The 55,584-nt window shown below is 32.6% G+C and carries 79 protein-coding genes, 2 tRNA genes and 1 pseudogene (1 of these 82 only partly in view); 70 read left to right on the plus strand and 12 right to left on the minus strand.

Features of this window, described 5'->3' with window-relative positions; all coding sequences use genetic code 11:
* Window positions 1–33: 33 nt before the first annotated feature.
* Together SH09_RS03725 and SH09_RS03730 are read left to right on the plus strand one after the other, a co-directional pair.
* Window positions 34–105: transfer RNA gene (locus SH09_RS03725), tRNA-Glu, on the plus strand.
* A 48-nt stretch (window positions 106–153) separates the two neighbouring features.
* Window positions 154–242, plus strand: a tRNA-Ser gene (locus tag SH09_RS03730).
* A 173-nt stretch (window positions 243–415) separates the two neighbouring features.
* Here the strand turns inward: SH09_RS03730 and SH09_RS03735 are convergent.
* On the minus strand, window positions 416–1,447 hold the full coding sequence (locus SH09_RS03735) for a tyrosine-type recombinase/integrase (protein ID WP_042738292.1): 1,032 nt from the start codon (window positions 1,445–1,447) through the stop codon (window positions 416–418).
* A gap of 109 nt (window positions 1,448–1,556) precedes the next feature.
* Here SH09_RS03735 and SH09_RS03740 point away from each other — a divergent pair, with 109 nt between their 5' ends.
* Window positions 1,557–2,180 (plus strand): hypothetical protein, encoded by a 624-nt coding sequence (locus SH09_RS03740; protein WP_042738293.1) that lies wholly within the window; start codon window positions 1,557–1,559, stop codon window positions 2,178–2,180.
* 5 nt (window positions 2,181–2,185) lie between these two features.
* Here SH09_RS03740 and SH09_RS16530 read toward each other — a convergent pair whose 3' ends face one another.
* The 5 genes from SH09_RS16530 to SH09_RS03750 all read right to left on the minus strand — a co-directional run bounded on the left by SH09_RS16530 (window position 2,186) and on the right by SH09_RS03750 (window position 4,005).
* Complete coding sequence (locus SH09_RS16530; RefSeq protein WP_158001716.1) at window positions 2,186–2,332, minus strand: hypothetical protein; 147 nt, start codon at window positions 2,330–2,332, stop codon at window positions 2,186–2,188.
* 41 nt (window positions 2,333–2,373) lie between these two features.
* On the minus strand, window positions 2,374–2,547 hold the full coding sequence (locus SH09_RS16535) for a hypothetical protein (protein WP_158001717.1): 174 nt from the start codon (window positions 2,545–2,547) through the stop codon (window positions 2,374–2,376).
* 174 nt (window positions 2,548–2,721) lie between these two features.
* Window positions 2,722–2,898: a hypothetical protein gene (locus SH09_RS16845; protein ID WP_162846365.1), complete on the minus strand. Its 177-nt coding sequence runs from the start codon at window positions 2,896–2,898 to the stop codon at window positions 2,722–2,724.
* A gap of 86 nt (window positions 2,899–2,984) precedes the next feature.
* Window positions 2,985–3,173 carry a hypothetical protein gene (locus SH09_RS03745; protein ID WP_042738294.1) on the minus strand — a complete coding sequence of 63 codons (189 nt, stop codon included), beginning with the start codon at window positions 3,171–3,173 and terminating at the stop codon, window positions 2,985–2,987.
* 208 nt (window positions 3,174–3,381) lie between these two features.
* On the minus strand, window positions 3,382–4,005 hold the full coding sequence (locus SH09_RS03750; RefSeq protein WP_042738295.1) for an XRE family transcriptional regulator: 624 nt from the start codon (window positions 4,003–4,005) through the stop codon (window positions 3,382–3,384).
* Window positions 4,006–4,204: 199 nt separating this feature from the next.
* Between SH09_RS03750 and SH09_RS03755 the strand changes: the two genes are divergently transcribed.
* The 3 genes from SH09_RS03755 to SH09_RS03765 are packed head-to-tail and all read left to right on the plus strand — an operon-like array spanning window position 4,205 to window position 5,411.
* The gene (locus SH09_RS03755) at window positions 4,205–4,414 is read left to right on the plus strand and encodes a DNA-binding protein (RefSeq protein ID WP_042738296.1); all 210 of its coding nucleotides are present in this window, start codon (window positions 4,205–4,207) and stop codon (window positions 4,412–4,414) included.
* A gap of 14 nt (window positions 4,415–4,428) precedes the next feature.
* Window positions 4,429–5,172 (plus strand): phage antirepressor KilAC domain-containing protein, encoded by a 744-nt coding sequence (locus SH09_RS03760; RefSeq protein WP_042738297.1) that lies wholly within the window; start codon window positions 4,429–4,431, stop codon window positions 5,170–5,172.
* A gap of 11 nt (window positions 5,173–5,183) precedes the next feature.
* Complete coding sequence (locus SH09_RS03765) at window positions 5,184–5,411, plus strand: hypothetical protein (RefSeq protein WP_042738298.1); 228 nt, start codon at window positions 5,184–5,186, stop codon at window positions 5,409–5,411.
* A 10-nt stretch (window positions 5,412–5,421) separates the two neighbouring features.
* On the opposite strand, the gene SH09_RS03770 is transcribed toward SH09_RS03765, so the two are convergent.
* Complete coding sequence (locus SH09_RS03770) at window positions 5,422–5,712, minus strand: hypothetical protein (protein ID WP_042738299.1); 291 nt, start codon at window positions 5,710–5,712, stop codon at window positions 5,422–5,424.
* 49 nt (window positions 5,713–5,761) lie between these two features.
* Between SH09_RS03770 and SH09_RS03775 the strand changes: the two genes are divergently transcribed.
* The 60 genes from SH09_RS03775 to SH09_RS04060 all read left to right on the plus strand — a co-directional run bounded on the left by SH09_RS03775 (window position 5,762) and on the right by SH09_RS04060 (window position 45,173).
* Entirely contained in the window at window positions 5,762–6,046 is a 285-nt protein-coding gene (locus SH09_RS03775) for a DUF771 domain-containing protein (RefSeq protein WP_082039174.1), read from the plus strand.
* Window positions 6,047–6,292: 246 nt separating this feature from the next.
* On the plus strand, window positions 6,293–6,517 hold the full coding sequence (locus SH09_RS03780) for a DUF2483 family protein (protein ID WP_042738300.1): 225 nt from the start codon (window positions 6,293–6,295) through the stop codon (window positions 6,515–6,517).
* On the plus strand, window positions 6,510–7,130 hold the full coding sequence (locus SH09_RS03785) for a Sak single strand annealing protein (protein ID WP_042738301.1): 621 nt from the start codon (window positions 6,510–6,512) through the stop codon (window positions 7,128–7,130). Before SH09_RS03780 ends, SH09_RS03785 begins: the two co-directional genes overlap by 8 nt.
* Window positions 7,131–7,132: 2 nt before the next feature.
* Window positions 7,133–7,576 (plus strand): single-stranded DNA-binding protein, encoded by a 444-nt coding sequence (gene ssb / locus SH09_RS03790; RefSeq protein ID WP_042738302.1) that lies wholly within the window; start codon window positions 7,133–7,135, stop codon window positions 7,574–7,576.
* 11 nt (window positions 7,577–7,587) lie between these two features.
* A complete protein-coding gene (locus SH09_RS03795; protein ID WP_042738303.1) occupies window positions 7,588–8,259 on the plus strand; it encodes a putative HNHc nuclease in 672 nt (223 codons plus the stop codon).
* Window positions 8,256–9,005, plus strand: a complete 750-nt coding sequence (locus tag SH09_RS16970; RefSeq protein WP_229367353.1) for a replication protein — start codon at window positions 8,256–8,258, stop codon at window positions 9,003–9,005. Before SH09_RS03795 ends, SH09_RS16970 begins: the two co-directional genes overlap by 4 nt.
* A 4-nt stretch (window positions 9,006–9,009) precedes the next feature.
* A complete protein-coding gene (locus SH09_RS03805) occupies window positions 9,010–9,366 on the plus strand; it encodes a hypothetical protein (protein WP_042738304.1) in 357 nt (118 codons plus the stop codon).
* Entirely contained in the window at window positions 9,359–10,609 is a 1,251-nt protein-coding gene (locus SH09_RS03810) for a DnaB-like helicase C-terminal domain-containing protein (RefSeq protein ID WP_042738305.1), read from the plus strand. Before SH09_RS03805 ends, SH09_RS03810 begins: the two co-directional genes overlap by 8 nt.
* Window positions 10,606–10,824, plus strand: a complete 219-nt coding sequence (locus tag SH09_RS03815; RefSeq protein WP_042738306.1) for a hypothetical protein — start codon at window positions 10,606–10,608, stop codon at window positions 10,822–10,824. Before SH09_RS03810 ends, SH09_RS03815 begins: the two co-directional genes overlap by 4 nt.
* A complete protein-coding gene (locus tag SH09_RS03820) occupies window positions 10,803–10,991 on the plus strand; it encodes a hypothetical protein (protein WP_042738307.1) in 189 nt (62 codons plus the stop codon). The genes SH09_RS03815 and SH09_RS03820 overlap by 22 nt, the downstream gene beginning before the upstream one ends.
* 10 nt (window positions 10,992–11,001) lie before the next feature.
* Window positions 11,002–11,406, plus strand: a complete 405-nt coding sequence (locus tag SH09_RS03825) for a DUF1064 domain-containing protein (RefSeq protein ID WP_042738308.1) — start codon at window positions 11,002–11,004, stop codon at window positions 11,404–11,406.
* 6 nt (window positions 11,407–11,412) lie between these two features.
* The gene (locus SH09_RS03830; RefSeq protein WP_042738309.1) at window positions 11,413–11,610 is read left to right on the plus strand and encodes a hypothetical protein; all 198 of its coding nucleotides are present in this window, start codon (window positions 11,413–11,415) and stop codon (window positions 11,608–11,610) included.
* The gene (locus SH09_RS03835) at window positions 11,610–11,963 is read left to right on the plus strand and encodes an SA1788 family PVL leukocidin-associated protein (protein WP_042738310.1); all 354 of its coding nucleotides are present in this window, start codon (window positions 11,610–11,612) and stop codon (window positions 11,961–11,963) included. The genes SH09_RS03830 and SH09_RS03835 overlap by 1 nt, the downstream gene beginning before the upstream one ends.
* Window positions 11,964–12,494, plus strand: a complete 531-nt coding sequence (locus SH09_RS16975) for a DUF3310 domain-containing protein (protein ID WP_235307470.1) — start codon at window positions 11,964–11,966, stop codon at window positions 12,492–12,494.
* Window positions 12,495–12,800, plus strand: a complete 306-nt coding sequence (locus SH09_RS03845) for a DUF1140 family protein (RefSeq protein WP_042738311.1) — start codon at window positions 12,495–12,497, stop codon at window positions 12,798–12,800.
* A 189-nt stretch (window positions 12,801–12,989) separates the two neighbouring features.
* The gene (locus tag SH09_RS16850) at window positions 12,990–13,160 is read left to right on the plus strand and encodes a hypothetical protein (protein ID WP_162846329.1); all 171 of its coding nucleotides are present in this window, start codon (window positions 12,990–12,992) and stop codon (window positions 13,158–13,160) included.
* Window positions 13,157–13,570, plus strand: a complete 414-nt coding sequence (locus tag SH09_RS03855; RefSeq protein ID WP_042738313.1) for a hypothetical protein — start codon at window positions 13,157–13,159, stop codon at window positions 13,568–13,570. Before SH09_RS16850 ends, SH09_RS03855 begins: the two co-directional genes overlap by 4 nt.
* 3 nt (window positions 13,571–13,573) lie before the next feature.
* Window positions 13,574–13,759 carry a hypothetical protein gene (locus tag SH09_RS03860; protein WP_126542119.1) on the plus strand — a complete coding sequence of 62 codons (186 nt, stop codon included), beginning with the start codon at window positions 13,574–13,576 and terminating at the stop codon, window positions 13,757–13,759.
* Between the two features lie 13 nt (window positions 13,760–13,772).
* Window positions 13,773–14,120, plus strand: a complete 348-nt coding sequence (locus SH09_RS03865) for a hypothetical protein (RefSeq protein WP_042738315.1) — start codon at window positions 13,773–13,775, stop codon at window positions 14,118–14,120.
* Window positions 14,121–14,321 (plus strand): hypothetical protein, encoded by a 201-nt coding sequence (locus SH09_RS03870; protein WP_042738316.1) that lies wholly within the window; start codon window positions 14,121–14,123, stop codon window positions 14,319–14,321.
* A 13-nt stretch (window positions 14,322–14,334) separates the two neighbouring features.
* A complete protein-coding gene (locus SH09_RS03875) occupies window positions 14,335–14,625 on the plus strand; it encodes a hypothetical protein (protein WP_042738317.1) in 291 nt (96 codons plus the stop codon).
* Entirely contained in the window at window positions 14,626–14,958 is a 333-nt protein-coding gene (locus SH09_RS03880) for a hypothetical protein (protein WP_042738318.1), read from the plus strand.
* Entirely contained in the window at window positions 14,951–15,487 is a 537-nt protein-coding gene (locus SH09_RS03885; protein ID WP_042738319.1) for a dUTPase, read from the plus strand. The genes SH09_RS03880 and SH09_RS03885 overlap by 8 nt, the downstream gene beginning before the upstream one ends.
* 50 nt (window positions 15,488–15,537) lie before the next feature.
* Window positions 15,538–15,762, plus strand: coding sequence for a hypothetical protein (locus SH09_RS03890; RefSeq protein WP_042738320.1), 225 nt, complete (start codon window positions 15,538–15,540; stop codon window positions 15,760–15,762).
* Window positions 15,763–15,776: 14 nt separating this feature from the next.
* Window positions 15,777–15,932, plus strand: a complete 156-nt coding sequence (locus tag SH09_RS15990; RefSeq protein WP_042738321.1) for a DUF1381 domain-containing protein — start codon at window positions 15,777–15,779, stop codon at window positions 15,930–15,932.
* Window position 15,933: 1 nt separating this feature from the next.
* On the plus strand, window positions 15,934–16,155 hold the full coding sequence (locus SH09_RS03900) for a hypothetical protein (protein WP_042738322.1): 222 nt from the start codon (window positions 15,934–15,936) through the stop codon (window positions 16,153–16,155).
* Window position 16,156: 1 nt separating this feature from the next.
* Entirely contained in the window at window positions 16,157–16,387 is a 231-nt protein-coding gene (locus tag SH09_RS03905) for a hypothetical protein (protein ID WP_042738323.1), read from the plus strand.
* Between the two features lies 1 nt (window position 16,388).
* Window positions 16,389–16,760 carry a transcriptional activator RinB gene (rinB, locus tag SH09_RS17360; protein ID WP_042738324.1) on the plus strand — a complete coding sequence of 124 codons (372 nt, stop codon included), beginning with the start codon at window positions 16,389–16,391 and terminating at the stop codon, window positions 16,758–16,760.
* Between the two features lie 5 nt (window positions 16,761–16,765).
* Window positions 16,766–16,906, plus strand: a complete 141-nt coding sequence (locus SH09_RS17420; RefSeq protein WP_412179299.1) for a hypothetical protein — start codon at window positions 16,766–16,768, stop codon at window positions 16,904–16,906.
* Between the two features lie 13 nt (window positions 16,907–16,919).
* The gene (locus SH09_RS03915; RefSeq protein ID WP_042738325.1) at window positions 16,920–17,366 is read left to right on the plus strand and encodes a transcriptional regulator; all 447 of its coding nucleotides are present in this window, start codon (window positions 16,920–16,922) and stop codon (window positions 17,364–17,366) included.
* A 164-nt stretch (window positions 17,367–17,530) separates the two neighbouring features.
* On the plus strand, window positions 17,531–17,842 hold the full coding sequence (locus tag SH09_RS03920) for an HNH endonuclease (protein WP_042738326.1): 312 nt from the start codon (window positions 17,531–17,533) through the stop codon (window positions 17,840–17,842).
* Between the two features lie 141 nt (window positions 17,843–17,983).
* Window positions 17,984–18,349, plus strand: a complete 366-nt coding sequence (locus tag SH09_RS03925) for a hypothetical protein (RefSeq protein ID WP_042738327.1) — start codon at window positions 17,984–17,986, stop codon at window positions 18,347–18,349.
* On the plus strand, window positions 18,346–19,998 hold the full coding sequence (locus SH09_RS03930) for a terminase TerL endonuclease subunit (protein WP_042738328.1): 1,653 nt from the start codon (window positions 18,346–18,348) through the stop codon (window positions 19,996–19,998). Before SH09_RS03925 ends, SH09_RS03930 begins: the two co-directional genes overlap by 4 nt.
* A gap of 11 nt (window positions 19,999–20,009) precedes the next feature.
* A complete protein-coding gene (locus SH09_RS03935; protein WP_042738329.1) occupies window positions 20,010–21,173 on the plus strand; it encodes a phage portal protein in 1,164 nt (387 codons plus the stop codon).
* Window positions 21,166–21,948: a head maturation protease, ClpP-related gene (locus tag SH09_RS03940; protein WP_042738330.1), complete on the plus strand. Its 783-nt coding sequence runs from the start codon at window positions 21,166–21,168 to the stop codon at window positions 21,946–21,948. Before SH09_RS03935 ends, SH09_RS03940 begins: the two co-directional genes overlap by 8 nt.
* Before the next feature lie 14 nt (window positions 21,949–21,962).
* Window positions 21,963–23,177, plus strand: coding sequence for a phage major capsid protein (locus tag SH09_RS03945; protein ID WP_042738331.1), 1,215 nt, complete (start codon window positions 21,963–21,965; stop codon window positions 23,175–23,177).
* A gap of 72 nt (window positions 23,178–23,249) precedes the next feature.
* Window positions 23,250–23,537 (plus strand): hypothetical protein, encoded by a 288-nt coding sequence (locus SH09_RS03950; RefSeq protein ID WP_042738332.1) that lies wholly within the window; start codon window positions 23,250–23,252, stop codon window positions 23,535–23,537.
* Window positions 23,521–23,871 (plus strand): hypothetical protein, encoded by a 351-nt coding sequence (locus tag SH09_RS03955; RefSeq protein WP_042739007.1) that lies wholly within the window; start codon window positions 23,521–23,523, stop codon window positions 23,869–23,871. Before SH09_RS03950 ends, SH09_RS03955 begins: the two co-directional genes overlap by 17 nt.
* The gene (locus tag SH09_RS03960) at window positions 23,871–24,266 is read left to right on the plus strand and encodes a hypothetical protein (RefSeq protein WP_042738333.1); all 396 of its coding nucleotides are present in this window, start codon (window positions 23,871–23,873) and stop codon (window positions 24,264–24,266) included. The genes SH09_RS03955 and SH09_RS03960 overlap by 1 nt, the downstream gene beginning before the upstream one ends.
* Window positions 24,263–24,676: a hypothetical protein gene (locus SH09_RS03965; protein WP_235307472.1), complete on the plus strand. Its 414-nt coding sequence runs from the start codon at window positions 24,263–24,265 to the stop codon at window positions 24,674–24,676. Before SH09_RS03960 ends, SH09_RS03965 begins: the two co-directional genes overlap by 4 nt.
* 61 nt (window positions 24,677–24,737) lie before the next feature.
* Window positions 24,738–25,373, plus strand: a complete 636-nt coding sequence (locus SH09_RS03970; RefSeq protein ID WP_042738335.1) for a major tail protein — start codon at window positions 24,738–24,740, stop codon at window positions 25,371–25,373.
* Between the two features lie 94 nt (window positions 25,374–25,467).
* A complete protein-coding gene (locus tag SH09_RS03975; RefSeq protein WP_042738336.1) occupies window positions 25,468–25,989 on the plus strand; it encodes an Ig-like domain-containing protein in 522 nt (173 codons plus the stop codon).
* A gap of 94 nt (window positions 25,990–26,083) precedes the next feature.
* Window positions 26,084–26,410: a phage tail assembly chaperone G gene (gene gpG, locus SH09_RS03980; RefSeq protein WP_052495412.1), complete on the plus strand. Its 327-nt coding sequence runs from the start codon at window positions 26,084–26,086 to the stop codon at window positions 26,408–26,410.
* A 41-nt stretch (window positions 26,411–26,451) separates the two neighbouring features.
* On the plus strand, window positions 26,452–26,652 hold the full coding sequence (locus tag SH09_RS03985; protein WP_042738337.1) for a hypothetical protein: 201 nt from the start codon (window positions 26,452–26,454) through the stop codon (window positions 26,650–26,652).
* Between the two features lie 39 nt (window positions 26,653–26,691).
* Entirely contained in the window at window positions 26,692–31,980 is a 5,289-nt protein-coding gene (locus SH09_RS15775; RefSeq protein ID WP_052495413.1) for a peptidoglycan DD-metalloendopeptidase family protein, read from the plus strand.
* The gene (locus tag SH09_RS03995) at window positions 31,980–32,807 is read left to right on the plus strand and encodes a phage tail domain-containing protein (protein WP_042738338.1); all 828 of its coding nucleotides are present in this window, start codon (window positions 31,980–31,982) and stop codon (window positions 32,805–32,807) included. Before SH09_RS15775 ends, SH09_RS03995 begins: the two co-directional genes overlap by 1 nt.
* 9 nt (window positions 32,808–32,816) lie before the next feature.
* Window positions 32,817–34,406 (plus strand): prophage endopeptidase tail family protein, encoded by a 1,590-nt coding sequence (locus tag SH09_RS04000; RefSeq protein WP_042738339.1) that lies wholly within the window; start codon window positions 32,817–32,819, stop codon window positions 34,404–34,406.
* Window positions 34,396–34,863, plus strand: a complete 468-nt coding sequence (locus tag SH09_RS04005) for a hypothetical protein (protein WP_141639728.1) — start codon at window positions 34,396–34,398, stop codon at window positions 34,861–34,863. Before SH09_RS04000 ends, SH09_RS04005 begins: the two co-directional genes overlap by 11 nt.
* A 16-nt stretch (window positions 34,864–34,879) precedes the next feature.
* Window positions 34,880–37,537, plus strand: coding sequence for a peptidase G2 autoproteolytic cleavage domain-containing protein (locus SH09_RS04010; RefSeq protein ID WP_042738341.1), 2,658 nt, complete (start codon window positions 34,880–34,882; stop codon window positions 37,535–37,537).
* Window positions 37,538–37,550: 13 nt separating this feature from the next.
* Window positions 37,551–39,038 (plus strand): BppU family phage baseplate upper protein, encoded by a 1,488-nt coding sequence (locus SH09_RS04015; RefSeq protein ID WP_042738342.1) that lies wholly within the window; start codon window positions 37,551–37,553, stop codon window positions 39,036–39,038.
* A 14-nt stretch (window positions 39,039–39,052) separates the two neighbouring features.
* Window positions 39,053–39,442: a hypothetical protein gene (locus SH09_RS04020; protein ID WP_052495414.1), complete on the plus strand. Its 390-nt coding sequence runs from the start codon at window positions 39,053–39,055 to the stop codon at window positions 39,440–39,442.
* A 1-nt stretch (window position 39,443) separates the two neighbouring features.
* Window positions 39,444–39,593, plus strand: a complete 150-nt coding sequence (locus tag SH09_RS15995) for an XkdX family protein (protein WP_082039175.1) — start codon at window positions 39,444–39,446, stop codon at window positions 39,591–39,593.
* A gap of 37 nt (window positions 39,594–39,630) precedes the next feature.
* Window positions 39,631–40,002 (plus strand): DUF2951 family protein, encoded by a 372-nt coding sequence (locus SH09_RS04025; RefSeq protein WP_232162889.1) that lies wholly within the window; start codon window positions 39,631–39,633, stop codon window positions 40,000–40,002.
* 158 nt (window positions 40,003–40,160) lie between these two features.
* On the plus strand, window positions 40,161–40,475 hold the full coding sequence (locus SH09_RS04030) for a phage holin (RefSeq protein WP_082039192.1): 315 nt from the start codon (window positions 40,161–40,163) through the stop codon (window positions 40,473–40,475).
* Window positions 40,472–41,890: an SH3 domain-containing protein gene (locus tag SH09_RS04035; protein WP_042738343.1), complete on the plus strand. Its 1,419-nt coding sequence runs from the start codon at window positions 40,472–40,474 to the stop codon at window positions 41,888–41,890. The genes SH09_RS04030 and SH09_RS04035 overlap by 4 nt, the downstream gene beginning before the upstream one ends.
* 933 nt (window positions 41,891–42,823) lie before the next feature.
* A complete protein-coding gene (locus SH09_RS04040) occupies window positions 42,824–43,072 on the plus strand; it encodes a GlsB/YeaQ/YmgE family stress response membrane protein (protein WP_042738344.1) in 249 nt (82 codons plus the stop codon).
* 66 nt (window positions 43,073–43,138) lie between these two features.
* A complete protein-coding gene (locus SH09_RS04045; RefSeq protein ID WP_042738345.1) occupies window positions 43,139–43,669 on the plus strand; it encodes a hypothetical protein in 531 nt (176 codons plus the stop codon).
* Window positions 43,670–44,270: 601 nt separating this feature from the next.
* On the plus strand, window positions 44,271–44,453 hold the full coding sequence (locus SH09_RS04050; protein WP_042738346.1) for a CsbD family protein: 183 nt from the start codon (window positions 44,271–44,273) through the stop codon (window positions 44,451–44,453).
* Window positions 44,454–44,567: 114 nt separating this feature from the next.
* Complete coding sequence (locus SH09_RS04055) at window positions 44,568–44,759, plus strand: hypothetical protein (RefSeq protein ID WP_042738347.1); 192 nt, start codon at window positions 44,568–44,570, stop codon at window positions 44,757–44,759.
* A 54-nt stretch (window positions 44,760–44,813) separates the two neighbouring features.
* On the plus strand, window positions 44,814–45,173 hold the full coding sequence (locus tag SH09_RS04060; RefSeq protein WP_082039176.1) for a DUF1722 domain-containing protein: 360 nt from the start codon (window positions 44,814–44,816) through the stop codon (window positions 45,171–45,173).
* Between the two features lie 136 nt (window positions 45,174–45,309).
* Here SH09_RS04060 and SH09_RS04065 read toward each other — a convergent pair.
* Together SH09_RS04065 and SH09_RS15780 are read right to left on the minus strand one after the other, a co-directional pair.
* A pseudogene (locus tag SH09_RS04065) lies at window positions 45,310–46,359 on the minus strand (tyrosine-type recombinase/integrase).
* Window positions 46,360–46,443: 84 nt separating this feature from the next.
* Window positions 46,444–47,640, minus strand: a complete 1,197-nt coding sequence (locus tag SH09_RS15780; RefSeq protein ID WP_052495417.1) for a 3'-5' exonuclease — start codon at window positions 47,638–47,640, stop codon at window positions 46,444–46,446.
* A 1,111-nt stretch (window positions 47,641–48,751) separates the two neighbouring features.
* On the opposite strand from SH09_RS15780, the gene SH09_RS04075 reads away from it, so the two are divergent.
* Window positions 48,752–49,600: a YitT family protein gene (locus tag SH09_RS04075; protein WP_042738349.1), complete on the plus strand. Its 849-nt coding sequence runs from the start codon at window positions 48,752–48,754 to the stop codon at window positions 49,598–49,600.
* Between the two features lie 337 nt (window positions 49,601–49,937).
* On the opposite strand, the gene SH09_RS04080 is transcribed toward SH09_RS04075, so the two are convergent.
* Both SH09_RS04080 and SH09_RS16315 read right to left on the minus strand, forming a co-directional pair.
* The gene (locus SH09_RS04080; RefSeq protein WP_042738350.1) at window positions 49,938–50,555 is read right to left on the minus strand and encodes a hypothetical protein; all 618 of its coding nucleotides are present in this window, start codon (window positions 50,553–50,555) and stop codon (window positions 49,938–49,940) included.
* A 112-nt stretch (window positions 50,556–50,667) separates the two neighbouring features.
* Window positions 50,668–51,213: a hypothetical protein gene (locus SH09_RS16315; RefSeq protein WP_119198912.1), complete on the minus strand. Its 546-nt coding sequence runs from the start codon at window positions 51,211–51,213 to the stop codon at window positions 50,668–50,670.
* Window positions 51,214–51,451: 238 nt separating this feature from the next.
* Here SH09_RS16315 and SH09_RS04090 point away from each other — a divergent pair, with 238 nt between their 5' ends.
* Entirely contained in the window at window positions 51,452–51,898 is a 447-nt protein-coding gene (locus SH09_RS04090; protein WP_042738351.1) for a GNAT family N-acetyltransferase, read from the plus strand.
* A 1,080-nt stretch (window positions 51,899–52,978) separates the two neighbouring features.
* Here the strand turns inward: SH09_RS04090 and SH09_RS04105 are convergent.
* A complete protein-coding gene (locus SH09_RS04105) occupies window positions 52,979–53,563 on the minus strand; it encodes an Ltp family lipoprotein (protein WP_082039177.1) in 585 nt (194 codons plus the stop codon).
* A gap of 338 nt (window positions 53,564–53,901) precedes the next feature.
* Between SH09_RS04105 and menE the strand changes: the two genes are divergently transcribed.
* Both menE and menC read left to right on the plus strand, forming a co-directional pair.
* Window positions 53,902–55,293 carry an o-succinylbenzoate--CoA ligase gene (gene menE, locus SH09_RS04110; RefSeq protein ID WP_042738354.1) on the plus strand — a complete coding sequence of 464 codons (1,392 nt, stop codon included), beginning with the start codon at window positions 53,902–53,904 and terminating at the stop codon, window positions 55,291–55,293.
* 14 nt (window positions 55,294–55,307) lie between these two features.
* Window positions 55,308–55,584 carry the start of an o-succinylbenzoate synthase gene (gene menC, locus SH09_RS04115; protein WP_042738355.1) on the plus strand. The gene runs 728 nt beyond the window's last position, so only the first 277 of its 1,005 coding nucleotides appear in the window; it begins with the start codon at window positions 55,308–55,310; the stop codon falls past the right edge of the window.

Genomic DNA, 55,584 nt, shown 5'->3' on the forward strand with positions numbered 1-55,584 from the left:
GGTCGTAGGTTCGAGTCCTACCTGTGGAGCCATGGCCCCGTGGTCAAGCGGTTAAGACACCGCCCTTTCACGGCGGTAACACGGGTTCGAGTCCCGTCGGGGTCATATAAACAGAAGTGAAATATCGCTTCTGTTTTTTTAATACAATGAAATGGAGAGTTGTCCGAGTTGGCCGAAGGAGCACGCCTGGAAAGTGTGTAGGCGCCACAAGCGTCTCGAGGGTTCGAATCCCTCACTCTCCGTTAATTACATATTTTGAGCTTTCTTGAGGCACCGTAATCCTTGATATAATAGGGTTTCGGTGTTTTTACTTTATATAGACTTTCATAAATAATGTCAACGCCATGTCAAATTGGCGTAAAAAATAATAAAACTCATGTCAAAATTGAGGTTTCGTTGACATGAAATGCTTGTATCACATGTGGCGCAAGGCTTCCAGCGTTTTACTTTCCTCTTGTTTTTGACTTTCTTCTAATAAATGACTGTATGTTGATAGGGTAGTAGTTATATCTGCATGTCCTAATCGTTTTGAAATGTAATATATTGATATACCGTTATGAATTAACATAGAGCAATGTGTATGACGTATACTGTGTAACGTGTAATTACCTATCTTATTATTTAAACAGAAGCGCTGTAAGACTTTAGAAACTGCATTGTGTGTAATTAACGATGCACCAGTTCTGAATATATCTCCATCTAAATTAATAGGGAAGTCATTTAATACTTGTCTAACATGTTTTATATCTTCACGTGATATTTTAATCACACGATCTGATGTCACGTTTTTAGTACCTCTAATATGAACAGTTTCATTCTCTAAATTAAAATCTTTGTATCTCATTTTTTGTACTTCACTAAATCTAGCACCAGTTACAATAGCTAAATATATAAATAGGTAAGATAATTGATTTTGACTTTGTGCATATTCTTTTAATTTATAAAAATACTCTAATTGCATAAATTTATCTTCTTCTGGTTGTTCTTTAATGGCACCTTTAATATTAACCTTATAAGTAGGGTCTTTATAAATAATACCTTCGTGTAACGCATCTTGTATTGCTGAACGTAAACAGTAATTTAATTTCCTAACTGATTCGGTAGTTCTTGTGCTTGCGTATGAGTTAATTAATTCTTGATATTTTGTCTTAGTTAAATCTTTCAATGGCAGATTGCCAAGATGCTCTTCAAATACATTCTTCGCATTATAGTATGTTTGAACTGACTTACGTGTTAGGTAGGGCTCTTTGTGAATCTCTATCCACGAATTAAAGTATTTAACAAACGGTGTCTTATCATCTTGAGCAAATCCTTTGTTAGCTTTTTCAAAAGCTTCATTCATTGCTATAGTTGCATCTACTTTTTTGGTAAATCCAGATTTTCTATAACGTTTACCATTTAATACAAAGTCATATCTCCATTTATTACCTTGTTTCTTGACTGGCATAGTACATTCCTCCTAAAAAAGATAAAAATATATACCCATAGATAAAAACTATGGGATTGGTATTGTTTTATAGTTTTATGTTATAATTAAATAAAAAGTAGGTGAGATCTTGGATTTTAATATTATATTAGCGATAGTTGCGACAGGTTTACCTGGGCTTTTTTCATATTGGATACTTACTCAATTAGACATTGTGTTTTACAATAATAATCAAAATGCAGATAAATCTGTTTTACTAATTTCCTTATCCTTATTGAATGTATTTATTTCATTTATTTCTTTAAGTCTTCTAGGTATTAACATTAATAATATTTCTCCTATAAAATTAATCAATATTTTTATTGTTAGTTTAGTAATTGTTTGTCTTCTATCAATGTATATATATCCTTTTGTATTCAAGTGGTTACAAAAATACATGAATGACAAGAAAATTAAAACAGGATTATCTATTAAATCTAATTACAAAGTATTGCCTAGAGTTTTACATGAAAGACCTGCAAATAAAAACTACACTCAAGCGTATATTTTTGATTTTGAAAACAAACTTATACTTGAAGGGACGATTGGTAAATTTTCTTATACATCTCCAGAACTATCCTTAGAAAATGATATTGATGTTACAACAACATACGAACAAGCCGTTAATATCTATGATGAAACTAATAACTTCGAAAGAGATACATATATTGATTATGAAAGGAAAATAAAAATGATATTAATTCATTTCGATTAAGTGTCTTATTTTTTCTTGGGTGGTTTTGGCGCTTTGGCAGGTTTGCTTTGTAAACTTCCTGTTTCTTGGTTCCTAAATTCACCTTTACCAGGGGAAGCACCACCATGTTCTTCCCATTTTATTTGTTCTTTATTTGATTTATCATCACTCATTCATTTCACCACCTCTCAACGTCTAACAAGGTTAGGCGTTTTTATAATTTAGGATATATTTTATTAGCATAATCTTTAAATTTTTTTATTTTTTGTTCTTCTGAAATTTTATTGTTTAAATGCATTTGCTTTATAACTAGTAAAAATTCGATAAAATCATCATTTGGTGTTTTGCTATAACCAGGTTTGAAATAATCATTAAAATCCCATTTCATATGAATTCCTCCTATATTAACTAATAAACAAAGCTAAAATAAAACTTGCTATAAGTATTGGCATAACAATTAATAATTCTTTATTATTTTCTTCCATTATTTTCACTTCCTTTAAAAGATAAAAATATATAGTGCAGTAGTGAACTGACCATAAAAAATTATAATAATGATGAACTATTCTATATTATCTTTTAGCTTATTATCCATATCTTGTGCTACGAGATTAATAAGTTCATTAATTTCATCTTTTGTCATATCATCTGAAACAGTTACTTTTATGATTAAACCTAAATCAGTTTTTACATGGTATTTTGGTTTGTCGTCTTCGTATATTTTCCTTAATATTTGCATAGAATCACTCCTAAATAAGTTGATTCCCCACACATTTTTCTTTACACTATTTTTATATTAAAATGTTTGTAATAGCTTAAATTCATTCATATTATTGTTCTGTCTGTAATTTTAGATTCCATTACTCTTCGATGGCTTTCTTCCGACTTTTTGACCATTCCTTTAAAATCTTTACCCCTTAAATACTCTTTCATTTCTTCAACTTCTTCGTCAGAAAGTTCTTTTCCGCCAGTATTAATGTGAACATATCCAAACCCTTCATCATTTATTATCATAGTTAACCTCCTTAATAATATTGGATAAAAACATCCTATAATTTTCTAAACTTTTGGCATATTCATCTAATGTTATTTCAGAGTGGTACAATTTTTCTTTTAGATAAGATTTCCTACTTTCGTATAAATAGTTCAATTCTTTATCCTCCATTAAATTCCGCCTTTATTATTTGAATTTTGTATTCGTGAAAATAGCTGGAAAAGTTGGTTAAAAAAATCTTTGACTTGCTACCACTCTACCTACTATTTTAACTTCATCATTCAATCCATATACTTGTGGATAATGATTAGGATTGTTGGATTCAGGTATTAATATAATTTGATCTCCGTTATATCTAATGCGCTTTACAGTTGCATTGTAACCGTTAATCATAACAACACCTAATTGACCATTTTCAACAGTAGAATCTTTTTCAATCACTACAACATCGCCATCTTGAAATATTTTATCCATACTGTCGCCAGACACTTTAAGACCAAATTCCTCTTTATTAGAATCAATTTTATCAGTAGCAAAGTATATGTAATCAATTAAGTTTTCTTCTGAGTAGATAGGTAAACCAGCAGATATTTTAGAAACAACTGGAATTTTTTTAACTGGTAGTGTTTCAATTGAAGATTCTGCTTTAGGCTTTTCAATTCCCATTATATCTTCGGGTTTAATATCTAAACCTTTACAAATTTTGATGACGTTTTCTACTTTAGCGTTAAATATTCCTCTTTCTAAAATAGATCTAACTGTTGTATAAGCTAAACCAACTTCTTCTGAAAAAGCCTTCACACTACCTGATTTTATTTCCATTAGACGTTTTAAATCTTTTTCTTTAGTCATATTCGTTTACCTCATTTCTAATTTGTACCTATATAATATCATGCGAAAAATCGTATATCAAGTTAAAAACAAATAAAAAATATGAAATTTAGTATTGACTAGATACGAAAATTCGTATATATTGTAATTAAGCAATAGCTAAGGTTGCTAAAAATTTTAATCATAAGTACGAAAATTCGTATCAAAGGTGGGAGGTACTATGTTGTCGAACTTAGAAAGTGTCAGAAAACAAAAAAATGTATCTCTGGTAGATATCGCTGATTTATTAGAAGTAAGATATCAAACAGTTTCAGATAAGATTAACGGAATTTCAGATTTTAAGTTTGGAGAAGCGTTACTTATTAAAAACCAATTTTTTCCAGAGTACGAAATAGAATATCTTTTTTCGAGAGAAAAACAAGTAACTTAATAGGAGGAAATCAAATGCAAGAGCTACAAATTAAATCGAAAGTATCACAAATGTTTAATATTCAAGAAAAAGAAAATGGAGAAATTGCGATAAGTGGTCGCGAACTACATCAAGCGTTAGAAGTAGGAACGCGATATGATAAATGGTTTGACAGAATGATTGAATACGGTTTTGAGAACGGAGTTGATTACGTTTCTCAAGTTGAAAAAGTACATGGTCAAAAAAGGACACGTACTTATGAGCAAGTTAATCATATTCTAACATTAGACACTGCAAAAGAAATCGCAATGATTCAACGAAGTGAGCCTGGCAAACGAGCAAGACAATATTTCATACAAGTTGAAAAAGCATGGAATAGTCCAGAAATGATAATGCAACGTGCATTGAAAATCGCAAATAGCACGATTAACCAGTTAGAAACTCAGATTGAGAAGGACAAACCAAAAGTAATATTTGCTGACGCAGTAGCAACTACTAAAACTTCAATATTGGTTGGGGAGTTAGCAAAGATTATTAAGCAAAACGGTGTGAATATTGGACAACGTAGATTATTCGAATGGTTAAGACAGAATGGTTTCTTAATTAAACGTCAAGGTGTTGATTACAATATGCCAACGCAATATTCGATGGAACGTGAGCTTTTTGAAATAAAAGAAACATCAATCACGCATTCAGATGGTCATACATCTATTAGCAAAACACCTAAAGTTACTGGAAAAGGACAACAATATTTTATCAATAAATTTTTATCAGAGTAGGAGGAAACGGAATGAGTGATTTACAAAATGACCACTTGTTAAAAGTTAATAGATTATCTCGAGAAATATTAGATTATGTTATTTCTAAAAGTCAAACTTACGGAGATGCTAAAGAAAATTTAAACGACTTAAAAGTTGCAGCGAAATCACATTTTAAAACTGAACATTTAGTAACTATATATGAGCAAGCATTAATTAAATTAGAAGAAGAAATAAACGCCACTTTAATTAAAAAGTGACTCCCAAAAATTAAAATTGAATGGATTTAATAGATGAAGTCATAAACGCTTTATGGTCGTATCTATCATTTTGGATGAAAAACATATCAACAGAAGTATAAAAACCCATTACACCAACATGTATATGGTAAGTACCGATAGATTTTGGAGATTTATAATCGCCATTCCAATTATCTTCGTATACTACTTTAGAGTAAAAACCATTTTCATCGTCGTAATTAACGATGCCGGATATGACTGTTTCATCATAAATATCAATAGTAGAGCCATCTAAAAATTCTAGTGCGTAAATCTTTTTCATTTAATATCACCACCTTATAACTCAATTATACACGAAAGGAGTGATTGAGATGACACAACTTACAGTAACAATACCAGAACAGTATGTAGTGATTACAAGAGAAGAATACAACGATTTACTAAGCAAAGAAAAGCCGGTTTGGTGGTCAATGCAAGATCTAATAGACGAAACAGGATTCGAATATAAATGGTTGAAAGATAACATTTTAATGAATCCGAGATACATCAAAGAACTAAAACAATTTGTTTACTATCCTGATGGAGGCAAATGGGCTTTTAACAGAGAACCAATGCAAGAGTTCTTAAAAGAAAATTTTCAGGAAATATTTAACTAAAGGAGAAATAAACATGAGACATATTTTAGCATGGTCAACTGCAGTACTAAGCACAATGATTTTCTCGATGATAACTTTTGATTTTCATTACAGCGTAGTATTCGCAATCGCAAGCTACATCGGTAGTTACGCATTTTGGAACACATATTATGCAGAAAAAAAGACCGCTAAGCGCGCCAACGCTTAACAGTCCAACGATTAATTAAATATACAACTTAAATATACACGGATAGAGGTGTTTCGTCAATGACAAAAGAAACAGTGACATATTTAATCAGACACAGAGAAATGCCAATATACGTCACTAATAAGCCTAGTGATAGTAACCCTGAAATTAGCTACTCAACGCAGTTTAGTAGAGCAAGAGAGTTTAACGGTTTAGATGAAGTGACAATTGATATGTCATATCACATGGCGATTAAACATACACATATAGAAGAAGATAAATATGAGGAGTTAGATTATGAGTGAAAAAACATTATTTGAACAGTTAAACACAATTAACGTAACTGATCATGTTGAAAAGAAGAATGGCTTTAACTATCTAGCTTGGACACATGCACATGAGCAACTTAAAAATGTTGACCCAAATTATGAAATAAAGATACATGAGTATCCGCATCCTGATATTCCAAATGAGCAAGTGTTTGTACCTTATCTAGCAACTCCAGAAGGCTATTTCGTAAAAGTATCAATCACATTGAAAGGTGTGACTGAATCAGAATGGCTACCAGTATTAGATTTTAAAAATAAAGCATTATCTAAAGGCCAAGCTACTACGTTCGACATCAACAAAGCACAGAAAAGATGTTTCGTAAAAGCAGCAGCATTACACGGCTTAGGTCTATACATCTACAACGGTGAAGAATTACCGAATGCTAGTAGTGAAGATGCACAAGAGCTAGAAGATAAGATAGCTGAATTTGTACGCATATCACAAGAAAAAGGCAGAGACGCCACGCTAGAGAAAACAATGCGTTGGTTACGAATTGAAAATATTAATAAATTAAGTGGCAAAGATTTGGCAACAGCAAACGCAAAACTAGATGCAGGACTAAAACAATTAGATAAGGAGAATGAATAATTATGATAAACAGAGTTGTATTAGTAGGACGATTAACAAAAGACCCAGAATTTAGAACGACGCCATCTGGCATAAGTATTGCTAACTTCACCCTAGCTGTTAATAGAACATTTACAAACGCTCAAGGAGAGCGTGAAGCTGATTTTATAAACGTAGTTGTATTTAAAAATCAAGCTGAAAATGTAAATAACTACTTATCAAAAGGTAATTTGGCTGGCGTTGATGGTCGTATTCAGTCAAGAAGTTATGAAAATAATGAAGGTAAACGAGTGTTCGTTACTGAAGTTGTCGCAGACAGTGTTCAATTCTTAGAACCAAAAAACAACGGACAGGCAAACAACACCTCTAAAGTACAACAGACAGGCGCAAATAACCAACGTTCAAGCAATGATAACCCATTCAGTAATAACGACATAAACTTAGACAGTGATTCGTTACCGTTCTAAGAGGTGGTCATATGGCGGTAATAAAAAACTACATCCAACAAGATGACGGCACTATTACTGCTGTCATCGAGGGTGTGACACTTAATAACAAAGATTTCTTATTGCTAGACAATGGGCTTGAAGTTGAATGCGATGTAGTAGTCATTGACCCATATAAAATAACAGATAAGCAACGCCGAAAAATCTTTGCTCTTGTGAACGACATAGAAGCTCATACAGGCACTCCACAAGATTATATGAGAAATGTATTCCAAGAATATGTACGTGTTCTATATGGCTACGATGAGCGCATATCACTAGCTGATTGTTCTAGAAAAATAGCAAGTCAAATTATAGATGTAGCAATTGAATGGATATTCGAGAACAACATCCCGCTCAGATATAAAACAAGTGATCTAATCAAGAATGACAGAACGTTTTTATACATGGCTACTATCAAGAGAAAGTGCGTTATCTGCGGAAAACATGCAGAGCTAGCACATTATCAAGCGGTAGGTCGTGGACGCAACAGACGCAAGATAGAACATTTTAATAACAAAGTATTAGGACTATGTTCCTTTCATCATAAAGAGCAACACGACATGGGCATGGATAGTTTCAATAAGAAGTATCATCTTGAAAATTCATGGGTGGACGTTGACGAGAGATTAAACAAAATGCTGAAAGGAGTAAAAGTTGAATGAGCAAATTACTGATAGACGATTATCCAATACAAGTATTGCCAAAGTTAGCTGAAGAAATTGGATTAAATGAAGCAATAGTACTTCAACAAATGCATTATTGGTTAAATACAAGTAAACATCAACATAACGGTAAGAAATGGATATATAACTCTTACACTTCATGGCATGAACAATTCAAGTTTTGGAGTGAGCGTACAATAAAACGAATTATATATAACTTAGAGGGACAGGATTTGTTGCTAACTGGTAATTATAACAAGTACGCATTCGATAGAACGAAATGGTACACAATCAATTATGAGAAGTTAAATAACATAATGGCACAACCATCGGGACAAAATGACACGACACAAAGTGACAATGTGTCACGATTAGATAGTGACAATATGACCCAACCAATACCAGAGACTACACCAGAGACTTCTACAGAGACTACTAATAATAGCGCAACTAAAGTTACGCAAGAGCAATTTGAACAATGGTGGAATTTATATGATAAGAAACTAGATAAGAAGAAAGCATTTAGTTTATTTAAATCAGCATTAAAAAAACATGACTTTGAAAAAATTATGAATGGGACTAAAGATTATCTAAAAACAATTACTGATAAACAATTTCAAAAATACCCCAAAACATTTTTATCACAAGAAAGTTATATGAATGATTATAAACAAGAAAGAACTGTCAAAACCCAAAATGAAAACAACAACAGTTTATTTGACCAGTTAATGAATGAGGAGGGCTAGGCAAATGACTATGACTAAAAAACAAGCAGTCACAATACTTAGTCTCATTGATTCAGCCTTCAATATGAATTTTGCTAATGATGACTTAAAAACCAAATTATGGCTTGAACAACTAATGATGTATGCAGACTATGACAGAACACTACACAAAACAAAAAAGTACATTCGTGAACAGAAGTATAAACCATCATTATCGGAAGTTATGGATAGTAAGCCAACACTAGTTAATGAATCACTAATACCCGAAGAAGAAACGCACGAATACAGAATGAAACATGATCCTGAATATTCGAAGAATCGTGAGCAGTTAAAAAAGAAATGGCAAAAGATGAAAAGTGAGTGGATGAATGACGATGACTAATATAGATGTATTAAATACCGAAGAAGCAATCGTCTCTAATCTTATGCACCATCCATCTCTATTAGGGAAACTAAAGCTGAAACCTCAAATGTTTACGGATGAATATATTCAAGGCTTTATACAGTATGCGTTAGATACAGGAAAGATTGATGTAACTGACATCTACTACAAAAGCCGAGAAGATAAAACATTCATTTCTACAGACAGGCTAAGCAAGATATACAGTTCGAACGGTACAGACAAAATGTTCTTTATGCAAGACCAACTTAACTTGCTAGAAAGCTATGTACTAAGAGAATCGATAAGACATGCGTCAGAATATCAATCAATGCCTAGTAAGAGTAATTTTAAACATCTTATGGAGCAACTAAAGATATTGGATGATATGAAAATAGATAAAGAGAACCCAACAGATAATTACTTAATGGAAGTAATGGATAACATACTATCTGACAAGCCTAAAGATTTTATCAAAACAGGTATTAAATCAATTGATAACAAGATAATGGGGTTTGAAAAAAGTCAGTTGAATGTATTGGCTGGTCGTCCTAGTACCGGTAAAACAGCTCTAGCATTGAATATTATGTGGAATATCGTTTTAAAAGGTTATCCGACAACGTTTTTTAGTTTAGAAACTGGAGGAAATAATATCGTTGAACGTTTTGTATCTAGCATTACAAACATACCGCTGCACAAGGTCAAACAAGCTGACGGACTAAGCGACGATGACACAAGCAAGGTTATGGACGCTATAGACCAAATCAAAAAGCATGGCAATTTAAGAATTGAAGATACTGCACAAATTACGCCACAAGATATAAGAGAACGAGCAATGACGCAATCAGATAAACCACATGTAATATTTATCGACTATCTAACACTCATGCAATCTGACGTACAAATGAAAGACAGACGACTTGAAGTAGAAAAGATATCAAGAGATTTAAAAATCATTGCCAAAGAAACAGGTTGCGTCATTATAGCCCTATCTCAATTAAGTAGGGGTGTTGAATCTAGGAATAACAAACGTCCGATGATGAGTGATTTAAGAGAAGCAGGTGGCATAGAACAAGACGCTAATATGATTTTCCTACTTTATCGTGATGACTATTACGACCAATCAATGCAAGATCACGAAACCGGAAAATCTGATATAGAATTTAACGTTGCTAAAAACAAAGACGGTGAAACAGGAACAGTTGAGCTTGAATTTTACAAGAAATCACAGAGGTTTTACGGATGAATATAGCACAGTTTCAAACTCTACTAGGATATCTATACAGAGAGACATACAAGGACGATACAGTCATTCGAGCTAACTTGCTTGAATTAGGTTGGGCGACAGAGAGATTACTTAATAAAAGGCTTATAACGCCGTTTGACGCATACGACGATAACAAAGAATTGATATTCAATGAGATGGAGTGGTCAGACAGATGGACGAATATAGATTGGTAGATACCAAAGGCAAAGATGTTGGTTCAGTAAAGCCGTTAGGTGATGGTGAGAATATCGTTTGGTTTAAAAAAGACATGCTGCGAATGAATGATAACGAGCTAGAGAATTTTAAATCAGAACACAAACTAAACCGAATTGAAGAAACAAACATATTTGATTTCTTATAGGAGTGGCTGAATGAGTAAATACAATGCAAAGAAAGTTGAGTATAAAGGTATCACATTCGATAGCAAAGTTGAATGTGCATACTACAAGTACTTAGAACAACGATTAATTATAGATGGTTATGATTATATCGAATTGCAACCACGATATGAGTTGATTCCTAAACTTGGTAAACAACGTAAAGCTGAATATATTGCAGACTTTGCGTTGTGGAATGATGGAAAGTTAATTGAAGTTATAGATGTGAAAGGTATGGCCACTGAAACAGCTAAATTAAAGGCGAAGTTATTTAGATACAAATATCAAGATGTGAAATTAACTTGGATATGTAAAGCACCTAAGTACACAGGTAAAGACTGGATAACATATGAAGAATTGAACAAGGTGAGACGTGAGCGAAAGAAAGCTAAAGGGTGATGAACAATGAAAATGGAAACAATCACAATCCGTTATGACGCAACATTTGAAAGACAAGTAGAAATACCCGTGTATGATCATTACGAAAATCACAATATAGAAGAAGCAATCGATAGAGATATGGAATTGCATAAGAATGATTATCTAGACGGACAATTTATTGAATTTGACAAAGTAAAAATTATGGATTGGAGATATAGCTGATGGAAAATACGATGAGAATTAGAGATAAGGTATATGAGTTTCCAGATGAATATATGGAGCAAGCTAATCTAAATGGTATTAGTAAGTCTCAAATACGAAAACGACTTGAATATAATTGGACGGTAAAAGAGGCTTGCTATGTCCCTCAAGGTACGAAGTTAGACGATTATAGATTTATGGTGCAGGAACTAGAAAGAGAAGAACGAGAAAGAAATGCGTATGGCAATCTGTTGGAAGAAAAGCAGCAGAGTGAGCGTCCATGGCTATACGATGGTACACCTCAAAAACATGAACGTAGTAAATGGTGTGAGTACTTAATGAAAACAAGTATTTATCCGAAGGCGGTGCATTAAATGAAAATCAGAGACTTGAACAAAGGTGAATATATCATTGTGTATGACTTAGGTAAGAGCGAGCACAGTGGAGGGATAACAGTTGTAGGTAAAGTAATTGAATTAGAGTTTGATGACGATGATAAGAATAAGGCAGTGATTGATTCGGTCGGTAATCTATACACAGTTACAGATGAAAACTATTTTGATAATTGGCAAGATCATATGGAAAGTATTACTGAAAGTGTGAGTGGTGAAGAAAGATTGAGTGCTACTACAAAAGTAATATTGAACGACCAAAAGAAATCTAACGACGTACAACAACCTAAGCGTAACGACACAGTCAATCATCCATCACATTATAACTACGGTGATATAGAAGTCATAGATTTTATAGAGCAGGTAACACAACACTACAACGCTAACGTAGCTTATCACATTGGCAATGCGATTAAGTATTTAGCACGTTCCCCATACAAGAATGGCAAAGAAGATATTGCTAAGGCTAAATGGTACATCGAGCGTGCATTTGAGAATTGGGATGTGAAGTAGATGGATGCAGAACAATTACTAACGATTCATGCAGATGTTGTGGTTAAAAAGTTATTGCAACTAGCAGATAAGAGTTATAAGTCATTCCTTAAAGCAAGCAACACAAGTTATAACGCAGAAGTAGGAACAAGCAGATATTGGCAATCAGTAGCCAGCATGGAACTAGCACAATTTGAGTTTAGCGATTATATGAAACAACTTAAATTTATGGACGAGTATACACAGTGGAGTCAAAAACTGCATCAAGACAGATATAGGTTTGTTGAGAAGTATGACATTGTAATGGAGAAATATAAAATATCATGATCCTATCCAACACAGTAGATGTTAAATACAAAATAAACACAAACGGGATGAATTCCGTTGAAGTTGCAAGGATGTTAAAAGAAAACCGAGTAAACGGATTTCTAAAGTATGTGAATGAACATAGTGTGATTGTGGCAGTATCACGTGAGGATATTAAACGGAATCGTAGAGTAATGGAGGAGTTAAGGAATGAAAGACTACAAACGCCAACACATTATTAAACACGCTTTAGAAATGTATATACAACGTCCCAATGTTAGCGAGAAAGATTTAAAACAAGAAATGAAAGTTTTAGAAGAAGTTAAAAATAACATAGTTGTTATGAAAGATGAATACGGTATTAAGGAGATAGATCAATGAAAATCAAAACTAAGAAACAACTAAACTTACCACAGTTGATTGAATACGCGTGGGAGAACGGGATAAAAGGTGAAACATTCTATGCTCGTGAGACTGGAATGGAAAACGTGCATTTTAACACTTCGGGTCGTGCAGAATTTAGTAGTGTACATCAATTTAGTTCAGATGACTACTTCACAGTCGAAGTAGCGGATGAAATTACGGAAGATACTGTATTACCTAAATTAATAGAACGATGGAAACACGATGATAAGGGAGACGAAGCATCTCGTTATGTAGGACATGATGATAAGAGTATTAATAGAGTTTTATTTGCAAACCCCGAAAGCGTAGAGGTAACTCATTTTTACATTGAAAACGACGACAGAGAACTAGTGTTAATTTGGCGTGACGGAAAGCTGGTGGAGTAGATGATGTTATTGCAGATACACCCTGAAAAAAGAGAACCTTATTTTTACAAAGGTATGATTGGAAAACATGCAGTTTTTGGTACAAAAAATCCAGAAGAAGCAACAGAGTTAACCTTTCAAGAGTTTTGGGATGTTTGTGAATCAATAGATAACTTCTTGAGTTGCAGACCCATATTTATATTAGATTAAGGAGTGATGGCGAGTGGGATTAATAAATTTAGGTGAAACGATAGTTGCATTGAGAACTGAAGTAGACCGATTTAGAAGTGAACGTGACCAATACAAAGCAGAAAACGAAAGGTTAGAACGTGAGAATGAGAAATTAAAAGCTACTAATGAAAATCTAAATAATAGGGCGAGAAATATGGATTTGAATGGTCAAATCCAACACGACGAGTTAATGGCTTGTGATGGAGAAGTGAGGTATTGGAAACAATTATATACCGCCCTAACCGACCACATTCGCCAAAAAGCAGAAGCTAATCCTAGTGTAAGTCGATATATTGCGTTGGTTAACTACATTGATAGGTTGGAAAAGGGAGAGAGTTAAATGGAAAATAAAAACGTTAGAGAACTTGATGAAATGACTTACACCGAAATATTCGAACGCTATTCTGATGGTTTAGAAAGAATTAACAATCAATTCACAAATGAATTCATCAAAATTTCTAGACGATTTGTATATGAAATGTCATTAGCTGGATTACTTGTTGGTATTTGTATAGGTATTGTTGTAGGTCTATTTATATAAGGAGCGTGAGTATATGGCGTATGAGTATGAACATAGAAATATAAAGGCTAACGTGTATTCAGGATTAGCTACAAATGAATCAGTTGAAGAATTACAAGAAGTCTACGGCAAAGCAAAGGCGTGGGATACACTAAAAGAATTATTAATGAAAGAATATCCAGAAGTTGCACATTTAGCTCATGTATCTAACGGAGAAGGGGAACGAGGAGAAATAAGTAAACACGGAGAAGTATTAGAACATATGGACAAACTAGACGGCACAAACGAATTTAGCAACTTACTAAGCGATATGGAGGACGAGTAGATGGCTGAATCATTTGAACAAACATTAAGAAGATATAAAGAAGAACGTCACATGAATTTTATTAAACAAGGTGAAAAGTTTGAGGAAGGGCTTAACAATCTTGATATAAAAGTAGAAAAGATAGAAGTCACTAAAATTAGTTACCCTGTATTAATTAATAAAGAATATGTAGAAGAAAATAGATTATTAACACCTTATGTTTTAGCTAATGCCTACTTTGAAGATGAAGAATTAATTTTCAGTCCTAAACAATCAATTGAAAAAGATTTAGAAATTATAAAGTTAAAACAACGTATTAAAGAATTAGAAAGTGAGGACGAACAAAATGACTAACACACTTACAATAGATCAATTAAAAGAATTGCTACAAATACAAAAGAGTTTTGACGATAGAATACCAACACTCAATTTACAGGATAGCAAGATAGCATATGTGGTTGAGTTTTTTGAATGGTTTAACACGTTAGAAACATTTAAAAATTGGAAGAAGAAACCAGGAAAGCCACTTGATGTACAGTTAGATGAATTAGCAGATATGTTAGCGTTTGGGTTGAGTATTGCTAATCAAGTAGGAGTGACTGCTAAAGAGATAAAAGAAGTGATTGAATCAAGTTTTAAAAATAAAGAATTTCACAACATGTTCAATTTTAAAGATAAACAATTTGTACAAGATGCAGTTGTTGGTACGCCACAGATAGTATTCGAAGAAATTTATCCCAATCAATTGGCAATAGTTATTGTAATAGACATAGCTTATAACCTATATACTATCGACCAACTAATCGCAGCATACAAAAAGAAAATGGAGCGTAATCATGCAAGGCAAGATGGAACAGCAGATAAAGACAAAGGATACGTGTAAAGACATTGTAGAACGTGTGAAAGAGTTACTTAATAAGGAGTGAGTAGGAAATGAACAAAATACAAAGCAAACTGTTAGAAGATGGAAGAACATTTGAGTTTGAAAATGATGGCGAGGAACAAGCTTTATATATACCAACTGACAATGTTGAAATTGCAATTATTAAAACTAAGTTAGGTTATAGATTATCTATACCTAGTGACAAACCATTTGAACCACCAAAACATTTTATATATGCAACAGAAGATGAAGTTTTAAATAAACTAGGATATTAGGTAGGAGTGACACTATGACCCAATACCTAATCACTACATTCACAGACAGCATAGGTCACACGCACTCTCATGTGACTAAGGCTAAGGACAATCAGACGTTTACTGTGGTTGAGGCAGAGAGTAAGGAAGAGGCGGAACGTATATTTAATGAAAGAAAGGACGGTAAGTGAGATGGAAATAGACTTTTTAATTAATATATTGATATTGGCTTTCGGCGCTATGTGTATACATTATGTGATTCGAGCTAAAAATATTTCGGCTTACTTTATTGTCAACTTAATAGCAGTGATTTCTTTGACGTTAATAACTGTTAGGAAAATAGAGTTAGCATTACCTATGTTGATTATGATAGTTGCTTGGGAAATCAGAGATTTAAGAAAGGACAGTGAGTGAGATGGAAATAGGTAAATACTATTATGTTGTTGCGCATGAAGGAAGAATGTTTACAGGTGAGATTATAACTGTCTACGGAGATTATAAAAGTGAAAGCATACTACAAACATCAACAAATGTAGCTAAAGCGTTAATATTTGATGATTATAATGAAGCTTTGGAAACGGCTAAAGAATATAACTTGGAAGTTAAGAAGATTAGAACAGACATATTAGAATTGGGGAGTCGATGATATGACTAAATACATGTTAAAACAACCTGGTTACGTTGGAGATAGTATAAGAATGCCTGGCGAAACATTTGAGATTAAGAAGTTAAAGCATCCAATTCAACTAGAGGATATGTATAAGAAATTTAAATATATAGTTGTAGGTGAAGATGAGTTACTTACTACGGAGTCATTAAAAGCACGTTTTACCAAAGGCACATACAAATCCGAAACACCTAAACGCATATTCAAAACATTAATGATCATAGGACTATATGAACTAAGTAAATATATAACTGAGCAAGTAATCATCAGAGTACAAGCAAATGATGCAGTTGATGCTCCTAGAGATTTCAGTATATATGATCATATACATTTAAACGAGGTGAGTAAATAATGTGGATGATAGCAGCAATAGTATTGGCATTAATAGCACTTATATTAATCATATCAAACAAGGCAAAGAGTGATTTAATATCGACACTTAGATATGAGAACGCGCACTTGAAGAATTATATACAGGCATATATTGATAAGAAGTAACTGGAGGTATTGGATGAAACTAAGTAAACCAGACTTAAAGAAAGTAGAAGAGTTTTGGGAGAATTTAAATAATATGAAAGGGCAGTTAGCATATAGAAGATATGAACTGTTATACCAACCTACTGACACTAATATCGGGGGCGGGAAGAGTAACCTTATATCTAGTCCTATAGAACGTGAAGTCATTAAATTACATGAAGATGAGTTATACACTAATCTAAGCAAGACTATAACAGCTATAGAGGATATATATAGAAACGCTACACCAGAACAAAAAGAGATAGCTGATTATAGATACTGGGAGAAAGACATATTGATATATGAATGGGAAGACATAGCACAAGCATTAACAGAAAAGAGGAATGATGGGAAGATAATAAGCGTTTATTCAGTACTAAGATTAAGAAGAAAGATGATGGAAGAGACAGCTAAAAGAATAGGATATATTCACTTTGATTAAATCGCAATTCCGGGAACCTCCAATTGCGCAAAGAAATAATGTATATTTATATTATCAAATAGTAAGGATTAATTTGCTAGGCACATCACATTAAGTGGTGTGTCTTTTATTATGTCATAAACATAGGTGATCCATATGTATCTAGATTAAGGAGCTTAACTCTTATGATTGATTACAATGAATATAAAGAACGTAAACGTTTCTATAATAGTAAAGCATGGTCAGATGTTCGTTCATATGTATTGAAACGTGATAATTATGAATGTGAATGGTGTAAGTTAGAAGGAAAAGTGACTACAGATAACTTAGAGGTTGACCATATACAAGAATTACAAGATAGACCAGACCTTAAACTTGATACTGATAATTTACGTGTATTGTGTAAAGCATGTCACAACAAAAGACATACACGATTTCAGTATGGAGGAAATCAATTTAAACCTAAAGAAAATAAATGGTCAGATGAAAACTGGTAAATCCAATGCCCCCGGGTCAAAAGATTTATCAATTTTTTCAAAAGAGGGAGAACGGCGAGTGGGCTCGACTTTGTGAATTTTTCACAATTCTTCACATATAACCCGTACCCCCTCCCCCTATGTGCAGAAAGAGGTGATAAAGTGGAGTTTACAGAGGAACAAAGACGTGAACGTGAGAAACTGGTGAAAAAAGAGGAGAAAAGGCTTCTTGAAATATATAAAGACTTACCGAGTGAAAAGTTAAAAGTGGCCACTGGTTTAATTGTGCAAGCTGCAAGGTTACGTGTGATGCTTAACTATATGTGGGAAGACATACAGGAAAATGGCGAATATGATTTATTCCAGCAGTCAGATAAAGCTCCTCCATACGAACGTGAAAGACCCATTGCTAGGTTATACAATACACGTGACCAATCTTATCAGAGAGCTATTAAACAACTTTCTGATTTATTACCTAAGGAACAAAAGATTGAGGAAACGGATGAGCCCGTTGATGATTATGTATGATTAGAAACAAGTACGTTGATGAATATATCCAATTATGGAGAGATGGAAAGATAATTCTCAATCAAGAACGTATTGATTTAATAAAGTATTTGGAAGAAACAGTCTTAGTTAAAGATCATATTCATTTTGATGAAGATACTATAGAAAATTGTATCAAGTTTATTAACAAATGGTATTTTCCGGTTCAACTTTATCAAAAATTTGTAATAGCTTTTATATTCTTAATGGATGATGAACTTGAAACACCTTATTTTACTGAATTCGCATTATTCATGGGGCGTGGTGCTGGTAAGAATGGATTTATCAGTGCAATTAGTGATTTTATGACTACTCCAATACATGGAATTAAGAAATATGATATTTCAATTGTTGCGAATAGTGAAGACCAAGCAAAAACATCATTCAATGAGATATATGATTGTTTGTTAGAACACAAACGAAACAAAACAGGTGAAAGACCTAAAGCACCATATGAAGTTAGTAAAACAGAGATTAAAAATCGAGCTACAGGTTCAATTATCAAATACAACACATCTAATACGAAAACCAAAGATGGCGGACGTGAAGGATGTGTTATTTTTGATGAGATTGCTGTATATGAAACGGCAGATATGGTGAACGTAAAACGTGGTGGTCTTGGTAAAGTACCGCATGATAGAACGTTTTATATTTCTACTGACGGTTATGTTCGTGAAGGATTTATGGATAGTATGAAAGATAGAGTGTTAGAAGTATTGAAAGGTACAAATACTGATGACCGTATATTTCCTTTTTATTGTAAATTAGATGACCCTAAAGAAGTTGACGATGAATCAATGTGGGAAAAATCTAATCCGATGTTACATCCTCCTTTAACAGGATACGCAAGGAATCTAAAGCGTAAAATTAAAGAAGAATACAATGTTTTGCACATTAATCGTTCTAATAAACCTGAATTTATGACTAAACGAATGAATTTACCTGAAGTGGATGAAGAAAAAGTAGTTGCACCTTGGGATGAAATACTTGCTACCAATAAAATAATGCCAGAATTGGATAACAAAGCTTGTATTGGCGGTCTTGATTACGCTTTAGTACGAGATTTTGCGAGTGTAGGATTGTTATTCAGAGATAACGACACATATTATTGGAAAACTCATTCGTTTATACGCCGTGAATTTTTAGAAACTACACATCTTGAACCGCCTATAGAGAAATGGGCTAATGATGGTCTACTTACTATAGTCGATGATGATGTTATCGATATTTCGTACATTGTTAATTGGTTTTTACAACAACAACAAAAGTATAACTTAACTAAAGTTATATCAGATAACTTCAGAACTGACATTGTACGCAGACCATTTGAAGAAGCTGGTATACCTTTAGAAGTTATTAAGAATCCAACTGCTATACATGGCTTATTAGCGCCACGTATAGATACAATGTTTGCAAAAAAACAAATTGTTTTCGGGGATAATCCTTTAATGCGATGGTTCACAAATAATGTAGCAGTAAAAATGCAACCAGATGGAAGTAAGAAATACATCAAAAAGGATGAAGTAAGACGTAAAACAGATGGTTTTCATGCTATGTTACATGCGTTGTATAGAGCGGATGAAATATTGGAGTATGATCAACCGTTTATCATGGCAGATATTAGCTTTTAGGAGGTGATAAATTGAGTATATTCGATAGGATAATGGGACGTAATGAAGCAATTGAGTTTAGTTATGATTTTGAATTATTAAGAGAAACTTCACATAAAGCTTATATAAAACGTTGGGCTTTAGATACATGCATTAATCATATTGCTAGAACAATTAGTCAAACAAAATTCGAAATAATCGAGAATGGTAAAAAGGATTTTAATTCAACAACACATTATAAGTTAAATGTCCGTCCTAATACCGATGAAAGTGCTGCTACATTTTGGCAAAGGGTTATTAGGAAGTTGATTTATGACAACGAAGTTTTAATCGTTGTCACTGACACTAAAGACTTAATTATAGCTGATGATTTTTATAGAGACGAATACGCACTGTATGATGATATATTTGAGCATGTCATTGTAGGAGAATACGAATTCGAACGTACTTTTAAAATGAGTGATGTTATATATCTTGAATACAATAACGAATCAATAACTGAAATGTTATACGGATTATTTAGTGATTATGGCGATATATTTGGCCGATTAATCACAGCTAATTTAATGAATAATCAAATACGCGCAACTTTAAGTATGGATGCAAATACACCATTAACTAATGCTAGTAATGATGATATGCAAAAGTTTATAAATAAGGCGTATAAAGCTTTTGAAAGTAATGATATCGCTATTGTACCTGTACAAAAAGGTTATAAATATGAAGAACATACATCCAGTAACAGTGCTAAAACTTCATCACAAATTGATGATTTAGCTAAAGTACCTAACCAACTATTAAGTTACGTTGCGCGAAATCTTGGTATACCCGTTGGATTGATTAACGGAGAAACTGCAGATATAGAAGCGATGACAAATAACTACATGAAGTTTTGTATCAAACCTATCATTGAGAAGATCACAGATGAATTAAACGCAAAACTTTTCAGTGAACGCGGTTATAAAGAAGGTAAACGAATTAAAGCAATTTCAATAGACCAAAAAGGACCATTAGAAGTGAGTGAAGCAGTCGACAAACTCATTGTTAGTGGTTCTTTTAATAGAGATGAGATTCGTGAGCTCACAGGTTATGAACCTATAGGTAGTGAAGAAATGCAGAAATTTATAATCACTAAAAACTATCAAACTGTAGATGAAGAGACTACAGATAATGAAGGAGGTGATTTAAATGAGTAACAACGAGATAGATATTTATGGTTTTATCGATAATGTAACTGTTGAAGGAATGACCATCAGTCCACAAACCATAAAAGACCAATTGAAAGCTATGGGAGATGTCGATGAAATCATTGTGAATATAAACAGTAATGGTGGAGATGTATTTTCAGGCGTTGCTATTTATAACATGTTGAGACGACACAATGCACATATAACGATTAATATCGATGGATTAGCTGCTAGTATTGCTTCTGTTATAGCGATGGCTGGTGACACTGTGAATATGCCGGGCAACGCAATGATGATGGTTCATAATGCTTGGACTGAAATAGCAGGAGATTCTAACACGTTTAAAAAACAAGCCGATTCATTAGAACGTATTAATTCTGTTGTTTTTAATAGTTATGTTGATAAAAACCCTGATATAGATCATGCGCTTTTACGTCAATATATGGACGAAGAAACATGGTTTACAGCAAAAGATGCAAAAGAATTAGGGCTAATTGATAACATAACTAAAAGTACGCGTGTAGCTGCTGCTGCAACATCAGCAATGTTAGGAGGTGAAACGTTTATGAGCAAGTATCGTAATGAAGACCCAACACAACAAACGCAGGACCCTAAAAAACAAGGGGAACAAATCACTGTGGAAGATGTAATGGATAAACTAGATGAAATTTTATCTGAAGTCAAAAAAGGAAATGAACAAGGGAGCGGAGAAGGTAAGAAAGAAGAGCCTAACGAAGCACCTCAAAATAGTTTTGCAAGGCTATTTAATATGAATACAAAATAAAGGAGAATGAAATTATGCCTATTAATTTAGAGAACAAAGAAGGATTCGAGAATTCTCAAAAACTTTTACAAGAATTTTCAAATATGAATCCACAAGCAACAGACGAGGAAGTTAAAGCAAAATACACTGAATATATGAATGCATATAGTGAAGAACTTGCCAATGCAATTCGAAAAGATATTAAAAATGAAACTGGAGATACTGCAGTTCTAAATTCTCGAAATGTAAATCGTTTAACGAATGAAGAAAAGAAATTCTATAACGCATTAGTATCAGAAGATCATGTTAATACAGATACTAATTGGAAAGATGGGGAATTATTACCTGAAACTGTTGTCGACCGTATCTTTGAAGATATCGAAACTGACCACCCATTATTAAAACATATCAATATCGAACGTACTGGTTTAAGAACACGCGTTATTCGTTCAGTAACAGAAGGACAAGTAGTTTGGGGTAAAATCTTTGGAGAGATTCGTGGCCAATTAGAAGCTTCATTCTATGAACAAGATATTTCTCTAGGTAAAGCAACTGCTTTCGTAGTAGTACCTAAAGATTTAAAAGATGCAGGCGTGCAATGGGTAGACCGTTTTGTACGTGCGCAAATTAAAGAAGCTTTTGCCGTAGCTATTGAAAAAACAGCGATTCAAGGTGAAGGTAAAGCTAAAGACCAACCAGTCGGTTTATTAAATGAAATTAACCGTACAAATGGAGCTGTGTCAGCTAAGCCAAGCGCTGGGAAACTAACTTTAGAAACGCCTGAAATTGCTATTAAAGAAATTGGAAATATCATTAGTAATTTATCAATCAAAGAGTATTATGATAAAGATGGCAACGTTAAAAGAACAAAAGGCGCAAATGTTTTAAATAATGTTGTGATTGCTTTAAATCCAGTAGATTATATTTATACTGGTGTTGCTTTCATGCAAGTACACAATGGTGCATTTGTTAGCCCTATTCCGTTTAATGTAACGTTTGAACAAAGTGAATTCGTACCAAAAGGTAAAGCTGTTGCTTATGATAAATCACGTTATCATTTCTATGCAGGTAGCGAAGTTATTGTACGTGAATTTGACCAAACGCTTGCTTTAGAAGATATGGATTTATATACGGCGAAACAATACTTATATGCTGAACCTGATGATAATAAAACATCATTTGTTTATGACGTGGACTTTTCATCACATGGAGCGCCAACTGATACAGATGCAGGAACTGAAACACCCTAAAGCACCCCAAAACGTTGAAGTAAATGCAAATAGTAAATCTGCATCTATTTCAGCTGAATAGGGGGTTTTTAAATGATTGATTCTATTCATGTAGAAGAGTTTAAAAAGCGTAATAGAATATTCTATGAAATGGAAAACGAAAGAATAAGAATTGATTTGGAGCTTTCATATAATGATATCAAAGCAAAATGCGGTGATTTCAATATGGAAGAGTATAATCTTGGTCGTGAGTTAGTTTATGAACGTACAAGGTATGTTTTAAATGATAAATTAGAAGAATTTCACGATAACTTTTTATCTAGCATTGTTCAATTTCAAATTATGAATATGGAGGTATCGGATGATGACACAATCACATAGAAAAATCATAACTGGTGGCGATATGCGTACACCGGTTATTTTTTATATAGCAAAACCAAACGATGATTTTTTTCCTGGAGAAAATACTAGTGAAGTATATTATCAATGTTTTGCTAATGTTTATCCTCCTTCGCAGAAAGATTTGGACATGACAGATAATAAAGCAACAATTACTATGATTACTTGGTATTCGATGGAATATGAAATTCGAGATGATATGTATTTTGAAATAGATTTACCTAGATATAAAGGGAAAAAATTTAATATTATTCAAATTGATGACGACACAGATTTTCATTCAAATATAAAAATAATTGGCGAGTATATAAGTTAATGAGCGTAGAAATTAAAGGGACGCATAACATGCTACGTAAGATTAGAGAGCAATATGGAGAAGCGAAAATGTTAAAAGCGCAAGATGAAGCGTTAAAGCTAGGCTCTAAATATGTTGTAGGTGTTATGAAAGAGAATTTTGAAGTTTTTAAAGATACTGGTGAAAGTATAAATGAAATAAGTGTCACAAGTCCTTATTATATTTACGGTAAAGTTCGAATGGTCAAATTACATTGGGAAGGTTCTATGAATCGTTACGCTATTATTCATCTTAATGAATATGGCTCTGTAAAACATCCCAATCCTAGAGGTAAAGGTGCAATAGCGCGAACTATGTTTATGGCAGAAAAACCATATAAAAAAATTATTAAAGAAACGCTAGAAGGTGAATTATGATGTTTGATATGTTGAAAACTATACAAAAATACCTATTGAATAATGCAACAATTGCTCAATATTGTAAGGGTCGCATTCGAGCGTATTATTATGATGAAACTGCCGACACTTCAGGGCCGTATATATTGATTAGTCCATTAATTGCACCTCAACCATCGACATATGCAAGTGATACAAATTTATCGACTGAATATTTATATCAAATCGATGTACGTGGTCCTAACTACGATGTCGTAAAGTTGTTACAAGAGGAAATAAGAAAAACGTTATGGAATATTGGTTTTCGTCAACAAGATGGTACAGACCAATATGATCATGAAATTAAAATTTATATGGATGCCAGACGTTATAGAGGTAATCCATATACGATTGATAGTTTAAGACATATAGATAAAGATTTAATTGAATAGGCAAGCCTTTCGTATAAACGGAGGGCTATTTTTTATGCCTAAATTTAAGGAGGAAATGTAAATGGGTAGATATAATGCCAATACCGGATTAGGTGAATTTTATTATGCAGTATTATCTGAAACAGCAAATGGCGATTTAACAATAGGTGATATTAAAGTAGTGGATTATGTACAAGAAATGTCACTTGAATTCGGTGAAGAATTAGAAAAAGCATACGGTTCGAATAAGGTAGCTGAAATTGCTAAATCAGCAGGAGAAACTCAAGGAACATTCAAATTCCACAAACTTCCTATTGATGTTCAAAAAGATTTATTAGGATTAATCGAACATAAAGAAACAAGTAATGTATATGGTTTTGGTCAATCTTCCGGAATCACTTATACTGCTGTTGCTATTCCTAGAACTATGGAAGACGGTTCTAAAGAATGGTTTGGATTATCTAAAGGTGTGTTCACACGTCCTAATAAGGAAGGGCAAACTAAAGAAGATGGCGTAGAATTCGGTTCTGATGAAATTGAAGGTCAATTTATGGAACGTGAAGTAGGCGGCTTTGATGAAGATTTAGCAGTAATGATGGCCTACGACCAAAAAGGATCTACTGAAGGTAGAGATGCTATTTTTAAATCTATTTTCGGTAAAGTATCTAATGAACAAACTCCAGAGCAACCTGATACAAACGAACAGGTAACACCCTAACGAACCCCAAAATGTTGAGGTTACAGTGAATAGCAAGTCAGCTGTAATCTCTGCAGAATAGGGGCGTTCATAGTATTAATAAGGAGGAAATGAAATGGCAGATACATTAAAAGTTTATAAAGGTACTTATTTAGTAGGAAGTGCAGAAAGAGGTTCAGACGGAACAGCTAGTGTTACCATTAATGAATTAGAAGCTAATACCGATTATCCAGCAGGCACTTTCCAAGTGGCATTCGCTAACGATAACGGAGAATCAACTAAAGTAAAGGTGCCGGCGTTTAAAACTAATCCTATTAAAGTAACAGGAGTTACATTAGATAAAACAGAATTAGCGCTTAACGTTGGAGATTCGGCTACTTTACAAGCGACTGTCTCACCATCAACAGCAACAGATAAGACTTTATCTTATGCAACATCAGATAATGCAATTGCAACTGTTGATGAAAATGGTGTGGTAACAGCGGTAGCTGCAGGTACTGCTAACATTACAGTTACAACGAATGATGGTTCTAAGACAGCTACTTGTAATTTAACAGTTTCAGAAGCTACACCTGAAGAACCTCAGAATGTAAATGTGGACTCTAACGAAACAGATGCAGACGTAACAGCAGAATAATATTTAGGCGACTTCGGTCGCCTATTTTTGTATACAAAAATAATATAAATAATCGGTCGAATAGAAAACCCGATGAAAAAGGAGAAATAAAATTATGGCAAACGCATTAGTATTAAACATTAACGGTGAAGAGAAAAAGTTTTATAAACAAGGTGGTTTCACAGGTAAACAAGCTCGTAAGGGAACACGTTTATCTATGAGAATGAGCGCTTTAAGTACAAATCCTGAAGGTTTAACTATTGAGCAAACAGAAAAATTTGAAGAAACGTTGGATCAAATCGAGAAAATGATTGCAGAAGATTTATATAATAATCAATTCACAGTAGATGAATTGCAAGATGGCGTTGATGGTGACAAATACTTTGAAACAATTATCACTGAAGTTAGTGGAGCTAACGAAGACACGGGAAAGAAAAAATAGATGGTAGTTCACTAACAAAAGAAGATTTGACTTTCGAACGCATGTCTAAAAACGTAGACATTATTTACCAAGATTTATTAGAAGCTGGATGGAAGATGACAGATATAGATAACACAGAAATATTTGAACTCATAAGAATATTGCAGTTGAAAAATAAAAAAGAAAGCAAATCTAAAACTGTAGGAGCAAACGAGAGCTTAATTGGAGCGATAACTGGTAAAGATCCACGTAAATCCAGTTAAGCTCTTTTTTTATGAACTTTTGTAGAAAGGAGGATGTAAATGGCAGGTGATATAAAAGGATTCACTATAGATTTAGGGATTGATACCTCGGATATTGATAGAGGAATGGCTAATTTACAACGTAAATTAAAAACAGCTGACGCACAAATGAAAGCAAATTTATCAACTTTTGATAAAGCTGAAAAATCAGTAGATAAATACGGAACAGAACTTGAAGGTTTAAATAAAAAGCTTACACAACAAGGTCGTGTCAGTGAAGAATCACAGAAAAAATTGGATAAATTAAGAAATGCGCAAGAAAGCATGTCTGACAAACTTAAAGAATCGGCTGTGAACGCTCAAAATGCGAAAAAACGATATGATGATTTGAGTAATTCATATGAAAAGATGAATAATGAATTAAAAGAACATCAATCTAGTGTTAAGTCTGCACAAAATGCCCAAAAACAGATGCAAAATACTGTTACAGCATTGGGTGCTAAAATGAAAAACGCTAAAAGTTCTGTAGATGAATTAGAACAAGAATTCAAAGAGTTGAGTGAATCAGGAAAAGCATCTAAAACAGAATTAACTTCTTTAAGTAATCAATTATCTAAGGCCAAGGTTAACTATAACAACCTTTCTAAAGCAGTTGATAGTGCAAAGAAAGATTTAAATGAATCTAAAATAGCCACATCTAATGCAAAAAATGAATTACAAAAATTCAGTGACGCAAATAATGATGCTATGGTTAATGCTAAAACTGCAATGACTGAAGCTAAGAAAGAAGCAAATAATGCCGAAAAATCTTACGCTTCTTTGAATCGAGAAGTTGGCCAATTACCGGCTAAGTTAGATAAAGCAGAAAAAGAAGTTTATGAAAATGCATTAGCTTATAATGTTTTGCAAAACAGAATTAATGAAACTAATGATGAATTATCGAAGTTACAACGCAAACAAACAATCATTGGTGGCATTGGCGTAGCAGCTGCTGCAATGGGTCAACGTTGGGAAGAAGTTAACGCTAAAATCAATAAAATTGGTAATAGTTTTAGAAATGTTGGTTATGTTGTCAGAGGGATTGCTATGGGTGGATTGATTGCGAACATTTCCGCTATTATTCCGGTTGCTGGTAGTGCAGTAAGTGCCATTGCTGGTATTGGTGGTGCTGCAACTGCAGCTGCTGGTGGCGCTATTGGTTTGGGTGGCGCATATGGAACTGCATTAGGTGGTGTTATGGCATTCACAGGCCAAGCAACAACAGCACTAAAAATGTTAGAAGACGGAGAAATACGTGTTACTAATGAAGTCAGAAACTACAAAAATGTATTAAGTGGCTTACAAAACCAATGGAAAGATCTAGTCAAAGCAAATCAGGCTGCAATTTTCAACACAATGGCTAACGGTATTAATATTGCAAGAATTGCTTTAACACAATTGACACCTTTCATTACACAGACTACTAACAAGATTGCTAGTGCATCTAAAGAAATGCGTAACTGGGTTACCTCTTCAGAAAATGCGCAAAATGCCTTCAAACTTATTAATAATATAGGACCTCCTATATTCCAAAATTTACTCAATGCAGCAATGCGTGTTGGTAATGGTATAACTCACATGTTTACAGAATTTGGACCACTATTCACATGGACTGGTAAAGGTATTGAAAGTCTAGCTAATAAATTCAATGCATGGGCAAATAGCACTAGTACTGATAAAGGAATTGCTCAGTTTATAGAGTATACTAAAACGAATTTACCTGTTGTAGGACAAATATTTGGTAATGTATTCAACGGTATAATCAGTCTTTTTCAAGCTTTTAGTGGTCATTCTCAAACAGTAATGCAGGGTATGGCAGGAGTAACTAAAACATTTAAAGATTGGGCAGCTAATTTATCTTCTACTGAAGGATTCAAAAACTTTATAGCTTATTTAAATCAAAACGGCCCTAAAGTTTGGCAGTTATTAAAAAACATTGGCAACATTATTGTTGGTTTAGTTAAAGGTATGGCTCCAGTTGGTTCGGTAGTGCTTAGTATTACAACTGCTATTACTGGATTTATTGCTAAGGGTGCGACAGCTAATAACACAATGGGGATGATGACAGGTATTTTAACTGCTGTAGGTGGCACATTAGCAGCTATAATTCCTATATGGGGTGTTTATAGAACTGTAATGGGTAGTGTAACTATAGCCACTGGTATAGCAAGAGCAGCAACAACTGTATATCGTGGTGTTATGAGTGCTGCACAAACTGCAACCATAGCATATATGTATGCTACTAAAGGATTAACTGTTGCTCAAATGGGGCAAGCAGTTAAGTCAAAAGTCGCTGCAGCAGCAACAGTGGTGTGGACAGGAGTTACAAAAGCAGCAACTATAGCAACCAAAGGTTTAGGTCTAGCTATTAAATTTATGACAGGTCCTATAGGATTAGTTATTACCGCAATTACTGCACTAGTAGCAGGTATCGTCTATTTATGGAAGAACAATGAAACTTTTCGTAATTTCGTGATTACTGCTTGGAATCAAATTAAAGCTACTGCCATATCAGTATTTGGTTTCTTAAAACCTTATATTATCGGTATTTGGAATGGTATCAAAAATGTAAGCATTGCAGTTTGGAATGGTTTGAAAACTGCAGCAATTGCAACGTGGAATGGCATTAAATTTGCTATACAAAATCCAATTCAAGCATTAAAAATTGTTTTATCTGCAATATGGAACGGTATAAAAGTAGCGGCATTATGGGTTTGGAACGCAATAAAATCAGGTGTTATAAAAATCGTTAAGCTTTGGATAGCTGCAATGAGATTATATATCACTTTGATTAAGACGGTCGTTACTACAGTTTTCAACGCAGTTAAGAATTTTTCAATTAGAGTTTGGACATCTTTAAAAAATGGAGTAGTTCGATTAGCTAAATTATTATATACAGGTGTGACTAATTATTTCAAACTTGTAAGGAAAGTCAATTCTGTAATTTTTAATGCAGTTAAGAATTTTGCACTAAAAATTTGGACTTCTATAAAAAATGGTGTTATTTCAAGAGCTAAGTCATTGTGGAATGGTGTTCGAAATACATTTAACACTTTGAGAAAAGGCGTATCCGCAATTTTTAATGGTGTAAAAAATATAGCTTATAAAGCATGGAGCTGGATTCGTAATAAAGTAGTTAATTATGCTAAATCTTTATGGAACGGTGTACGAAACACTTTTAATTCTTTAAGAAAAGGTGTTTCGAATATTTTTGGAAGTGTTAAAAATAATGCTATAAAAGTATGGAATACCATTAAAAATAAATTAACTGGAATTGCATCAAGTATTTGGAATTCTGTTAAGAAAACTTTTAATAACATGAAAAATGGTTTGAAAGGGATTATCGACAAAATCAAAGGTCATATCACCGGAATGGTAAATGCAGTTAAAAAAGGTCTGAATAAACTTATTGAAGGCGTTAACTGGGTTGGCGATAAGCTTGGAATGAAAAAGTTACCATCTATTAAGTTGCATACCGGTACTGACCATACTAATACTACAACTAATGTTGTGAAAAATGGTAAAATCGCTCGTGACACATTCGCTACTGTTGGCGATAAAGGTAAAGGTAACGGACCAGGCGGTTTCCGACATGAAATGATTCGTTATCCAAACGGTAAAACAGCTATTACACCTAATAGAGATACAACGGCTTATCTACCACAAGGATCAACTGTTTATAATGGTGCTCAAACTTATAGTGCGCTAAGTAGCAGTCCAGCTTTTTCAAATGGAACAATGCCTAAGTTTCATAATGGTACAAATAAAAAGAAACATTGGTACGAAAATGTTGCTGATAAAGTGACAAAAGGTGTATCTGATTTCGGTAAAGGAGCAGGGCAAAAATTCCATGGTGTAAAAGATAAAACATCAGAATTTTTAGAAGGTGCAAAAAGTGTCGTAGGTAAGGGTACTAAGTGGCTCGGCGATAAAGTCGGAGACGTTATGGATTGGGTAAGTAAACCTGGAAAGTTACTAAATAAAATTTTAGAAGGTTTCGGTGTAGACATGAAATCTTTTGGTATTCCTAAAGGCGCAAGCTTACCTTTTGATATGATGAAAGCGATGTTTAGCAAATTAAAACAAAGTGCTACTGATTTGTTGAAAAGCTGGTTAGAGGATGCTCAAGGTGGAGAAGGAGATGCCAGTTGGTTATTCAAACATCCAATATGGCAAAAATTCGGTAACTACACCGGCGGATTAAATTTTAACGGTGGTAAACACTACGGTATGGACTTTGGAATGCCAATAGGCACTAATGTTAAAGCAGTTGCAGGCGGTAAAGTTTCTAATGTATGGACTGATTACGGTGGCGGTAAGTCAGTAGAAGTTCAATTAGGAAAAAACATGTGGAATTGGTATATGCATTTGTCTAAACAATTAGTTAAAAAAGGGCAAAAGGTTAATGCTGGTGATTTAATTGGTAAATCAGGTGACACTGGTAATTTCGTACGAGGAGCACATTTACATTTCCAATTAATGAAAGGTGACCACCCGGGAAATGATACAGCTAAAGACCCGATGAGTTGGTTGAAAGGATTGACTGGTGGAGGTAAAAAAGCAGCTTCTAAATGGGCACCAGAAATTCGAAAAGCAGCCAAAAGAATGAAAGTTAATTTATCTAACAAAGAGTTACAGGGTATCATAGCTCAAATACAACGTGAATCTAATGGTGATGCTGGTGTAACTCAAGGTAACATCGGCGATATAAATAACTTGAGAGGAACACCAGCGCAAGGTTTATTACAATATGTACCTAGTACTTTCAAATCCTACGCAGTTAAAGGTCACGGAAACATTAAAAGCGGTTATGACCAATTACTTGCATTCTTTAACAACTCTAACTGGAAACGTGATTTACCTTACGGCAAAAGCGGTTGGGGTCCAACAGGACATAGACGTTTTGCTACAGGTGGATTAATAAAAAATTCTGGTTGGTATAATATTGCTGAAGCAGGCTATCCAGAATGGGTAATTCCTACTGATCCTAGTAGACGTAATGACGCTATGAAATTACTTGCTTTAGCAGCGCAAGATATTCAAGGCGGAAAATCTACCACAGGTAATAAAAGACCTAACAATTTAAAATCACCTAGTACGTCTAATGACGATTCTATGCTTAAAAAGGTTGTAGAACGCCAAGATGAACAAATTAATCAAATGCATCAAGCAATAAATTATTTAGCGCAGTTAGTTACTAGCAATCAAGATATAGTTAACAAACCTGTTCCGACCGAGGAAGGTATCAGTAAAAAACAGGGTCAGCGTTCTAAATTGATGGCGTTTAATATTGGAGGTAGTTTAAATTAATGAAACATGAAGTGAAAATTTTTAATGATGAATTCAATGTGAATTTAACTGATATACCTAAATTGAAATTTCTAGATTTTTCAGAAGAAGGAGTAGAGGTTAAAGCAAATACTAAGGAGATAAATGGCACAGATGGTGTAGTTATGGGACCGATTAATTTCGGTCCTTTTGATTTAGTTTTGAATTTTTCCTTTATTGGTCATGATATTGATGACTATAACTTAATGTTACAAAAACTTAGAAGATTACTTTTCAAAAGAGAAGCATTTTATATTTGGCATTCATTTATGCCTGGAAAAAAATACGCTGTCTATTGTACTGAAAATGCAATAGATTTTAAAACGCCTACTTTTGGTACATTTTCTATTAAATTTTCAGTAATAAAAGGTTATTCAGAATCATTAAGAGAAACTGATAAGTTTAGTTTATCAAGTGGTGAATGGCAATTTGAAACAGGTGTATTATCGGTAGATGATGTTAAATACAAACACAATACTACAGGATTTAAGATTTATAACGGTTCTACTGACACGATAGACCCACACATTCGACATAAATTTAGATTATTAATTAATATTGATGCGCCGAAAGGTTTTACACTCACTAACAATACAACGGGTGATGTTTTTAAATATAATAAGGCAATTAAAAAGAAACAAACATTAATATTAAATGGTGTTCATCCTACAATAGATAATAAACGCGTAGGATCGAATACAAATTGGCAATGGATTACATTAGTTCCAGGGTTCAATGAAATTGAAATTACTGGCGAAAATATTAGTAATCCCACGACACAATGGGTTTTCCCATTTATATATAGGTAGGTGAATGAATTGGACGCATTGATATTAAAAAATAGAAAAGGTACATTCGGTGAAATATTAACAGATTTTGATTTAGATTCTTTTAAATATGAATATGAAAAAAATAATGAGCGCTCAATTTCGTTTACTATATATAAAACAAATAACAATGCTGATATTTTTGAAAATGTTTTGAATGAAATGTTGCTTGAATGGAAAGGTCAAACGTATGTTATTAAATCCACATCTATAAAATATGATGGAAGTATCGTTACAAATGAAGTTGTGGCTAAACATATATTTATGGAGTTTCAAAATCACTATATTCAAAAGGATTTAGAAAATGAAGAACTGAATGGCGAAGAATCTACTGGTGATGAAACTAAAACTACTATGACATTAGAACAATATTTAGATTTTGGTTTTAAAGGTAACAAACTTGATTTCAGTTACGAAATTAAAGGCGATTTTAAAGACAGAAAGCCCGTAGAGGAACTTGGTAATAAAAATGGTATGGAATATATTACTGAAGGTGCAGATGTATTTGATTATATTTATTTTGCGGATAATAAAAAGATTTACTTTTATGATCAATCGACGTTTTATCAAATGTCAGATATGCCTTTAATCTACAAATATAATTCTAGTGAGGTACAAGCAACAACCACTACGACTGATGTTAAAACATATATTCAAGGCTATGGCCAAAAGAAAACCAAAACTGAAACTAAAAATTATAATCCTATTAAACCACCGGATTTAAAGTTTAATGGTAAGTTTTTCAAAGAAGGCACATGGCGAACACAAAATGTCGGTGATTCATACGAGAAAACATTTGAATGTAAGTGGGGAAATGAAACGCTAACTTGGACTCTCAAGAAACTATCAAGAGGTGGATTGTTAGATGTATATTTAGATGGCGAATTAATAAATAGATACAGTTGTTATAGTCACACCGCACGTTCTGAACAAATAGTTATTGCACGTAATTTAAGCAAAGGCTCACATACTTTCAAGGCTGTTCATAGAGGTGCAGACCCTAACGTTAAAGAATATAAAACAGCACCTACGATGTATGTAGGTACTGAAAAATCTACAGTGTTAAATATAACTGCTGTATTAAAAGGTTCTGATATGTATAAAGCCTATGCAGAATACAAATCACCTAATTATGAATTGTTTGGCCATTCAGAAGCGCCAACTCTGTTTGATGATACAGCATTAGATGAAGATGAATTACTGACAAATCTAAAAGCACAATTAAATGACCAACCTACAGTAGAGGTATCAACAAACTATTTAGGCAGTGTGGAAGATAAACATTACTTAGGTGATGGAGATATAAAAGAAAATCACATGATACATTTCATACACAAACCATTAGGTTTTAATATAGATTTAAAAGTAGTGAAATTAACCGTACCACATCCATTAACTAATGAATCAGTTGAAGTAGATTTCAGTAATTCTCCAACTGACATTATTAAAATACAACAAAATTTAAATAGAAATATTAAAAAAATGAATAATCTAACGCAGGGCGGCTCACTAGGTGAATCGTCTTTTTCTATGCCGAAATTAGCGTCAGATTCAATAGGGAGTGTGTTAGTTGATGGATAACCCTACAGAAATTAAATATCCATTTGATGATTATGGCGACCCTTACTATGCTGCAACACATTTTAAAGCGATTCAAAATATCGAAGATATATTAAAAGATTCTACAGATTGGATTGAATTTACGCCGTTAAGCGGAAAACCTAACACTGAATTTAAAGCAGAGGGTGACAATGGATTTAACTGTTCCTACAGAGAAATAAATGTTTTAGGCATTGTAAAAATAAAAAGTGTAAGAATTAATTTATCTAATGTACAAAATGGTATGACAATCGCTAATCTGCCAGAAAATTTTGTTTCTGAATCGCAATCTTGGCCAATTAGAACGCCAAACACTCATTTACCAGCCATCGTCTCATTACGACCAAATGGTAAATTAACACTTGTTTTCAATAAACAAGACACAGAGACATGGACAGAAACAGATTATATATATGGATCACACACATGGATAGAATAGAAAGGGTGATAGGAATATGAATTTACATTTAGATTATCCCATTGATATAGGTAGAGAATGGCGATATAAAACGATTGATAATTTCAAAATGCTAAGTAATTTCTATCAAGATATTACAAGTAATATGAAATATCATCGTACAGAAGAAAAACACGCACACCATGCAAGACAAATTGATTATGAAAATGTAAACGTAGAGACAATTATAAAATACTTGTTCTCTAGAGTGGATAATTTAGTTTTAGGCCACAATGGCGATGTAGTAAATGAAACTAAAGATAGTAGAGTAGCGGTCGATGGTACACCATTTAATGTATTGTCTGACCGTTTATTTTATGACTTTTCACGCATTGAGAAAAAACTTGATGAGAATTACGAGAAATTAAATAAAAAGATTGAACGTATTGTTAATGTGAACGATTACGGTGCAGACCCAACAGGAGAAACAAACTCTGATGAGGCATTTAAAAAAGCATTAGGTTCAGGTAATGTTCATGTTCATATGACTGCGGGAACATACAAAATTAAGAATGGTATTAAGTTGCCGAGTAGGTCTATTCTTTCGGGTGAAGGTAAAGGTATTACCATTATTAAACTTGCAGATGACGCACCGAGAGAAACATTGGCAGTCACAAATAAAGATATGGATGGTACAGCTGAATATATTGGAACAAAAGGTTATTCAGTGGACGGTAACAAAGCAAGATTTGATGAAAAGAATGTGAGTCAGGGTATTCAATTCAATCATCCAGCGCCTAGTGGTGGTTCGTTATCATCTAACGTTAGATTTGCAGGCGTTAAGTATGGTTATATCGAAGATATTAAATCCATTGATGCTTTATTACATGGTTTCGATATTACCTATGCTAGTGACGATTATTATTACGGTGGCGACGGCGCAAGAGTTAATGAGGAATTAGAAAGTAAGTTCATTCGTATTAATAATTGTGAATCAGTTGGTCATGGTGATGACGGCATCACAACGCATCATAGTAGATTTATCAATATCACGAATAACGTTTCACATGATCCTAAAAACTATCACGGTAATAGTAATGGTATTGAAATTGATGACGGCTCACAAAACGTTATGGTATCAAATAACATTACGTTTAATAACCAATGTGGTATTGAAATCAAAGCACATGAAACTTCATCCGCAGCATCCATGGTTGTGGTTGATGGACACATTTCACACAAAGATAACCGTTCATATGTAGCTAGACACATTGGTCATCATAGAGCAACAACTGACCCTAAATCTAAAACGGCAAAAGATGTCACGTTTTCAAATATTGTCTCACTATTTCCATATAAAAACGAAGTATATCCAGGTTGGACACCTAGAGCCCTTTCAATCAGTGCTTACACAAATGTATCGGTCAATAACTTTACTGCTATTGGTGATGGTACATTTGATTCAACTAGTCCGGCTATTGCAGTTCAGTTTATGGCAGAAAATGTTCAGTTGAACAATATCAATATCAGAGGTTTCAAAAATGCAATTGCCGACATCAAAATTTACGGTGGTGCAAACAGACCGAAAAAAGTTACATTCAGTAATATTAATATTCATCATTCATCTAACAATATCGGTATTGCCGGTGGTGCAGGCGTTTATGACACTAAAATTATTGGTGCAAATTTAATCGGTAACGGTACAGGTAATGCAATTGAAATGTATAACACTACTACGACAATTATCGGTGTACAACATGAAGGCTATACAAATGGTGCAGTATTGTTTAAACAAGTTTACAAAGATGTACCGACTGCAGTACGCGGGGGATTTATGGGTGGCTCGACAGGGTCAGGCGCATTATCAAGACGTTCTGCAGTAATCGCTACAACAGGTGATTCATATGCACATTCTGATCGTTCTTGGTTATTAGGTGCAGGTATGAACTCACATGCTTGGGGTTCGCGTTCCGGTATCATCAATTCGCTTGAATCTAAAACAACACAAGGTAAATATGGTCAATTGATTTTAAATAGTCGTGGTGTATTAACAGAAGATAATTATGTTACGGTATGGGGCTATAATGCCGATAGTATTTCAAAAGCTAACACTTCAGTAGAAATACGAAGTGTTTCAGGAAATATTAAGTCAAAAGGTACAATCCAAGCTGGACAAAACTTCGGTGACTATGCAGAGTATTTTGAATCCCAATCAGGTCAAGAAATACCGAATGGTTATATCGTCACTTTAGATGGTCGATATATTCGAAAGGCAAACTCAAATGATACACCTATTGGTGTTATTTCGGGCACTGCTGGTGTGGTATTAGGTGACCAAATGTTCCATCATAAAGACAAATATTTAAAAGATGAATTTGGTGTCACACTCACACAGTTAGAGAAAAAAGAATGGCACGATGACGAAGGTAATTGGTATGAAGAAGAAATTGAAGTGCCAATACCTAATCCAGACTTTAAAGAAAATGACGAAGAAGAATATTTATCACGTGCTGAACGACCAGAATGGAATGTGGTTGGACTTGTGGGTCAAGTATTTACGCGAATCGACAACACAGTGGGTGTGAATGATTATATCAAACCCAATAAAGGGATTGGCACTAAAGATAATAACAATGGTTTCTATCGTGTGTTAGAAATCACTACACCATTTGATACTGAAAAAGGTTACGGCGTTGCCGTTTGCTTAATTAAATAATAGGAGTGATACGATGACAAACGGAATAGACAAAAAAGCGTTATTCAAACTTGCATCTGAACCTTATTTAAAGCCAATCTCTGATTTAGGGTTTGGCTTTTATAATTTAGATGAAAATACCGCAATATTAAGGTTTCAATTATATAACGATAAGGGACCTTTACTAATCAGTAAAGAAAATTTAACTGCATATGCTTATTTTGAATCAACGAATGGTAGTGTATCAGATGTAATTGAATTAGAAATTGAAGATGAATTTCAAGGCATTGTCACGATCACGCTAGACAGTGCCTTTTTACATGCTTGCACAAACACAACGGTTACTGGTCAAGTTTATATCGGTGTGAATAATGTAGACGGTAATCCACAATACAACGAGGTTGCGGTGTTTAGAGAGTTTAAATTTGAAGTTGCAGACGCACTGATTAATAAAATTACTTCAACGACTAAAATTGAATATATTCGCATGTTTTCACAACTAAAACAACGAATCGAACAAGAAGTTAAAGATATCGAAGCAGCTATCGCTAACGGTGCCGATTATGTTGCAGAAATGAAAACAGTGTTACAACAAGGGAAAGATGCACTTAATAAGATTGTGGTTGATGGTAAAGCAGATATTAATACACTCATTACACAATCTAAATCAGATATAGATGAAACAGTTTCACAAAGTATTGAAGATATCACAACGTTATCAAATAATACGAAAACATCTATTCAAAATACTGCAGATACTGCGAATGAAAGTGTTAAAGCAACCAGTGACCAAGCTATCACACATGTTGATACAAAAGTGGCAGAGTTTAATAAAACGGTTGAAGATAATGGTTTCATTACACCAGAACAGTTAGACACTAATATTAATAATCTTAATTGGCAGAAATATAAGTTAACAAATGATGATGGTAGTTACCAGGTTATTGCAATAGGTGATAATTTAGATAACTTATACAATTTACCTGCAGGCAATTTCTATACAACATCTGTTCCAATTACTGGGGCTTCTTCTCAAGCTGGTTTTACGACTGTTGAGAAACGCGAAAATGTTGTTAGAAGAATTACGTTTAGACCATATAATTCTAAACAAATGTGGGTTAAACGTTTTTATAATGAATGGTCAGATTGGGAGAGGGTAGATAGTACATTAACTGACACAGGTTGGGTTGAATTTAATTTAATCAACGGTGCAGCTACTAACACAGAATATGGGGATAGAAACGGCTTTAAATGTGCATATAGAACGATTGTAAATGGTAGTGTCACAGAACGTTGTTTGAGAATCAACGGATCTAACATTGTACCAGGTCAAACAATCGCAAACTTACCAAGTGGCTTTTGTAAAAATGCCCAAACTTTCCCAGTTCGTATACCAACTAAATATGCAGGTGGCTACTTAGTTATCGAACCATCAGGTAACGTTAAATTCTATATCAATGGTGATTCTAGCGCGTGGATATCTACAGATTACGCTTACGGTGAAATGTCTTGGAAAGATTAGAGGGAGATGAGTTTATGAAAGTAGTTTATTTATATGATGGTACACCTTACCTTGCAGAGTTAAACAACGAAGGTGAATATGACTACCCTAAAGAAGCATGGACGGAAATTGCACCACCACCAGGAATATATGAACCGTTTTATTTTAATGGAAATGAATGGATTGGTAGTACAAAAGAAGAATGGGAAGCAAATAAGCCACCATATGAACCTACGGCAATTCAAATGCAGCTAGCACAAACACAAATGCAATTATCGAAAACAGTAGCACAAGTTCAAAAATCACAACAAGAATTAGCTAACTGTGTGTTGGAAGGTACAAAAAAGGATGAACGTATAAAAAAGTTAGAAGAGCAACAAGCACAATCTATGTTGGAAATCGCTAAATTGAAAGGGGAAATATAATATGTATCCATCATTCGAATCTATCAAATGGTTTTATGATATCAACTGTTATACAAACGAGGACATTGCAACATACGTTCAATTAGGTTGTATAACTAAAGAACAATACAAAGAAATAACTGGTGAAGATTACCCAGAACCTCAAGCATAAGCTCGGGGTTTTTATTTTGGAATAAGTAGGTGACAGAGTGAGTAGTGAAGGAAATCAAGATATTGAGCGTCGCGTCGGTATTTTGGAAGATAAAGACAGATATAACGACAAACGCTTAAGAAATATAGAAAACACAATGAAAGAAGATAGAAAAGAAATCAATGAGTCTATAGAAAAACTTCATAACTCATTAAAAGAAATTGAAAAAGGTCAACATACACAAGAAATAACTAATGTGAAAATGAATTACACATTAGATTCAATCAACCGAGAACGTGAAATTGAAAAGGAAAATCGAGAAGAAAATAAAAAGCAATTCCAACAACTTAAGTGGTTAATCATTGGGACTATTTTCTCCATACTTGGTTCTTTAATATGGACATCTATTAAGATGTTGGTCGGTTGGTAACTTTGAAAGGGGTGATTATAATGCTTAACTTCTTAAATGAAACGTTAGTTTTCGGTGCAAGTTTTTGGGAATGTTTTTGGTTCGGAAAATGTAAATAATTAAATTATAAAGGTCGGCGCATAGCGTCGGCTTTTTATTTTGGAGGTTAAATTATGAAAATGACAATCGGTGCAGCAGTAAGATTTATCGTATTAATTTTAGCAATTATTAACCAATGGTTAGCGACTAAAAACATCAGTCCTATACCAGTAGATGAAGATAGCATCAGTTCAATCTTATTAACTATCGTAGCGCTATATACAGCTTATAAAGATAATCCAGTGACTAAAGAAGGACATCAAGCAAATATTGAAATGAAACAAAAGAAACTCGATAAAAAGCAAGGGACAACACCAACAATAGACGCGACACAAGATAATCAAGATGGTGCAGTATTCCACGATGTTAAAGATAATGGAGGCATACAAAGATGACTATAACTAAGACTAAAAAAGAAGCAGTCGCGTATCTCAAGTCATTAGAAGGTAAATATTTAGATTATGATGGTTGGTGGGGAGCACAATGTTACGACCTAGCAAACTTTTATTGGTCACACATCAGTGGTAGAACATTACAGGGCGCACAAGCTAAGAATATACCGACAGATAATAATTTTGATGGCTTAGCCACTGTGTATGAAAATACGGTTGATTTCAAAGCACAGGAAGGCGATATTGTTGTATTCAACAGTAACTACGGTGCTGGTCATGGACATGTAGCTGTCGTGTTAAATGGGAATTATGATGGTAACTATATGCAATTTGTATCATTAGATAACAACTGGCAAGGTGGAGGATGGACTTCTGGACCTGAACAAGGTGGAAAAGGTTGGGAAACTGCAACAAGAGTTGTCCATAATTACGATTTCCCTATGTGGTTTATCCGTCCATTATACAAAGGAACAAAACCTAATAAACCATCTAAACAAAAACCTAAAAAATTAATATACAACCGTGATACAGTAGCAAGAGCAAGCATACTTGGTAAACGTGGATATAAACCTAAAGGTATTGTATTACACAATGATGCAGGTAGTGGAACAGCTATGAACTATCATGATCAATTAGTTAATGCGAGTGAACAACGTCTTGAAGCTGGTATTGCTCATAGTTATATCAGCGGCAATCGTGTATGGCAAGCTTTACCTGAAAGCTATATAGCTTGGCACGCTGGACAATCTTGGGCAAATAGAAATTTATATGGTATTGAAATTTGCCAATCTAAAAGTGCTAGTGATAAAGACTTTTTAGCAAATGAACAATCAGCATTCCAAGAAGCAGCCAGGATGTTAAAAAAATGGGGATTACCAGTGAATAGGGAAACTGTCAGATTGCATAATGAGTTTTCACCTACAGAATGTCCACACAGAAGTATGGAGCTACATGCGGGATATAAATCCTCTCAAAGAGCGCCGCAAAATATTGTTAATAAAACAAAAGACTATTTCATTAGTCAAATTAAAGCGTATTACAACGGTGAAATTCCAAAAGGTTCCACTGATAAAGGAAGTTCAAAACCAAGCTCTAAGGGTTCTACAAATGCTACAAACACGGATTGGAAACAAAACCAATACGGTACATGGTATAAAGCAGAGAGTGCAACATTTACGAATGGCAATCAACCAATTATCACAAGAGTTGGTTCTCCATTTACAACTGCACAATTCGGCTATAATTTCCAACCAGGCGGTTATGTGAATTATGATGAAGTTTGTTTACAAGACGGTCATGTGTGGGTTGGTTATAACTGGAACGGATACCGTTACTATTTACCAATAAGAACATGGAACGGAGCAAGTCCTCCAAATCATAAAAATGGTTTAGGTGATTTGTGGGGAGTAATTAGTTAGAATAAGCGTTGTACTATTTACTGAAGTGTAATACAATGTGTTGAGAAGGTACTTCAGACCTTCTCTCTATTTACCACTCTTCGGAGTGGTTTTTTATTTATAACATATAGAAATAAAATAAACTTTGTGATAATATACACATTGACCTTACTTTTATAGTGAGAGTAGGCACATGTCCCGTGTCTGCTCTTTTTTTATATTGAATAAAAATCAAAACTTTGATAATATATTTTTGTCTCTTTCCAGTAGAGACTGACTGACATTGCAATTTAAGTATAACGATCACCTCGTTAGACACTTAAACAGGCGCTACGGCGCCTTATTTTATTTTATCATTGTAAACGTTTACTAAATAAGATATAATTTATTTGCACGAAACATTTTAAATATTGTATGCTCACTCTTCGGAGTGTTTTTTTAACCCTTAACTATTTACAGGCAGTCGCTAATGTGGCTGTCTTTTTTATGCTATAATTAAATTAGATATCATACTACACAGGGTAAGCACTTATGTGCTTGCTATTTTTTAGTTTTATAGGCAAAAAAATGGGTAATATATATAATTACGGACAATTAAAGTTCGTGTCATTATACTCAAAGGCAATGCTTTTATGCTTGCCTTTATTGTTATTTTAAATTAAATTTGTTAAAATACAATTGTCTGTTTTCTCCCGAATTAAATAGACATTAAATCGGCAAAAATTCATTTTTAGGAAAGCAGGCATAAATTCTGTGTCTGCTTTTTATGTTTATATATTAAGTCAAACGGTTAAATAGTAATAGAAGAAAAGACCTATTTCTTTCCTTTTAGTTTTTTAATTGATAGATCACTTTTAACGGCCATTAATTTGGCTGTTTTTTTATGTTTATATGTTTATAAATAAAAATTGTGGGAAATAATATCGAGTAATACTATTGAGAGGAGAGAATAATATGGGCTTTATACTTATGATTATTATCGGAGGATTAATTGGATGGCTTGCAGGAGCTATTCTAGGGAAAGATATACCAGGTGGGATTATTGGTAACATCATTGCCGGTTTAATTGGTTCTGCAATCGGAAGTAAATTATTAGGCACATGGGGGCCTGTGTTAGGTGGCGTTCCAATTTTGCCAGCTTTAATTGGAGCTATCATTTTAATATTTGTAGTTTCATTTATCATGAAAGCAATTAGAAAATAAGGGGGACCACTCATTGAATTGAGTGGTTTTTCCTTATTAATGCATAATTAATAAGGAGGGGATTCCATGATAAATATAATTTCTGCTATTGGTTCTATCGGAACATTTATAATGGCATTGTTTTATTTTGTATCAGTTTCTGTTCAACTCTATCAAATGAAAATCGGGTTTATACCTGCATTAGGATTCAATCAAGTCTTATTAAAACTGGATAATAATAATAAGCTTTCAATGAGTAATATGGATGTAAAGGATTCCGATCATCAAGATTACTTAAAGTTATATAACTTAGGAGGCGGGGCAGCGAAGAAAATTACAATAGAATTGTTATTAAATAAAGAAAATGTTATTCAAGAAAAATTTGTTAACTTTTTGCCGAGTAAAGAAAGCTATTATTTGCCTATAAATAAAGAAGTGTTTGATGAATTTGAAAGTACAATTCAAAATAATGGTTATGAAACTAATTTGGGTATTAAACTATCCTATTATCACAATGTAAGTAGAAAGAAACAAATAATTTTACTCCATGGCAAATTAGATAATTTTAATACTTATGATGAAAAAGTTGTTTATGAATTACAATTTATAGAGAAATAAGATTTACGAAATGACCTAATTAAAGAAGCATCGATCTTATAATTCTATATTTCTACTATAGTGATAATTATTTAATATTTTTAAATGTTTATACATTGTTTAAAAAGGTATATTCATTATGCGTTATTAATTAACTATTTTCCCTTAATATGAGATTCCCCAAAACAACAGCTGATACGCGGTTGTTTTTTGCACATTTGCAAAATTCCTATTCTATATATATTAAGTAATAAATACTATTGTACTTTTTGTAAACGCAGAACAAAAGACAATATTAACATTAATTAATTAGCACTCACCAACTGGTGGGTGTTTTTGTTTACCCTTATGTTTATATGGGTAGATAAAGTCAGAGGTAAGTCAAAAACCTTTTAAACATATCTATGCAGCCGTTAATTCGGCTGTTTTTTTATGTTTATCTACTATACTAAAGGGTTGTATTATAATACAGGTTATTGCAATCTCCTGTATAATAGTTATTTCATGATAAGAAACCTTTATAGCAGCCATTAATTTGGTTGCTATTTTTATGTTTCAGATTTATTAAATTGGGTATAACTGTATTGTCCTGCTTACAATAACAAAAATGGAGGTGTTTAACATGGCAGATGAAAGTAAATTCGAACAAGCTAAAGGTAATTTGAAAGAGACAGCTGGAAATGCTTTTGGTAATGAAGAATTGGAAAAAGAAGGCAAGCAAGATAAAGCTTCTGGTAAAGTAAAAGAAGCTGCTGAAAACGCAAAAGACAAAGTTAATGACTTTGTTGATAAATTCAAGAAATAAGAATAATATACTTAATGTACTTGTCAAAAAAAGAGTGAGTATCACAAAGAGCTTACTCTTTTTTAATTTACATACGAGAACATTTGTTCTATTATATTCGTGAGGTGATTATAAATGGAACCAAATTTAGACTGGAATAAAGATTTCCAAGAATTCCAGGATATTTTGAATTCAGGAATACATCCCGAATGGTTATATAACGCAAAAGCAAATATGATACTCAACCCTGCATATACAGGACAAGGCAAACAATTTTTCTTTACTAAAGATATTATTAAAGCTAGTAAAATAGTTCCTTTTTATTAAATAGAACAATGAAAGAAGGTATATAACATTAGCAAACAATTTCAAAAAGAAAAACTGTGGAGTAGATATAAATACGAAGTTTTATGGCATGATCAAAGCGCCTATAATGATATTAGATTTTTGATGAATAATGATGTTGAATTTGAAATCATTCAACAAAAAATTCAATATTCTCTAAATAAGCAACCTTCTAAAGGATCAATAATAAATGCTTATTGCCATATGTGGGGATATTTTAAAAAAATAAGTACTGAACAAGAAAAGCAGTTATTTAAAAAACTAAAGACAGATTTTGAAAATCATATTATAACAGAAAAAGAATTAATTGATTTTATCAAAAAATTAGTCGATTTATATGAAGTCACTTATTTAAAACAATCTACTATTATAAATAAAGCCCACCCAAATGAATAGGTGGGTTGTTTTTACGCCAACGGCATGCCAATAAAATAGCGGAAACACTGGTGTTCTGGGGTTTATAGAATCCCTCACTCTCCGTACATAACCCTTGATGTGATAGGGTTTTAATAGGGCAAGTGTCAAATATGTGTCAAGAAAATAATTCTCTGACACGTTGACCTTGCTCTTTTTTATGTTCTTCCAATAAATGAGAATATGTGTTAAGCGTTATTGAAATGTTTGAGTGTCCTAATCGTTTGCTGATATATTCAATTGGTAACCCTTTAGAAACTTAATAAGATGTATGTGTGTGACTTAATGAATATGGGGTTACATTATCATCTTTTAATCCTATAACTTTCTTAGTATGTGAAAAAGACTTGTTAACCGCTGTATGACTTAATGAAAATAATTTGCCATCGATTCTACGAGGGAGATTAGATAGCTTAGAATTAATTAACATTATGTCTTTTTGATTCACTTCAACATCTCTATCTGAATTTTTAGTTTTCGTACCAGGCAAGTGAATTATCCCATTCCCTTTGTTTAGATCATCATAATTCATATTTATTGCATCGCTATATCTAGCCCCAGTAATTGATAATAGATATAAGAAAATATAGCTTTCTTCATCTCTGCTTTTAAAATAATCCAACATGTCTAAATAGTTTTTAATACTCATATATTTAAAGTGTTCATCTTTCGGTTTTACTGTCCCATTAATTGTTATATTAAAAGTTGGGTCTTTCTTTATATAACCATCATATACTGCCTCTCTTAAACAAGGTCCAATACAGCCATTTACTTTCCTAACTGTCTCATCAGAATAACCATTACCATATTTATTTAAAAACTTTTGGTATTCTATTCGCTTTATGTTTTTCAATAACATATTTTCTCCAAAATATTCAGTAAATAACTTTAAAGAACGTTCGTCCCAGTAATATTGTTTAGGTGATAGACTTTTTTTATTTTTCATAACTAACCAATCTTTATAATAGGTTGAGAACGTTTTATTATCCTCGATTATATTGCCATCTTCTAAATCTCTAATTAATTGCTGTGCTGCATTCGTTGCCTCAGCTTTAGTTTTAAAACCAGACTTACGCTTTTTACCAGATTTAAAACTAGGGTGCTTAACATCATATTGCCATGATGTTGATGTTTTATTTTTACGTTTTGTAACTGTAAATGTTGCCATAATTATCAATTCCTCCTAAAAAAGATAAAAATATATAGGGCAGTAGGGACTGCCCGTGTGGTTGTTTTGTCAATTTTTTTGAAATTAATCCATTCTACTCAATAATAAAAGAGCAAGTTTCCCAGTTGTTCTTGCGTCATTCAATGCTTGATGTGAATCACCTTCATCTAATTCGAAATAGTTTTTCAAAGTTTCAAGTTTATGATTTGGAGTTTCATTTATAAGTTTTCTCGACGAAGTTAAAGTATCAAATACTCGGAATTTCTCATGATTTATATTGAAATCATGTAAATTTTTTAGTAGAAACTTCATATCAAACGGAGCGTTATGAGCAACGATTGTTTTTTGTTCTATGTAACTCAATAACTCTTTTAGGTGATAAATTGACAGTTTTGGTTTATTTTCTAAAAATTCATTTGTAATACCCGTTTTTCTCATCACCGTCTTTCCTACTGGTTTATCTGGCTTGAAATACTGTGTATGTTCATTTACTATTATTCCATCTTTGAATTCAACAATTCCATATTGAATGATTTCATTGATGTCATACTTTAATCCTGTTGTTTCAAAATCAAGCACAACAAAGTCTTTTGTTAATTTTTTGATTTTTGTATAATTTAAATCTAAAGGTTTCTCATGAATTGTATTTTCAGCTATTTTACTTGTAATAACTTCTTCAGAAATTTCTTGATTTTGTGACTTATTAATAATTTGATTCTCTTCAAGTTCCTGAATATAATCTTCTTTCAGTTTTAATTTCATATTTAACATATCTATATTTTTCTGCATCTTTTTTGATTCAGTCTCTACTATTTTCTCTTCTACAATAACTTTAGGTTGTTTAGATTTCTCGTTTTCAAGATCTTTACTTTTTTTCTTTAATTCTTTTTTAACATCATTCAGTTCTTTTTTTAGATTATTGTTTTCATTACGGAATTCATACAGTTTACTTTCTGTATTATCTGCATTTCGTAGTTTGGACTTTTCAATCTCAAGACTATTATTTTTGTCATCTAATTCCTTTTTAATACTATCTAGTTGCTTTTTTAATTTATCGTTCTCTACTTGGAAATTGTTTAAGTTACTATTATTATCTTCTAATTGGTGTTTTTGTTTTTTGTGTTTATTAAGTTTAAATAAGCAAAATATTATTATAGAAATAAAAAAGATTAACAATAACAAATCAACAACACCCAAACCATTCTCAATTATAATTGAGATACCACCAATTAACATAAATGCTGAAAATACTATGAATCCCCAATATAAACCCTTTTTCATTCCACATTGCTCCCATTCTCTAAGTTTTTATATTCAAACACACGTAGGGGAGAAAATTGTATTAGATAATCTCCACATAGTGTGGATAAACCATATTTCATTTTATAATGCTCAATACTTTGTTGTACAAAACATTTAGTAACCTCAAAAAAAATAGCCATTTCATATAATGAGTGATAGCCTTGTTTGAATGTATCAATTGTTCTAATAAGAGAAACTAGTAACTCCTATGCTCTTTTGCGAGCAAAACTCTCGAATTCTATATTGTTAAATTGTATTTGAACTATAATATCTCTTAATGCAAATTCATGATGGATACTTCTTATGATATTACCACATTCATTATCAAAATGGGCATTAATTTTATATTGTTATGTAATTTTTCTTCAGTGATATCAGTTGGTAGCTAATTGTAAATGTTGTTAAAAAATATGGAGTAGGAAAGCTCAAATATAAAATAGGATATCTTGAAGTAGAGATAGAATCCAAAGGCGATAAAAAGGTATTAGTAACAAAGTATAGGAGAGCGGAAATTCTACTATGATAAATATTTTATATTCGACTAATGAATGATTTAAATTCTGTTTTTCAACTTCTAGTCTTATAGAGAGACCAGAGTCATTAGGATTATTAGAATGTTTTAATCCTGAATCTATATTTATATAGAAAACGATATCTTCTGTAATACTTTCGAATACTGTAAATGATATGTTAGGTTCATAAAAATAATTGTCTATCTCATTTAAGTCGCTTGCTTAATTATTTGATTTATTAATTTCATGAGAGAATACTACAAATTCATCATTAATAATTTTATTTTCATACGTAATTGTTAAATCGAAAATAACTGTTTTCAAATCATCTTCTACAATACTTTTTTTATGGTTTAGGCAAAAAGAAACATTGATACTTTCATAATTTAAATTTGTTGAAGTTGATCATAAAAAAAGAACTGTTTAGAAAGTTTTGGGATTATCTTAACTAATAGATCATATATAAAGACTGTATAACTTTATGTTTAAAAGATTGTATGGTATTAAAAAGTATATCATTTGTATATTTAAATATGGTATTATGTATAAGTTATTTTAACAATGAGGAGGTAAATGCTATGAAATCTCTGATAAAGAACCATTATAAAAATATTATTATATGTTTAATAGGAACATTTATAAATGCAATTGGAGTAAACGGCTTTTTATTAGGATCTGATTTAGGCGATGGTGGAACTGTTGGTATATCGTTAGCATTAAAATACTCACTTGGTTTTTCACCAGCATTAACATCATTAATTATAAATGTAATTCTAATTATAATTGGTTGGAAATATCTTAGTAAAACAGTTGCAATTTATACAGTTATTTCCAATACAGCACTATCATTATTTTTAGAATTAACGAAAAATGTTAATTTAGGTATTCATGATTTTGTTATTAATTCAGTATTTGGTGGAGCAATCATTGGTATAAGTGTTGGTTTTGTATTGTCTACAGGTAGTACAGTAGGTGGGCCAGCAGTAGTAGCTAGAATATTTAATAAATATTTTGGATTTAAAACGTCTAAGACTATTTTTTTATTAGATAGTCTAATTGTTTTGTCATTTTTAATTGTCTTGCCATTAAGAAATGTGTTATTTACGATTATAATGTTATTTATCACTGAAAGAGCAACGTCATTTATAATTGAAGGATTCAATCCTAAGAAGGCGGTAACTATAATTTCTGAAAAAAATGAAGTATTAGCAGATAAAATTAATAGTTTTACTGGGAGAGGAACTACTATTTTACCAAGTAAAGGCGGATACTCAAAAAATGAGTCAGGCATGCTTTATGTGGTTGTTCATCAATCACAAGTTACTAAAATAAAAAATTTAGTTTACCAAGAGGATGAAAAAGCATTTTTAGTTATACATGATGTTAGAGATGTACTAGGCAGCACATTTATAAATAATATTACATAAGGTGAAACGTTTATGATTAAGTTGATGTACCAATTGAAATTGATTTTAAAAATGGGTAATAACTGCAGTTAAAATTTTTCAAAACTCTTTTCATAAAAAAATCCTTGCTATTTTATCGATTGATTAGTCGATGAAATAGCAAGGATTTTTAAGTTTTAGAATGGATTTTAAGTTTATTACAAGAGATAACATTCTAAATCCATCTATAACTAATATGCTACGTTTAAATTCCTTTCTGGTCTAGCTATAGGTCTATATCGATTAATAGGAATTGGCCATGTAATATTTGTTATTGTTTAAATTGATAGTTAAAGAATGATATTATTTGATACTGTTGTTAATTATTTCTATATTGATCGTATACACCATTTTCAATTTTATTTTCTTCTTCTTGGATTTTTTCATAAACTTGATCAGCATTATCACCATCGTAATAACCATTTTCTATTGCATATTTTGTCTGCAATTCAGCTGATGAGAGTCCGCCATTATATTTTTTTCTTAGTGCATTATAATACTCATCTTCTGTTTGTGCTGCATTTATCTCAGCATTTACATCGTTAGTATTTTGAGTTTGTGTGCTAGAATTTTTGTTATTACTATTTTCTGTATTATTTACTTGTTGTTGTGTGGCATTAGTTTGTTGATTAGTTTCTTGTTGTGTTTGATCGTTCTGTTGGTTGTTATTATTTGCGACTTCTTGTGAATTAGTGTTTTGGCTTATATTATTTGAATTATCACTGTCTTTATTTGATAAGCTTTCTTTGTCGTCTGTCTGTTGTTCTTTTTTCTTATCCTCATCTGACTTTTTATTAGTTTTCGTATTGTTGTCTTTCTTTGTTTCTTTATTAGATGTTTTGGTTTCTTTATTATTTTCAGATGTTGTTTTCTCGTCATTGTTACATGCCGCTAATATTAAGAAACTTGATAGTAGTAATATTGATATTTGTTTCATAATTATCTCCTTATTTTTATGTAATAACAATCCAAAAATATTTTTAATATTATTAAGAAATCGACTTTCTAGTTTTTTTATTTAAATTACTAAGTATTTTACTATTATAAGTTTATTCAGCATCTCTATTGTCATATACTGATTCTTCTGTGCCGTTTTCAACTCTTAATGAACTTTCATATGCTGCGCTTGCTGGTCCTTCCATTACGTTACCTTGGGGGATAACTCCATTAGACACTGCGCTATTATATGCTTGGATTTTCTCTATTTCAGAATAATTACCATTAATAATTGTTTCTAAAGTATTTCTATCCGTAACATTTGAATTGTCGATATTTTGGCTTTGTGGTTGATTGGTTTGCGATTGTTCTGTTTGTGTTGTACTAGCTTGTTGTTCGTCTGTTGGTGTATTATTTTGAGTTTGATTCTGTTGATTTGTATTTTGGTCGTTATTTGTTTGTTGTTCAGAATTTTGATTTTCAGTGTTTGAAGTTTGCTCGTTATTGTTTTCTTTGTCTTTCTTTTTATCATTATTTTTCTTGTGTTCATTATTAGAAGATTTGTTATCATTAGTATCATCTAATTTACTTTCTTCTTTGTGCGCACATGCAGTTAGAAGTAAAAAACTTGCTAAAAATAAAAATGATAATTTTTTCATTTTATCTCACTCCTTATCGTTTTCGCGTTAAATTATTATTATTGTAGTACATATAAAATTATAACAAAAAAGTTTGGTACAATTGGTAATTATTTTTAATTTTAACCTAATTCTATAATTAAATCATTTTGTGTTAGCTGATATTGCATGTTCTTTTTAAATGAAACTGACATAATAGAGGATAGTTATTTATTCGTATTAATGCATTTATAGTTTGTTGGAAAGAGGGGGTAGTGTGATGTTACGTAAGGTATCTAAAACAATGGATATTCCGTTTGAGTTATTGTTAACTGCGGATCCTTCCATGCAGCAACTTAAAAAATGTTTGTCTGAAGGTTGTTGTTACGTATTAACTGAAAATAGTGATATTATAGGAAGTTTTATTATTAAATCATCATTAGATAGTTTAGAAATCACAAATATTGCTGTTGTGGAAAGTAAACAAAATCAAGGAGTAGGGAAATATCTAGTTGATGCGATTTGCAAAGCTGCTGAGCAAAGGGGTTATAGGTCGATAAATGTAGCAACAGGCAATTCAAGTATTGGGCAATTGGCTTTTTATCAAAAGGCTGGATTTCGAATTGTAGCAGTTGAAATGAATTATTTTACAAATAATTATGAAGAGCCGATTTACGAAAATGGCATATTATGTAGAGATTTAATAAGATTAGTTAAGAAATTATAAGCTAATTTTACATTCAAGCAGCTATTTTTAGCTTTAGGTTTAAAAAAACTTTCTATGAATAATATTGTATGCTAAATTATATATATCATCAAAACCATTCATTAGGGAGTTGCAATTATTAGATGAATAACAAGACTTTAAAGTATGTAAGTATACTCTCAAATATCATGGGTTGGATTGCAAGTATGGGGATTTTGGTTACTTTAATTTTAAATTTCTATTATGAAACAAGTGAGAATGTATTGTTCAACATTGGTTTTGAAGTAACGGGGACATCACTGTTATGTCTCACAATCTTTTTCGTATTGCTTATGATAAGTACCTTTGGATCGTATATAACTAAAAAGTTAATTTAGGTATAACAACCTTTTAAATAATTAAAAGACCAATTGGATTCAGTTGGTCTTTTTTGCATGTTTAATTATAAAATTTTAAGGATTTAGACATGATGAATGCGTGGATAAAATATGCTATAACTGTGATTTAATTAAATAAATCACTAAAATAAATACAATTATGGACAAAACAAAAAGGCTAATTGAAAAAATTTTCATTGTTAGATGTTGTTTTTTAAATGCTTCGATTTCAAAATGCTCCATTGAATTAAAATCTAAAGAATTTTTATATTGGTGCTGATTAATAAAACCATAACAACTGGTAATTAATAAAAATAGTGAAACACAACTCATAATGATGATGAAATAAACCATATAAATTCTCCTAACGTTCCGCAATTTAAATAATGATGTAAATATAGATAATGTATTAAGTTGCACCATGCATTGCTTATTACAAATTATTATAATTAATATATTGCGCTAAATCAAAATCATTGTCATATCTTTAAGAAGATTTTTTGTTAACTAAGTAATTGCCCCAAATAGCTTGTTTATGTACATGTATTAGAAGTATTTTAGTCGGAATGTATTTGTCTATACTAACAAATTGAATTACTTTTGATTTAAGAAATAACGATATTGTGTTTTTATAAAACTTTGAATGATTTAAGTATTTTTTGTAAAAAATAAACACTAGCCTATTGTATGATTAGCTAGTGTTTAAAATTTCAGTATTTTTACATTATTTATTTAAGTGATCAATGGCATATTGTGCTTCTTCTTCGGTGAATTTCTCGCCATAGCTAGATGTGAGTTGGTCATAGATAGCATCGTTAGACATATCTTGTGAATCTGCATAATCTTTTGCTTTTTTTACAGCATTTTCTTTGTAATTTGCTTTGAGATGATCAATAGCATACTGTGCGTCATTACTATTAAATTTTTCTCCGTAACTCGAAGTAAGCTGTTCGTATATACCTTGCTTAGACATATGCATCGTATCGGAATATGTTTTTGCTTTATTTAAAGCTGCTTTTTCCTGTCTTGTAGCATTGCTATCGTTTTCTATTTGGGCACCATCATCAGAAGAACCATTGTTGTTTACGACAACAGAAGAAAATATAGCAATGGCTATAATAGTTATAATAATTAGTAATAAACAACCGCCACATCCACCGAGGATACCCCATAACCATTTTCGGCTTTTTTTCTTATTCTGTTGCGCTTGATATGCTTCCCATTGTTGTTGGTGATGCGTATTGTCGTATTGTCTATTTTGGTCTGGATTTTGTTTGTGAGAGGGCAGTGTATCTTTATCTCCTGTCATAATATAATCTCCTTAATAATTTTATTTTTAAAATGCAGACAACATTTTAATCTTATAAATACATTGTACAACAATACAGTTTGGAGTATTACTGTTTTTTTAAAATAGTAATAATTAAATATTTGATATCAATAAGTAATGGGATTTTTAGAAATATCAATAGTCATGTAAATTAGTTGAAAATAGTAAATTTTATGTTGATTTAAATAATTAACAACAAGTGTATATCTAAATATGCTGTGTAATGAATATCAACGACAAAGCAAAAATTGAAACTGATACCCTGTTAATTAATATAAAACGCGTTATAATGAATGGTGAGATGGAGGAATGTTAGCGTGAAATTTTGGTTGGAACAACAAGCAGAAATAAATGGAGATGGATGTTTTTTAGATGATGGAGTAAATCAAGTTACCTTTAAGGATGCATATCAATATGTAACGAGACTGGGTTATGTGTTAGCCAAATACAATCCTAAGAGGGTGGGACTTTATATAGATAATACCATCAAATCAACTTTGTTAATCAATGCCTGTTGGGCGGCTGGTATTGAAGTTGCATTGTTGAATACGAGATTAACGCAACAAGAAATGATGGCTCAAATGTCTTCAATAAATGTTAAATATATTATTGCGACACATGAATTGTCATTATTGGACTTTAAAATTATACAGTTAGCAGAACTTGAGTCTAACATGTCAGATCAACAAATTGTACCTCACTTTTCATTAGAAAGTATTGCTTCTATTATGTTTACCTCTGGTACGACTGGACCTCAAAAAGCAGTACCACAAACATTTGCCAATCATTTTGCGAGTGCACTTAGTTGCAAGGAAAGTTTGGGGTTTGACGAACAAACGAAATGGTTGTCTGTGTTACCAATCTATCATATATCAGGGTTAAGTGTACTATTAAGAGCGATGATTTCAGGTTTTACTGTGCGTCTTGTACAAAAATTTGATGCTGCGCAAATGCTTGATATTATTGTGAACGAACGACCTACACATGTCTCATTAGTACCACAAACGTTGAAGTGGCTAATGGATAGTGGTTTGACCAAGCCGTTTAATATCAAGCGTATCTTATTAGGTGGTGCTAAATTATCTAGCGCATTAATTGAAGAGGCATTAGCTTATAATTTACCAATATATAATTCATTTGGCATGACAGAAACTTGTTCTCAATTTCTAACAGCGTCACCTGAAATGTTAAGTGAGCGATTTGATACTGTTGGAAAGCCAAGCTCTAATGTCGCAGTGAAAATTAAAGACCCAGATCATAATGGTCATGGTGAGCTACTAATTAAAGGTGGTAATGTGATGAAGGGGTATTTATATCCCCAAAATACTGCAGGTAGCTTTGATTCAGAAGGCTATTTTAAAACGGGTGATATTGCAGAAATTAATAGCGAAGGTTATGTAATGGTATATGATCGACGTAAGGATTTGATCATTAGTGGTGGTGAAAATATTTATCCATATCAAATAGAATCAATTGCCAAACAATATACAACAATAGAAGATGCATTATGTATCGGTATTAAAGATGATGTTTGGGGCGAGGTGCCATGTCTTTATTATGTGGCTCAAGAGGAGATTCAAGAACTTGATTTAAAAGATTACTTAGAACAACATTTAGCAAAATATAAAGTACCTAAAGTATATAGACGAGTTCAAGCATTGCCATATACATCTACTGGCAAATTGCAAAGAAATCAATTTAAATCATAGCTAGGAGTTTTCTTATGAAATTGATTGAGATGAAACTATTTGAATATCAAACACATTTTAAACATCCTGTGATAACACCCAAAGTCAAATTAGACTATAGAAAATCATTATTTGTGAGTCTAAAGATGAGTAATGGTAAAGCGTATTATGGTGAGTGCAATGCATTTGAAACAAACTGGTATGATGATGAAACAATATCAGACGTCTTATCTCAAGTTAAATATTGGTATAAAACTTATCAAGGACAGACCTTTGATTCAATGCAAACCGTTCAAGCATCCTTGGAAGGAT

Source organism: Staphylococcus gallinarum (genome assembly GCF_000875895.1).
Classification (GTDB): domain Bacteria; phylum Bacillota; class Bacilli; order Staphylococcales; family Staphylococcaceae; genus Staphylococcus; species Staphylococcus gallinarum.

Coding starts and splice junctions, on each gene's coding strand:
- SH09_RS03735 (WP_042738292.1), bottom strand. CDS start 1,447: ATGCCAGTCAAGAAACAAGGTAATAAATGGAGATATGACTTTGTATTA.
- SH09_RS16530 (WP_158001716.1), bottom strand. CDS start 2,332: ATGAGTGATGATAAATCAAATAAAGAACAAATAAAATGGGAAGAACAT.
- SH09_RS16535 (WP_158001717.1), bottom strand. CDS start 2,547: ATGAAATGGGATTTTAATGATTATTTCAAACCTGGTTATAGCAAAACA.
- SH09_RS16845 (WP_162846365.1), bottom strand. CDS start 2,898: ATGCAAATATTAAGGAAAATATACGAAGACGACAAACCAAAATACCAT.
- SH09_RS03745 (WP_042738294.1), bottom strand. CDS start 3,173: ATGATAATAAATGATGAAGGGTTTGGATATGTTCACATTAATACTGGC.
- SH09_RS03750 (WP_042738295.1), bottom strand. CDS start 4,005: ATGACTAAAGAAAAAGATTTAAAACGTCTAATGGAAATAAAATCAGGT.
- SH09_RS03755 (WP_042738296.1), top strand. CDS start 4,205: ATGTTGTCGAACTTAGAAAGTGTCAGAAAACAAAAAAATGTATCTCTG.
- SH09_RS03760 (WP_042738297.1), top strand. CDS start 4,429: ATGCAAGAGCTACAAATTAAATCGAAAGTATCACAAATGTTTAATATT.
- SH09_RS03765 (WP_042738298.1), top strand. CDS start 5,184: ATGAGTGATTTACAAAATGACCACTTGTTAAAAGTTAATAGATTATCT.
- SH09_RS03770 (WP_042738299.1), bottom strand. CDS start 5,712: ATGAAAAAGATTTACGCACTAGAATTTTTAGATGGCTCTACTATTGAT.
- SH09_RS03775 (WP_082039174.1), top strand. CDS start 5,762: ATGACACAACTTACAGTAACAATACCAGAACAGTATGTAGTGATTACA.
- SH09_RS03780 (WP_042738300.1), top strand. CDS start 6,293: ATGACAAAAGAAACAGTGACATATTTAATCAGACACAGAGAAATGCCA.
- SH09_RS03785 (WP_042738301.1), top strand. CDS start 6,510: ATGAGTGAAAAAACATTATTTGAACAGTTAAACACAATTAACGTAACT.
- ssb (WP_042738302.1), top strand. CDS start 7,133: ATGATAAACAGAGTTGTATTAGTAGGACGATTAACAAAAGACCCAGAA.
- SH09_RS03795 (WP_042738303.1), top strand. CDS start 7,588: ATGGCGGTAATAAAAAACTACATCCAACAAGATGACGGCACTATTACT.
- SH09_RS16970 (WP_229367353.1), top strand. CDS start 8,256: ATGAGCAAATTACTGATAGACGATTATCCAATACAAGTATTGCCAAAG.
- SH09_RS03805 (WP_042738304.1), top strand. CDS start 9,010: ATGACTATGACTAAAAAACAAGCAGTCACAATACTTAGTCTCATTGAT.
- SH09_RS03810 (WP_042738305.1), top strand. CDS start 9,359: ATGACTAATATAGATGTATTAAATACCGAAGAAGCAATCGTCTCTAAT.
- SH09_RS03815 (WP_042738306.1), top strand. CDS start 10,606: ATGAATATAGCACAGTTTCAAACTCTACTAGGATATCTATACAGAGAG.
- SH09_RS03820 (WP_042738307.1), top strand. CDS start 10,803: ATGGACGAATATAGATTGGTAGATACCAAAGGCAAAGATGTTGGTTCA.
- SH09_RS03825 (WP_042738308.1), top strand. CDS start 11,002: ATGAGTAAATACAATGCAAAGAAAGTTGAGTATAAAGGTATCACATTC.
- SH09_RS03830 (WP_042738309.1), top strand. CDS start 11,413: ATGAAAATGGAAACAATCACAATCCGTTATGACGCAACATTTGAAAGA.
- SH09_RS03835 (WP_042738310.1), top strand. CDS start 11,610: ATGGAAAATACGATGAGAATTAGAGATAAGGTATATGAGTTTCCAGAT.
- SH09_RS16975 (WP_235307470.1), top strand. CDS start 11,964: ATGAAAATCAGAGACTTGAACAAAGGTGAATATATCATTGTGTATGAC.
- SH09_RS03845 (WP_042738311.1), top strand. CDS start 12,495: ATGGATGCAGAACAATTACTAACGATTCATGCAGATGTTGTGGTTAAA.
- SH09_RS16850 (WP_162846329.1), top strand. CDS start 12,990: ATGAAAGACTACAAACGCCAACACATTATTAAACACGCTTTAGAAATG.
- SH09_RS03855 (WP_042738313.1), top strand. CDS start 13,157: ATGAAAATCAAAACTAAGAAACAACTAAACTTACCACAGTTGATTGAA.
- SH09_RS03860 (WP_126542119.1), top strand. CDS start 13,574: ATGTTATTGCAGATACACCCTGAAAAAAGAGAACCTTATTTTTACAAA.
- SH09_RS03870 (WP_042738316.1), top strand. CDS start 14,121: ATGGAAAATAAAAACGTTAGAGAACTTGATGAAATGACTTACACCGAA.
- SH09_RS03875 (WP_042738317.1), top strand. CDS start 14,335: ATGGCGTATGAGTATGAACATAGAAATATAAAGGCTAACGTGTATTCA.
- SH09_RS03880 (WP_042738318.1), top strand. CDS start 14,626: ATGGCTGAATCATTTGAACAAACATTAAGAAGATATAAAGAAGAACGT.
- SH09_RS03885 (WP_042738319.1), top strand. CDS start 14,951: ATGACTAACACACTTACAATAGATCAATTAAAAGAATTGCTACAAATA.
- SH09_RS03890 (WP_042738320.1), top strand. CDS start 15,538: ATGAACAAAATACAAAGCAAACTGTTAGAAGATGGAAGAACATTTGAG.
- SH09_RS15990 (WP_042738321.1), top strand. CDS start 15,777: ATGACCCAATACCTAATCACTACATTCACAGACAGCATAGGTCACACG.
- SH09_RS03900 (WP_042738322.1), top strand. CDS start 15,934: ATGGAAATAGACTTTTTAATTAATATATTGATATTGGCTTTCGGCGCT.
- SH09_RS03905 (WP_042738323.1), top strand. CDS start 16,157: ATGGAAATAGGTAAATACTATTATGTTGTTGCGCATGAAGGAAGAATG.
- rinB (WP_042738324.1), top strand. CDS start 16,389: ATGACTAAATACATGTTAAAACAACCTGGTTACGTTGGAGATAGTATA.
- SH09_RS17420 (WP_412179299.1), top strand. CDS start 16,766: ATGATAGCAGCAATAGTATTGGCATTAATAGCACTTATATTAATCATA.
- SH09_RS03915 (WP_042738325.1), top strand. CDS start 16,920: ATGAAACTAAGTAAACCAGACTTAAAGAAAGTAGAAGAGTTTTGGGAG.
- SH09_RS03920 (WP_042738326.1), top strand. CDS start 17,531: ATGATTGATTACAATGAATATAAAGAACGTAAACGTTTCTATAATAGT.
- SH09_RS03930 (WP_042738328.1), top strand. CDS start 18,346: ATGATTAGAAACAAGTACGTTGATGAATATATCCAATTATGGAGAGAT.
- SH09_RS03940 (WP_042738330.1), top strand. CDS start 21,166: ATGAGTAACAACGAGATAGATATTTATGGTTTTATCGATAATGTAACT.
- SH09_RS03945 (WP_042738331.1), top strand. CDS start 21,963: ATGCCTATTAATTTAGAGAACAAAGAAGGATTCGAGAATTCTCAAAAA.
- SH09_RS03950 (WP_042738332.1), top strand. CDS start 23,250: ATGATTGATTCTATTCATGTAGAAGAGTTTAAAAAGCGTAATAGAATA.
- SH09_RS03955 (WP_042739007.1), top strand. CDS start 23,521: ATGACACAATCACATAGAAAAATCATAACTGGTGGCGATATGCGTACA.
- SH09_RS03960 (WP_042738333.1), top strand. CDS start 23,871: ATGAGCGTAGAAATTAAAGGGACGCATAACATGCTACGTAAGATTAGA.
- SH09_RS03965 (WP_235307472.1), top strand. CDS start 24,263: ATGATGTTTGATATGTTGAAAACTATACAAAAATACCTATTGAATAAT.
- SH09_RS03970 (WP_042738335.1), top strand. CDS start 24,738: ATGGGTAGATATAATGCCAATACCGGATTAGGTGAATTTTATTATGCA.
- SH09_RS03975 (WP_042738336.1), top strand. CDS start 25,468: ATGGCAGATACATTAAAAGTTTATAAAGGTACTTATTTAGTAGGAAGT.
- gpG (WP_052495412.1), top strand. CDS start 26,084: ATGGCAAACGCATTAGTATTAAACATTAACGGTGAAGAGAAAAAGTTT.
- SH09_RS03985 (WP_042738337.1), top strand. CDS start 26,452: ATGTCTAAAAACGTAGACATTATTTACCAAGATTTATTAGAAGCTGGA.
- SH09_RS15775 (WP_052495413.1), top strand. CDS start 26,692: ATGGCAGGTGATATAAAAGGATTCACTATAGATTTAGGGATTGATACC.
- SH09_RS03995 (WP_042738338.1), top strand. CDS start 31,980: ATGAAACATGAAGTGAAAATTTTTAATGATGAATTCAATGTGAATTTA.
- SH09_RS04010 (WP_042738341.1), top strand. CDS start 34,880: ATGAATTTACATTTAGATTATCCCATTGATATAGGTAGAGAATGGCGA.
- SH09_RS04015 (WP_042738342.1), top strand. CDS start 37,551: ATGACAAACGGAATAGACAAAAAAGCGTTATTCAAACTTGCATCTGAA.
- SH09_RS04020 (WP_052495414.1), top strand. CDS start 39,053: ATGAAAGTAGTTTATTTATATGATGGTACACCTTACCTTGCAGAGTTA.
- SH09_RS15995 (WP_082039175.1), top strand. CDS start 39,444: ATGTATCCATCATTCGAATCTATCAAATGGTTTTATGATATCAACTGT.
- SH09_RS04030 (WP_082039192.1), top strand. CDS start 40,161: ATGACAATCGGTGCAGCAGTAAGATTTATCGTATTAATTTTAGCAATT.
- SH09_RS04035 (WP_042738343.1), top strand. CDS start 40,472: ATGACTATAACTAAGACTAAAAAAGAAGCAGTCGCGTATCTCAAGTCA.
- SH09_RS04040 (WP_042738344.1), top strand. CDS start 42,824: ATGGGCTTTATACTTATGATTATTATCGGAGGATTAATTGGATGGCTT.
- SH09_RS04045 (WP_042738345.1), top strand. CDS start 43,139: ATGATAAATATAATTTCTGCTATTGGTTCTATCGGAACATTTATAATG.
- SH09_RS04050 (WP_042738346.1), top strand. CDS start 44,271: ATGGCAGATGAAAGTAAATTCGAACAAGCTAAAGGTAATTTGAAAGAG.
- SH09_RS04055 (WP_042738347.1), top strand. CDS start 44,568: ATGGAACCAAATTTAGACTGGAATAAAGATTTCCAAGAATTCCAGGAT.
- SH09_RS15780 (WP_052495417.1), bottom strand. CDS start 47,640: ATGAAAAAGGGTTTATATTGGGGATTCATAGTATTTTCAGCATTTATG.
- SH09_RS04075 (WP_042738349.1), top strand. CDS start 48,752: ATGAAATCTCTGATAAAGAACCATTATAAAAATATTATTATATGTTTA.
- SH09_RS04080 (WP_042738350.1), bottom strand. CDS start 50,555: ATGAAACAAATATCAATATTACTACTATCAAGTTTCTTAATATTAGCG.
- SH09_RS16315 (WP_119198912.1), bottom strand. CDS start 51,213: ATGAAAAAATTATCATTTTTATTTTTAGCAAGTTTTTTACTTCTAACT.
- SH09_RS04090 (WP_042738351.1), top strand. CDS start 51,452: ATGTTACGTAAGGTATCTAAAACAATGGATATTCCGTTTGAGTTATTG.
- SH09_RS04105 (WP_082039177.1), bottom strand. CDS start 53,563: ATGACAGGAGATAAAGATACACTGCCCTCTCACAAACAAAATCCAGAC.